Raw genomic sequence first — 57671 nt, 5'->3', positions numbered from 1 at the left:
TATCAGGGTGTGCCTTATTCCGCACAGCTTAAAAAGAAACAAAATCAGGTACAGGGGCTTTTGAAGAAGTTTGGGAATGTGAAGCCGGTAATTGGAATGAAAGATCCTTATTTTTACCGGAATAAAGTTCATGCTGTATTTGACCGTGACCGGAAGGGAAATATTATTTCTGGAATTTATGAGGCTGGTACCCACAGAGTGGTTTCTATTGAACAGTGTCTGATTGAGGATAAGAAGAGTCAGGAAATCATCCGTACCATTCGGGGAATGCTGAAATCTTTTAAGATCAAAACATATGATGAGGATACCGGATATGGACTTCTGCGCCATGTACTGGTGCGCCGTGGCTTTTCCACAGGTGAGGTGATGGTAGTACTGGTGGTCGCCTCTCCTATTTTTCCATCCAAAAATAACTTTGTGAAGGCATTAAGAAAAGTTCATCCAGAGATCAGTACTGTGGTATTAAATATTAATGACAAAAATACAAGCATGGTTCTTGGCGAGCGGGAAATCGTACTTTATGGTAAGGGATTTATCCGTGATACCCTTTGTGGAAAATCCTTCCGTATTTCACCGAAATCCTTCTATCAGGTAAATTCAGTACAGACCGAAATTCTTTATGGAAAAGCTGTGGAATTTGCAGGGCTGACAGGGAAAGAAAAAGTCATTGATGCATATTGTGGAATTGGTACCATCGGTCTGGTAGCTTCTGGTAAGGCAAGAGAAGTGGTCGGAGTGGAACTGAATAAAGATGCAGTCAGGGATGCAAGGATCAATGCAAGAGAGAATAAGGTGGTAAACATATCTTTCCGCCAGGGTGATGCCGGTGAATTTATGGAGGCAATGGCAGAAGCTGGTGAAAAGGCAGATGTGGTATTTATGGATCCTCCCCGCTCAGGCAGCAGCGAGAAATTCCTGAATTCCGTAATAAAACTCTCTCCGAAGAAAATTGTTTACATTTCCTGTAACCCGGAAACACTTGCAAGAGACCTTAATTTCCTTACGAGAAAAAACTATATAGTTAAAGAAATCCAGCCTGTGGAAATGTTTTGTTTTACAGATCACACAGAAGTGGTGACCTGGCTGGAGCAAAAATAAGAAACTGTTGCTGTTTACAGGCTGTGCAGCAATGAAAATATATTCTGTAAGAAAAGGTATCCTGTCAGCAGGAAAAAGGAGGTACCTATGATGACGACCATAACTGGAATTATGGAGTGGGTTCTGGAGAATATTGCTGGTTTCGCCATTGTAATTTTTGAGTTTATTGGAGTTGCCATTATTATCTGGAGTGGAATTACCGGATTTATCAAATGGCTGAAACATGCCGGAGATACTGGTGTCTATCTGGCGAGGGGACTTGCCATGGGACTGGAATTTAAAATGGGAAGTGAGATTCTTCGTACTGTAGTGGTACGTGAGTGGAAGGAAATCGGAATTGTAGCCGGAATTATTGCTCTTCGAGCAGCCCTTACGTTCCTGCTTCACTGGGAAATCAAGGAGGAAGAAAAAAGCGGCGGACATAAGGAATAAAGGTTCGCTGTTTATAGATGATATCTGTGGGTTTATAAGAGCACACATAAAGATTGATAAAGGTATAACAAACAATGGAAATGAAAGTAATTGCTCATATCAGAAGTGATTTTCCAACGAAATTTGGAATTCCCCATCAGAGCGGCAGAATACAGGAACTAAAGGCGGATATTGTTTTTGAACCGGAATATCGGAACCCTGAGGCATTTCGAGGGCTGGAAGAGTATACCCATATCTGGCTGATCTGGGAATTTTCACAGGCTGTCCGCAAGGAGTGGTCTCCTACAGTGCGTCCTCCAAGACTTGGGGGAAACGTCAGAATGGGCGTTTTTGCTACAAGGTCTCCTTTTCGTCCAAATCCCATAGGACTTTCCAGTGTAAGGCTGGAGAGCGTAGAGTTTTCTGAAAAGTATGGACCGGTGCTTCATGTATCAGGAGCGGATCTTATGGACGGAACACCTATTTATGATATAAAGCCCTATCTGGCTTACGTGGACAGCCATCCGGAAGCAGCGGGCGGATTTACCGACCAGATTCAGGATCATAAGCTGAAAGTAGAGTTTCCGGAAAAGCTTTTGAAGAAGATTCCAGAGGAAAAAAGAGAAGCACTTCTGGCTGTCCTTGCAAACGATCCAAGACCTGGGTATCAGAAAGACCCTGAAAGAAAATACGGAATGTCTTTTGGATCCTGGGATATTCATTTTAAAGTAGATGGAGAACAGCTGCAGGTATTGGAGGTATTTAACACTTTCACGAATTAAATCGAAAAAACCCTTGCAAAAAGTCGAATTTTTTCATAAAATGGAGAAAAAGTTTTTGAGGAGCATAAGGATTATGAAAAAAGTAGTAAAATTTGGCGGAAGCTCCCTTGCAAATGCGGAGCAGTTTGAAAAAGTCGGAGATATTATCAGAAGTGAAGAGAGCAGACGTTTTGTTGTTCCTTCTGCACCAGGTAAGAGATTTGACGGGGACACGAAGGTAACAGATCTTCTTTACAGCTGTTATGACGCAGCTGCAAATGGCGGTGATTTTGAAAAGGTTTTAGAAGAAATCAAATCTCGTTATTATGAGATTATTAAAGGGCTTGGCCTTGCTCTTTCCATGGAAGAGGATTTCCAGTTGATCAAAGAGAATTTTAAAGCACAGATTGGCAGGGATTACGCCGCTTCCCGTGGAGAATATCTGAACGGCAAAGTGATGGCTGCTTATCTTGGTTATGAATTTGTGGATGCAGCAGAAGTAATCCGTTTTGATAAAAACGGAAATCTGGATTCAGAGAAGACAGACAAACTTCTGAACAAGCGTCTTTCCAAATGTGAGAATGCAGTTGTGCCGGGCTTCTATGGTGCAAAGGACGATGGAACTGTGACCACTTTTTCCAGAGGTGGTTCTGATGTGACAGGTTCTCTGGTTGCCAAGGCAATTAAGGCTGATATGTATGAAAACTGGACTGATGTATCCGGTTTCCTTGTAACAGACCCGAGAATTGTAAAGAATCCGGCTGTGATTGAGACCATCACATACCGTGAACTTCGTGAGCTTTCCTACATGGGAGCTACTGTTCTTCATGAAGATGCTATTTTCCCTGTAAGAAAAGAGGGAATTCCGATTAATATCCGTAACACCAACCGTCCGGAGGATAAGGGAACTTTTATTGTGGAGAGTACCTGCCGCAAGCCGAAATATACCATAACCGGTATTGCAGGAAAGAAAGGTTTCTGTTCTATCAACATTGAGAAGTCCATGATGAACAGTGAAATCGGATTTGGCAGAAGAGTGCTTCAGGTATTTGAAGACCAGGGAATCAGTTTTGAGCATGTTCCATCCGGTATTGATACCATGACAGTATATGTTCACCAGGATGAGTTTGAAGAAAAGGAGCAGCAGGTAATTGCGGGAATCCATCGCCTGGTTCAGCCGGATTTTGTGGAAATGGAATCTGACCTTGCCCTGATCGCAGTTGTAGGACGTGGAATGAAATCCACCCGCGGTACAGCCGGAAGAATTTTCTCTGCCCTCGCACATGCAAATGTAAACGTCAAGATGATTGACCAGGGTTCCAGTGAGCTGAATATTATTATCGGTGTGGAAAACCGTGATTTTGAAAATGCAGTGAAAGCAATTTATGATATTTTTGTGCTGACACAGATTTGAAATTGAGTGGATAGGTCACCTGTCGGCAGCATTCACATATATGAAAATCTGCTCATACGTTCAGAACGTCTGGTATTCATGAATTCGCTGATGTAAGCATGTACCATTTCTGGCTGTCGTCCGGGAGCTTTAATAGTAAAAGAATGAGATAAGAGCCGTAAATCAAAGGTAGTGTTAGAATTAATCTTTGATTTATGGCTCTTTTTGTATAGAAAAAATTTCGTACCGTTTTATGATATTGACAAAACAGAACATATGTTCTAAAATAAAACAAGAACAAACGTTCTGAAATTGAGAATAATAAAGAATGCGAAACACAGATTACATAAAAGGAGCTTTGTTACGGGATGATTATTCAGGAATCAATGACATTGAAGCGGAAGCTGGAGATTTTATCGGATGCCGCGAAATATGATGTGGCTTGCACATCCAGTGGTGTGGATCGAAAGGGAGATGGAAAGGGCATGGGAAACAGCATTGCTGCCGGAATCTGTCATAGTTTTGCTCAGGATGGCAGATGTATCAGTCTTTTGAAGATCCTTTATACAAATGAATGTGTATTTGACTGTAAATACTGTATAAACAGAGCCTCCAATGATGTGGTGCGTACCAGTTTTACCCCAGAAGAAGTGTGTCGTCTGACTATGGAATTTTATAGGAGGAACTATATTGAAGGACTGTTTTTAAGTTCCGGAGTAAAGGAAAGTCCAGACAGGACTATGGAAGAACTGCTTTGTACAGTAAATCTTCTTCGTAATAAATATCATTTTCAGGGATATATTCATTTGAAAGCCATTCCAGGTGCTGCTCCTGAACTGATCGCCAGGGCGGGGTATCTGGCAGATCGCATGAGCGTGAACCTGGAACTTCCTACTGCAGACGGGCTTAGGAAACTGGCACCGCATAAGAGCAGGCAAACCATTCTTCGCCCCATGAAGCAGATTCAGCAGCAGCGAGATCAGAATAAGGAGGAATTGGTTCTGTACCGTCATGCCCCTAAGTTTGTACCAGCCGGTCAAAGTACCCAGATGATTATTGGAGCTATGGGGGAGAGCGATTATCAGATCGTGTCAGTAGCAGAATCTTTGTATAAGAACTTTGCATTAAAAAGAGTTTTTTATTCTGCTTTTGTCGCCGTAAATGAAGATAAGGATCTGCTCATGTCCTTATCAGGTCCGCCTCTTCTTCGAGAATACCGACTTTATCAGGCAGACTGGCTTATGCGGTTTTATGGTTTTCGGGCTTCAGAACTGCTTTCAGAGAAGCATCCGGATTTTAACCTTCTTCTGGATCCCAAGGCAGACTGGGCAGTGTCACATCTGGAGTTTTTTCCGGTAGAGATCAACCAGGCAGATTATTATGAACTTCTTCGTGTACCTGGAATCGGTTATACCTCTGCCAGAAGAATCATTGGGGCCAGGAGAACCCATTCCCTGGAATTTGCAGATTTGAAGAGGATTGGTGTGGTTCTGAAGCGTGCCTTATATTTTATCACCTGTAATGGCCGCATGATGTACAATACCAGGTTGGAGGAATCTTATATTACCCGTAATCTTCTGGATGAAGAGAACTGTCGGAAGCATGGGAATGAAGCTGCATTTCAGCAATTATCCCTCTTTGGAGATGAGATGGGGAGCAGAAGACTGTATACAGAAAATACAAAGAATCATGTGGACAGAAAGGTGGGAGCTATATGAATCAAGAGAAAAGAATCCTGGTATGTGAGGACTCTATGGAGGGAATTTTTTCTGCTGTCTATGATGGATGGAAAGAGTGTGCAGGCGGCTGTAAAGTGAGCATTCAGACCAGTTTTCCTGTAAGCATGGAATTGTTCACTTCTTATCGGGAGATTGCTACAGATCAGAGTAAGGCTGGTAAGGTTATGAGGACGATTCTTATGAGACTGGGAAGCGAGGTTTACGAACAGATTTGTCTGGCGGCAGCTTCAGCAGATGAAGACAGGGGAACTGCCATTTATTATGTGCTGCACCGGGCTTTTGGGGGAGGCAGATGCGAAAAACGTGTAATGGAGGCACTGGCAGATCCATATGTATCCAGGGTTGCGAAACTGGCACTCTGCGTGAAGCGGGAATATCACCATTATTTTGGGTTTGTCCGTTTCAGGGAGATTGGCGGAAGGTTTCTGTTGGCAAAGATCCAGCCGGGGAATGATATCCTGTCTCTTATGGCTCTTCATTTTTCCAATCGCTTTCCCAATGAGAACTGGGTAATCTATGATGAGAAGAGGCAGAAGGCGTTGTGCCATGAGAAAGGGAAGGAGTGCGTCATGAGAAAAGAAGTGCGTATACAGGTGCCAGGGAGCGCCGTAGGGGATATGGGAGAGTACGAGGAACTGTGGCAGACATTTTGTGATAGCATATCCATTGAAGCAAGGAGGAATGAGAAACTTCAGAAGCAGATGCTTGCTTTGCATTTTCGGAGTAATATGCCGGAGTTTTCTGTGAAAGGATAGGCCGATAAGTAAAATTCGTGTTATAATGCTTACAGATAAGGTATCTTTGTTTGGAAGGCAGCAGACCAGTAAAAGGCGGTAAATTGGAAATGGACAATCCGGTAACACGAATATCAGTAAGAAATCTTGTGGAGTTTATATTGCAAAGCGGTGATCTTGATAACCGAAGAGGTACTATAGACAAAGATGCTATGTTAAAGGGCAGCAGACTGCATCGGAAGCTTCAGAAACAAATGGGCGGAGACTACAGAGCAGAGGTTGCTTTGCGGATGAATTGCAGCTATGAGGATCTGGACATTCGGTTAGAAGGTCGTGCAGATGGAATTTTTACAGAAGATGAAGTTGTCTGGATCGATGAGATTAAAGGAATATATGGAAATGTGGAACAGATGGAAGAGCCTGTGAAGGTTCATAAGGCTCAGGCTATGTGTTATGGCTATATTTACGGTGTTCAGGAAGGCTTGTCGAAGATTGGAATCCAGATGACATATGCCAATCTGGAGACAGAAGTGGTGAAAAGGTTCCGGGAGGTGATCTCCATAGAGGAACTGAAAGAATGGTACCAGAAACTTCTGGATGAATATCATAAATGGCTCAGTTATCAGAAAAAATGGAAGGAAGAGAGAAATCATTCTCTTCAGAGCCTGGAATTTCCATTTTTCTACAGAGAAGGTCAGAGAAAGATGGTGAGCAGTGTTTACCATGCAATTGGAGCCAGTCGTCAGATTTTTATTCAGGCACCTACCGGCGTAGGAAAAACCATGTCTACCATTTTTCCGGCAGTTCGCGCTGTTGGCGAAGGGAAAGGGGAGACGATCTTTTATCTTACAGCCAAGACTATTACAAGAACAGTGGCTCAGGAAGCTTTTGAGGTGCTGCGGGAAAAGGGAATGAAATACAAAGTGGTGACCATTACAGCCAAGGAGAAGCTGTGTTTTATGGACGAAACCAAATGTGATCCGGTACATTGTCCTTACGCCAGGGGACATTTCGACAGGGTCAATGACGCTGTCTATGAGCTGTGGACGACGAAGAGCAGATATGACAGGGAGACTATACGGGAGCAGGCAGAGAAATGGCAGGTATGTCCTTTTGAAATGTGTTTGGATCTGTCTTTATGGGTGGATGCTGTAATTTGTGATTATAATTATGTGTTTGACCCTACGGTTCATTTAAAACGTTTTTTCGGGGAAGGTGCAGGTGGAGATTATATCTTTCTCATTGATGAAGCTCATAATCTGGCAGAACGGGGAAGAGAGATGTACAGCGCTTCTATTTGCAGGGAAGATGCTGTTCGGGTTCGAAAAGTTATGAAAGAAAGAGCACCCCGGCTTTACCGCTCCCTTGGAAAGCTGGATAAACAGCTGAAAGAACTACAGGTGGACTGTGGAAATTACCTCGTTCTCCCAGGCACGGGTTCCATAACTATGACGATTTTAAAGGTTCAGGGAGAATTTGATGCTTTTCTGGAAGCACATAAGGATGTGGAACTGGAAGATGAAGTAAGGAAGTTTTATTTTGATATTCGTAATTTCCTGAATATTGCAGAACTGATAGATGAGAACTATGTAGTTTATGCTGAGAATGGAGAAGATGGTCTGTTTCGCCTGAAACTGTTCTGTGTAAATCCGGCAGTGAACCTGGGGGAATATCTGAAGAAAGGCCGCAGTGCCGTATTCTTTTCTGCCACATTGCTGCCCATGAACTACTACAGGAAATTGCTCAGCAACAGGCAGGACGATTATGGAATCTACGTGGAATCACCGTTTTCACAGAAGAACCGCTGTATTTTAAATGCCGGCGATGTAAGTTCCTTATATAGTCGCAGGGGATATGAGGAATATCATAAAATTGCGGAATATATAGCAAAGACTGTATGGCAGCGCAAGGGAAATTATATGGTATTTTTTCCTTCTTACAAAATGTTGGAAGAGGTTTATGCAGTCTACGAAGAAGAATTTTCTGTAAACTGGGTGAAGTGTATCTGTCAGAACAGCTCTATGAAGGAACAGGAAAGAGAAGAGTTTCTTCAGGAATTTGAACAGAATCAGGAATCACTGGTAGCTTTTTGCATTATGGGTGGTATTTTTTCAGAGGGAATTGATCTGCTGGGAGAAAAACTGATTGGAGCCATTTTAGTGGGAACCGGATTGCCCCAGTTGGGAAATGAGAGGGAAATTCTTCGTTCTTTTTACACAGAAAATGGGGAAAATGGATTTGATTACGCCTATAGGTATCCTGGCATGAATAAGGTTCTGCAGGCTGCTGGAAGAGTAATCCGCACAAGGGAGGATCATGGTGTTATTCTCCTTTTGGATGAACGGTTCCGGCAGAGAGAATACAGCAATCTTTTTCCGGTGGAGTGGAATGACAGGAAAACGTGTACATTGTCAAATGTGGAAGCACAGCTGCAAAAATTTTGGGAGAGTATTCCGGACAAAATCTCTCACAAATTGTGACGTACATCCTGCAGAAAGTCTTTTCAAACACATTCCAGAGCCTGTAAAAATGTTATGGAAAACAAAGAGGTTGCATACAAAGCAGAAACAGGTTATACTGCCCTTATTAAAAGGAGAATAACATGAAAAAAGGCAAAAAAACCAGATGGCTGTATAAAGCAGCTGGAATGGCAGTCCTTTTGGGGGCAGCATTTTGGTGCAGCAACAGCGGGCTCCTGTTATGGAAGCCTGAAGTTCTGACTGTATTGGCGGAATCAGAAAGTGGCGGCAGCCTGTCATCTGTTACAGAGGAAGCTAAGATACTTCCTATTCCCAACAGTGATGGCAAATATATGTTGAAAAGTGACGGCTTTTACTGTCTGAATGAAGATGGTTCAGGAGACTGCGTTCAGGCTATACATTATTTCGACCATTTTGTTGTAGATGGAACAGTGTTTAATGGATATTATTATCACGACGAGACAGGAAAATTTAAAGCTTCTGAAGCACATCTTACAGCCATTTCACAGGAAGCACTCCCGAAAGCAGAAGATGGAACTGTGGAAGCAGGATGGACTTCGGGGATTTATGTGGTAAATAACCTTGGAAGGCTTTCCGGTACCGGAAGAGTTTGTATTCTAAAAGAAGAGATTGGACAGATAAAACTAGATGGCGGGTATTACGTTGACAGAAATGGAAGAGTGTGTCAGGAAGGTGGCATTTATTATATCCAGGAAATGAATGTGGGAGAAAAGAGATTTTCCGGGTATTATTATTTTGATGAATCAAGCGGCGTATTAGTGGAAGAAGCTGGTACTACACCAGAGGGCTTGACAATCCAAAAAGATGGCAGTATCAAGGAATTGACGGATCCGGGGATCAAAAATCTGAAGAAAGCTGTGAAGGAATTTACGGAAAATTTGGAAGGGGACTGGAGCGTCTATGTGAAAGATCTGAAGAGCGGAGAGAAGTTCTCCATCAATGATAAAGCCATATCTTCTGCAAGTCTGATAAAAGCATTTACAATGGCTGCAAGTTATGAAAATATGGAAAAAATCAGGATAGCTGAGGGGATACTTCTGAAAGCAGATTCAGCTAGTCAGACTGTGACAGACAAGCTGTTTCGGCTTATGGAGAATATGGTAACCTACAGTGACAATGAGTCTTTTAATGAAATGGTAAGGCTTCAGACTGCTTCCAATCAATTCAATGCAGGTGCACGTGTAATTAACAGGTATCTTAGGGAACAGGGTTATAAAGAGACAGCTGTGCTTCATACGCTTGCGCCTTCGAATACAGATCCGGAAGGGCTTGGCAGCAGTAATATGACCTCTGTGGAGGATTGTGGCACTTTGCTAGAGAAGATTTACCGAAGAGAATGTGTAAGTCCGGAGGATTCTGACCAGATGCTGTCTTTGCTTCTGAATCAGGATACCAGAACAAAGATTCCTGGCGGGCTCAAGGAATCTGTTCAGGTAGCGAATAAAACTGGTGAAAATGATAAAAGCCAGCACGATATTGGAATTGTCTATGGAGCCAGAACGGATTATATTCTATGCGTAATGTCTGAGAATGCAGGAAAGGAAGCAGATGCTGTTTCCAATATTCAAAGGATTTCTGCGATGGTTTATTATTATTTGAATTAGAGCATGTTTGAAAAAGGCTTTCTGCAAGATGTGCGTCACAATTTGTGGGCGATTTCGCCCGAATGAGGGTGCCGTAGGGGGCTACTGCAACCGAATTCGGGTGAAATCTCCCACAAAGTGGGGCGTGCAGATTGCGGGAATGATTTTTTAAACACGCCCTAAGACTGTGCAGCAAACATTATTTATGTAATAGGAAAATCCTGCAAGGCAGAATCCGTTCCAGACTTGTACAAAAAAATTACTTTCCAGATTCGTACAAAAAAATTGCTTGACACTAATAAAATTTTGCGATAGCATGAAGACAATAAAAGAAAAATTGAAAGGAGATTTACACCATGAAAGTAGTTTATACAGAGAAGGCACCAGCAGCAATCGGACCATACTCCCAGGCAATGATCTTAAATGGAGTATTATTCACATCTGGACAGATTCCGGTAAATCCTGCAACAGGCGAGATCAACGGAAATACCATTGAGACTCAGGCAGAGCAGGTTATGAAGAATCTTGGCGAAGTACTGAAAGAAGCAGGAAGTAGCTTTGAGAAGGCAGTTAAGACAACATGCTTCCTTGCTGATATGGGAGATTTTGCCAAGTTTAATGAAGTGTATGCGAAATACTTTGTAAACAAACCAGCACGTTCCTGTGTCGCTGTGAAAACTCTTCCGAAGAATGTTCTTTGCGAAGTTGAGGTAATCGCAGAAGTTTAATAGTACTGTCCACAGGAAAATGTGTCAAATGTTTTTGTATTTAAAGATATGCAAATATTTAGAATATATATTGTCAGGCCTTCTGGGGTTCACCCGGGAGGCCTTTGTCATAAATAAAAATTGTGCAGAATTCTGTTGCAACGCAGTCTGGAATGTCAGACAGAAATCCCTGGCATATTAAACTGTTGACGGATTGCTTTTTAGTTGGAAATCATGTATAATAGCGAACGATAGCATGGGGATTTTTTGCTATGCAGGAAAATCCCTTTCAAGAAGAAAGGCAGGGACGAAATGTGGATAATCTTATGAAAGTGGGAATGGGATATGATGTACACAGACTGACAGAGAACCGGAATCTGATCCTTGGCGGTGTGAAGATACCGTGGGAGAAAGGCCTGCTGGGACATTCAGATGCAGATGTACTGATTCATGCGATTATGGATGCTCTTTTGGGAGCTGCAGCTCTTGGAGATATTGGACAGCATTTTCCAGATACAGATCCGGCATACGAGGGGATTTCCAGCGTAAAGCTGTTGGAACATGTAGCCTCTCTTCTGGAAAAAAAAGGATATGGTGTAGGAAATATTGACGCTGTGATCATTGCCCAGAAGCCGAAGATGGCACCTCATATTCCACAGATGAAGGAAAACATTGCGAAAGCGCTGCATATGGAGCCTGACTGTCTGAATATCAAGGCTACCACAGAGGAGAAGCTGGGTTTTACCGGAAGAGAAGAGGGAATTGCTTCCCAGGCAGTCTGCCTTTTATACAAGAAATAATGTTGTTGTGCGCACAAGTACAAAATGCTGCAGAAGTCTGGAATTGGTAGCTGCGAAATAACATTTAGAGAAATTGACCGGAGGGAGAAATAAAATGAAGATTTTTAATACGCTGACCCGTCAGAAAGAGGAATTTGTACCCCTTGAAGAGGGAAAGGTAAAAATGTATGTCTGCGGACCTACTGTATACAACCTGATCCATATTGGTAATGCACGTCCAATGATCATTTTTGATACAGTCCGCCGTTATCTGGAATATAAAGGATACGAAGTAAACTATGTATCCAACTTTACAGATGTAGATGACAAAATTATCAAGAAAGCAATCGAAGAGGGAGTTTCCGCAGAAGAAATTTCCCAGAGATATATTGAAGAGTGCAAAAAGGATATGGCAGGAATGAACGTGAAGCCTGCTACTACACATCCTCAGGCAACTCAGGAAATTGACGGCATGATCAGCATGATCCAGACTCTTATGGATAAAGGATATGCTTATGCAGTGGCAGACGGAACTGTATATTTCCGTGTAAAGAAATTTAAAGAATATGGAAAGCTTTCCCACAAAAACCTGGATGACCTGCAGTCTGGATTCCGTGCACTTCAGGTATCAGGAGAGGACCAGAAAGAAGATCCGCTGGATTTCGTACTCTGGAAACCGAAGAAAGAAGGGGAACCATACTGGACTTCTCCGTGGTGCGATGGCCGTCCGGGCTGGCACATTGAGTGCTCTGTTATGTCTAAGAAATATCTTGGAGACGAGATTGATATCCATGCCGGTGGTGAGGATCTTATTTTCCCGCATCACGAGAATGAAATCGCACAGAGCGAATGCTGCAATGACAAAATTTTTGCAAGATACTGGATGCACAATGCATTCTTGAATATTGATAACCGTAAAATGTCCAAGTCCCTTGGAAACTTCCGTACTGTGCGTGAGATCAGCGAGCAGTATGACCTGCAGGTGCTTCGTTTCTTCATGCTGAATGCACACTACAGAAGTCCGCTGAACTTTAGTGCTGATCTTATGGAGTCTTCCAAGAATGCCCTTGAGAGAATTACAGAGGCAGCAGGACGCCTGAAAGACCGTAAGGAGAAGGCATCTGCTGTTGAACTTACTGAGGCTGAGAAGAAACTTCTTGCAGAGGCAGAAGGATATGTAAAGAAATTTGAAGAAGCAATGGAAGACGATTTCAACACAGCTGATGCGCTTGCAGCTGTATTTGAACTGGTCAAATTTGCCAATACAAATGTAACAGAAGAAAGCAGCGCCGCTTTTGCAGAAGGAATTCTTGAAATTCTTGTGAAGCTTTGTGATGTGCTTGGACTTGCTGCTGTGAAGAAAGAAGAAATTCTGGATAAAGAAATCGAAGATCTGATTGCAGAGCGCCAGGAGGCAAGAAAGGCAAAGAATTTTGCAAGAGCAGATGAGATTCGTGATGAACTCCTTGCAAAGGGAATCATTCTTAAAGATACACGTGAAGGAGTAAAATGGAAACGGGCTTAAGTGAATTAAAAGAACTGTTTGAACTGAAAGACAGGGATCTGCGAACCTATTCCCCGCTGACACTGGCTTATATTGGAGATGGTGTTTATGAACTGGTGATCCGGACAATCCTTGTTAAAAAAGGCAACTGTCCGGTGAATCAGCTTCATAAAAAGGCCAGCAGCCTGGTAAAGGCAGGAGCGCAGTCAAAGATGATGGAGCTTCTGGAACCTGATCTTACAGAAGAAGAACTGGCTGTCTATAAAAGAGGCAGAAATGCACATTCCCCTACAATGGCCAAGCATGCTACAATGGCAGATTACCGCAGGGCTACAGGCTTTGAGGCACTGATGGGATATTTGTACCTGAAAGAAGATTATTCCAGAATTGTGGAACTGGTGAGAAAAGGAATTCCGGAAGAGAATTTATAAAGAACAACAGCAATGATTTTACAAAGGCAATAAGAGACAGGAGGCTGCAAATGAGCGAGCAGATTGAAGGAAGAAATGCGGTATTAGAGGCATTTCGCTCAGGAAAATGCGTGGACAAGCTTTTTGTTCTGGACAGATGCCAGGATGGACCAGTACGCACCATTATCCGTGAGGCAAGAAAAAAAGATACGATCATTAATTTTGTACAGAAAGAGCGTCTGGATCAGTTAAGCGAGACAGGCGCCCATCAGGGCGTGATCGCGCAGGTGGCTGCATATGAATATTCCACAGTTGAGGATATTTTAAATAAAGCAAAGGAAAAAGGAGAAGCACCTTTCATTTTTCTTCTTGATGATATCGAAGATCCCCATAATCTGGGAGCTATTATCCGTACTGCCAACCTTGCAGGCGCACATGGTGTTATCATTCCGAAAAGACATGCGGCAGGGCTTACATCAACAGTTGCAAAAACTTCTGCAGGGGCTTTGAACTACACACCAGTTGCCAAGGTATCTAATCTTGGACAGACCATCGAAGAGCTGAAAAAAGAGGGTATGTGGTTCGTATGCGCAGATATGGGCGGAGATCTGATGTACAATCTGAATCTTACCGGTCCTATGGGTGTGGTGATCGGAAATGAGGGAGAGGGCGTGAGCCGTCTTGTAAAGGAAAAATGTGACTTTGTGGCAGCTATTCCTATGAAGGGAGATATTGATTCTCTGAATGCGTCTGTTGCAGCAGGAATCCTTGCCTATGAGGTGGTTCGCCAGAGAATGAAATAAAATCCGGAGGAAATATGGGAAAGTTCGATGGTGTAAGTGATGAAGAACTGATTGCCCGTCTGCGGGCTGGAGAGACAGCCATAGAGGATTATCTGATGGAGAAATATAAGGGGCTGGTGCGTCAGAAAGCCCGGGCCATGTTCCTCATCGGAGGAGATACAGATGACCTGATTCAGGAAGGAATGATCGGTTTGTTTAAAGCAGTCCGAGATTTTCAGACAGATAAGGAGGCATCTTTTGCAACTTTTGCCAGAGTGTGTATTGACAGGCAGATATACAGTGCCATTCAGAATTCTAACCGCCAGAAGCACCAGCCTCTGAATTCCTATGTATCGTTGAATCAGGAGGATGAAAGCAGTCCAATCTGGGAACTGAGCGTGGAGAATCCGGAATCTATCATTATTGATCAGGAGACTACAGAGGATCTTCGGAAAAGAATTTCAGATTATTTAAGTCCTATGGAAAATAAAGTGCTGGATTTGTATCTGAAGGGAAAAGGATATGTGGAAATTGGAGGAATCCTGAATAAATCTCCAAAATCTGTTGATAATGCTCTGCAGAGAATCCGCTCCAAAATCCGCGAGGTAATAAGCTAGAGCCTTTTCTAGTCCAGGAGCTGGTACAGGAAATAGAAAAATTCTATTTCCTGTATTGACTTTTTCAAAAAACATGTTATCATATCAATTAATCAATGCGTCACAGAAGACGCGTCAATTTAATCTTTAATTCAAATTTGTTAATTCAGTTATTAAAATCCATTTAATTAATTATTGTATCTTAGAAATTGTTAAAATATTAATAATTATAGTTTCTATTTATTTCACTGATCTCAGATGTATTTATAAATCAAATCTTTTATTCTTTTTACTATTTAATTTTCGAAAAAATCCATAATGACAGATATGACCGTTCTGGTTCTTTGTAAAGGAGGTGGTACCCATGTGCTGATTTTATGGTTACTGGTCTTTTTGAGCAGTAGCTGTTTTGCAGCAGGTCTGCAAAATAACAGAAATTCCAGGAGGAAAGGAGTAAGCAGGAACGGTTCCTGCCGTGATTGATCCATGAGAAAGAAATGGATGCTGTTTGTACTAGCGTTCTGCCTTTTGGCGGGAGCAGCAGGTTCTATGGTGTATGCCTATTTAATTGACCGCCAGGAAACTGTTAACAGGATAAAGATAGTGGAGAATAAGACACACATTGAAGAAGAGTTTGATCCTCCGGCCGATCCTGGACCAGGATCGGTCATAAAGAAAAAGCCATGTATTGTAAATGATTCTGTGATTCCGGTATATGTCCGGGTCAGGGTAGTATTCAGCAATCTGGATGCGCAGGCGCAGTGTGAGCCTCTTAAGATAAAAGACAGTTGGAAAACAGGAGAAGACGGATACTATTATTATCAGAAACAGCTTCAGCCAGGACAGCGAACAGATACGGTTTTTGATAATATTGTTATAAAAAACACAGTAAAAAAAGAAGATTTAGTTCCATTTGATATTCTTGTGTATGAAGAGTCGGTTCAGAGCGAAGGATTTTCTTCTCCGGAAGAAGCCTTTGCAAGACTGTAAGGAGGTGCACATGAAAAAAATGAAAAAGGCAGCACTGATCTTTGGAACCGGGTTATGTCTGGCTGTGGGAACTGGCGGCACACTTGCTTATCTTGGTGACACAGGACAAGTTGCAAACAGGCTGACATTTGCCGGGGAAAAAGGCCTGGATGCAGTTCTTACAGAGCCGTCCTGGAATCCACAGAAAGGATTACTTACTGTTCCAGGTTCTTCTGTTGCAAAAGATCCTCAGATAACCAATACATCAGAACTGAATATGAATGAGCTTGCAGCATTGAAATGTGAGTTCGTTTACAGTCAGAATTGCCCGGATAAGAGCAAAAGAGGAAAAGTCTTAAGCGCTCAGGATATGGAAAAAGTAGTCCAGGTTTATACCATTGATTATAACAGTGATGATGCCGCTAAAGGAGAATGGGTGCGATTTGCTGAGCAGAAAAAGACAGACCCTGTACAGTATTTTTACTACTCGAAAGTTTTGAAAAGGAACCTGAATGGTACAGGAGAAACAACTGTTCCTCTATTTACAAAGGTCTGGGTGGATAAAAAGGTAAATAACCGCAGGCAGACCTGGATTCAGGAAATGGGCGGGGTGGAAATTAAGATTTCCGGACAGATTCTTCAGCAGATGACAGGAGAAGAATATTTTGGTCTTAACAATCCAAAAAGTGCGTATGAAGCAGGATTGTTTCATTTTTAATGAGAGAAAGGAAGAGAAAATATGAAAATGAGCAGAGGAAAAAGAAATGTATTATTTGCGGGAGTACTTTCATGTGCCATGTTATTTGGAATTGGAAACACAATGGCTTATTTCACGGAAAATTCTGTGCAGACCAATGTTTTTACCACAGGGGACCTTGATATTGGTCTGAAAGAACCGGACTGGAATCCAAATGAAAACGATGGAAAGAATATGTATCCAGGATACACGGTATACAAAAATCCAACTGTAAAGAACATCACCTCCGACAAAAACGGGGACGAGCCCTGTTATGTGAGAATGAGTGTGGACATTCTGAATAGTCAGGGGACACCGATCACAGACGATCAGGCGTTGAATCTGATTTATAAAACCATTTATTTTGATAAGACTTTTACCGGTGGATATGACAAAAAAGAAGGTAAGGCTACCGGACTGATTCAGGATAGGATTCCTGGCTACAACCTTGCACAGCTGGCAGCCTATCCAATGGTAAATCCATTGTGGACAAAGGACACGGCACGCTCCACTGCTTCAAAACTTGTTTTCAATTATATGGGAGCAAAAGGGGATGGAATTTTAAATATTGGAGAGGAGTCTACCCTGTTTACCAATATTGCGATTCCTACAGACTGGAACCAGACACAGATGCAGAAAGTTGGAAATTATCAGCTGAAAGTAACAGCACAGGCAATTCAGAGCAAAGGATTTGCTACCCAGTCAGAAGCTTACCGCATGTTGGATGAAGAAATTAAAGGAGGAACCTTGCAGGAAATAAACCGCGGCAGTGAGAACTGATCAGAAAGGAAGAGATACCATGAAGAAGCATAAGTGCACAAGTATCTGCATAACTGTGGTGGCAGTACTGCTGCTTGCATGCGGTACTGCGCTGGCTGCCTGGAATGTATCTGAATATGCAGTAAATCTGCTGTCCATGTCCTTTTACAAAAATTCCATACAGGAAAATTATGTAAGGCCAGATCATGTAGATCCGGGACAGAAAGTGGTGAAAGAGGTAAATATAAAAAATGAAGGAACTGTGGATTCCTTTGTCCGGATAAAAATTGGAAGAGTGTTTGGGAGTATCAGTGAAACCGGTCAGTTTCTGGAAAATCGGGAACTGGATCCTGAGATGATCGAAATTCATTACAACACCGATCTCTGGAAGCTGTGTGAGGACGGCTACTGGTACTATAAGGATGTATTGCCGGCAGGAAAAACCACGAAAAAGCCTCTGATGGACAGCTACTATCTCTCTGAAAAAGCAGACAACCGTTATAAGAACAAAGAGGCAAGAATTATTGTAAATCTGGAGAGTATACAGGCAGAGAGCGGCGAAATGAAAGCAATATGGGGAAAAAATGAGAAGGATCTTGGAATTACCTATCAGCCATGTACTTGCGAAGTTGTTACCAGTGTGATTTTTGACAAAAATCATAAGCTGATCATTGGCGGCGAGAAAACAGATCTGTTTGCAAATTTTAAGAACCTGCAGCCTGGATGTACAAGAAGCCAGACAATAAGGCTTGCTAATAACTCGGATTTAAACATTAAGATGAGCCTTCGGGCGGAAGCTGCCAAACAGAACAAGTACAGCAAAAAGAATCTGGAGCTGATACGGAAGCTTCTTACCAGTTATGCAAAGATTGAAATTCTGGAGAACAATAAAGTTCTTTATCATGGAACTGTAGATGGAAATCTGACGAAAAAAGGCTGGAGCATGAAAAAAGACATTTCCCTTGGTGAGTTTAAACCAGGAGCAGGAAAAAATCTGATTGTAAAATTGTCTTTAAGTGAAGAGATGGATAATGAATATCAGGAACTGTTGGGAAAAGTGAAATGGGTATTTTCTGCGAGTCAGGCCTCTTCGGATTCATCTTCCGGTCAAAATGGAAATGGTGACCGGGGGCACAATGACGATGAGAACAATGGAGATGACGGAAATAACGGAAATAACGGCGGAAGTGGAAATAAAAGCGGAAATGGAAAGTATGGCGAAAACGGAAACAGTGGTGGAAGTGGATACAACGGTGGAGGGGAAAGCTTAAATGGAGCAGCAGGAGAAAAAGTGTATGCAACTGCGTCTGCAAGCCCTAAAACCGGAGATAACACAAATCTGCTGGCAAGATGGTTTGCGCTATTTGCAGCTGCGGTGGTTCTTGCAGTAACTGCAAGAAAACTGTACAGAAAGGAAAAAGACAGATGAGATTAAAAATCTGGGGAAAAGGTCTGTTGAAAATCATATGGGTGATTTTTGTCATTTTGTTAGTCGGACTTTCGTTTCCCCAGATATATGGCATGAAATGTTACAGCGTAATGTCTGGAAGCATGAGCCCTGATTTGCCAGTTGGAAGTGCCATATATGTGAAGGAAAAGGAGCCGGAAAAAGTAGAAAAAGGGGAGATCATTACATTTACCACAGAACAAGGGAGAACAATGATTACACACCGGGTAGCTGAAAACAATAAGGAAAAGCATTTTTTTGTAACAAAAGGGGATTCCAATCAATATCAGGATACAAAACCGGTAAAGTGGGAAAATCTGCAGGGCACGGTTGTATTTTGCATCCCTTTTGCCGGATATGTGCTGAACTTTACAGGAAGCAGAACGGGTAAAATTGCGGCAGTCTTTTTCCTGTTTGTAATTTATCTGGCAACAGAAATTTTTGAAGGGCAGACAAAAAGGAGAGTGAGATAAGTTGAGGAAAAAAAGAAGCTTTTTGGCAGTTATGGGGCTGCTTGTCGGAACTATGTCTTTTGCCGGGGGAACAGCTGCGTATTTAAGCAAATCCGCCGGCGAAGTAAAGAATGTTTTTACGGCAGGATCTGTAAAGGCGCAGCTTACAGAAGCCCACTGGGATACGCAAAAAGCGTCAAAGGTTTATCCCGGTCAGATCCTGGAAAAAGATCCGGTTGTAAAAAATATAGGGGAAAACAGTGCAAATGTTTTTCTGGAGGTAAATGTTCCTATGAGAAGTATAGCTGTTCTGGATGGCAGTACAGGCAGAAAAACAATAAGAGAAAACAGAGAATTGTTTACATTTCAGGCAGACGAGACGAAGTGGACTCTTCTTTATCAGGAGAAAACCTCAGGAAACAAAAAATATATTTACGGCTATAAAAGTGTTTTGAACCCAGGAGAATCCACTACACCGCTATTTCGAAAACTTGCTGCTGTTTCCTATTTAGAGGGGGAATTGGATGCAAGTGTAAGCTATGATGTACCTGTGATTGCCAGCGTTATTCAGGAACAGGATGGAAGCAAAACCATGAAAGAAATCTATCAGGAATATTTGAAACAGGCTGATATTGACCAGAAGGAGGCGAGGGGATGAGAAAAAGAAATCTGAAAAAAACTATATTGGCCGCGGCTCTGGCTGTGCCTGTAGCGTTCTCCTATCCTGGCTGGGCAGTAAGGGCACAGGAAGATGAGAAGGTGTCAACTGAAACGGAAGCGCAGGAAGTAATGCAAGACAATACAGCGCCTGAAGAAGCTGAATGTGAAGAAAATCCTGCTCATGATGAAATGGATGGGGCAGAAACAGATAGTACAGAAACAGACAGTATAGAAGCCGACAGGAATGTTTCAGAAGAGGAGAAATTTTTTCAGAGTGGACTGATTGCAAATGAGGATGGAGAATTTTTGTCTTCTTTGGAGGAAATGGAAACTTCAGGAGAGGATTCCATGTTTTTTCAAGATGGTCTGGAAGTGCTTGAAGATGGCAGTACAGATGACTTGATTGATGCATATGTTGCTCCGGAAAATTATGCACAGGAAGGAACTCCTGTAAGAGAAGGAAAGGGCGGTTTTACCGCTGTTGCAAATGGAAGTACGCTTTTCAGCAGCAAATATACAAGACTTGGCTGGAATGCGGATACCCAGGTTTATTCATGGAACAATGCAGGAAATGACGTTATTTCAGGAATGAAGCAGGGAGCAATGGTAGAGGGACCGTATTTTGTTCCACTTAATAACAATGCAAAAGGAAAATTTGGTTTTCGTGTTACACATGTAGGATACAATAAAGAAGCAAATACGAAGGTAGACCTTCTTCTTACCTGTAATAATTATCAGGATTATACCTACGATTACAAGGGAAATAAAATAACGGGAATTTATCCTATGTTTGGTGTCAGCAATTCAAATGAATTGTGGATCAGCTTTAAGGATGAGCTCTCTGCACAGGAAATCAAAATTGATATTGTAAAAAGCGGTACAGATATTCCGGTTGCAGGCAACTATCGTTTTCGATGGCTGGATATTGATTTGTACCAGAGATTTGGAATCAATCTTCAGAATGGTTCTATAGGACACCGGTATGCGACAACTGATTCTGTAGTAAATGTAGTGAAGAAAACTTTATTTTCCAAAAACTTTGAAGTTCTTACCGCACCGGCACCTGCCGTTGACGGAGAGATTCCGCAAAATACAGTTGTCTATGAGCTGGACAATTCATCCGGCTTCTATCTGGCAATTCTGCGGCCTGGTTGCGGAGCTTATTCTATTGAAACAGCAAGCAGGATCAAAAGTGTATTTGCTGATGTACAGACTGGAACCTGTAAAACGTCTGCCGGACTTAACTGGGATGCGAAAGGCTATGGTCCGGTAGAGTATCCTGGCCTTGTAAAAAAGACTGGAAATACACTGGCTTCCCAGGGAACGTCAAACACCTTGTCTGACAGTACCTCGGAATTTTATTATACCTTGCAGACAGATATCCCGGAAGAGCATTCAGCGTATTATTACAGCTCTTGCGAAGTCAGTGATACCCTGCCGGCAGGAGTCGATTTCGCTGGTTACGCAGCTGTAAAGATGCTGCCTTCAGAGAATGATGTAACCTCATGGTTTAGTATTTCTACAGATGGGGATGTGATAAATTTTCAGGCTACACAGGCAGCATTGTCACAGGCGGACTTTTATGGAAAAACATATGAGTTTCAGATAAAAGTGAGAATGGATCCTACTGAAATAACACCGGTTTACAGTGGTGACAGTTACCGTTATGAGGTAAAAAATAAGGCTTCGATTACCTGTCAGCATATAAATGGGCTCGCAGGAACTTCCTGGTCAGATGAAGTGACTACAGATTGTACAAGATATAAAAACAAAGTAGTGAATGCCTCTGTAAAGAAGTATACTGCCAATTTGCAGGATGGGGTATGGAGAGAAGACCTTCTTCTTCCAGGTCCGGACAGTGAGTATAAATATAAACTGAATATAAATGTGCCGGATAATGAATTTGGCGGGTATATGACCAGAATGGAAATTGCAGATACATTGCCGGCGGGAGCAGAATTGACAGCTGCAACAGCGGAGGTTTATGAAAACGGGCAGAACAGAGTGGATGGACGGTTCCAGATATCTGTAAATGGAAAGAACATTACCTTAAAGGCAACAGAAGCTGCTCTTGGTGACAGAGGATTTTATGGGAAATCCTATGATGTGATTTTTAACGCCAGAATGGTACCAGGAGAGATTTCCTGTACTTATAACGGAACTGTAGCTTCTTATGTGACCAGCAATCATTTTACTGTTACGACACAGCATAAAGGAGACTCGCAGGCTGTAACAATTACCTCGAACAATGTTGCAGATAGGGCAAGCGTAAACAGAACCGAACCAAAGAATCCTCAAAAATGGATTCTAAGGGAAAATCAGAGAATAGTTACTGCAGAGTATAATGGCAGAGATTTTGAAAGTGTGTTTGAAATTGTTCAGGAAATTCCTTCCAATAAAAGAGAATGGAAAATTTCCAAATTTAAAATCCAGGATACTTTGGCAGACTGTTTTGAACTGAAAGGGGTTCAGATATATCTTGATCAGACAGTAGAAGCTTCATTTGGCGCTTCTGACAGTGTACGCGGAGATTGGAGTCTGAATGTTGCTGGAAATTCGATTACCTTGTCTTCTGTGGCAGAATTGCCAGAGCGCTGTTATGGAAAATCCGTGCGTCTTTTACTTACTGTTGGATTGAAGAGTAACAGTAACTTACAGCAGTACTATGTAGCAAATCAAAATCCGGATGTACTGGAAGCCCATATATACAATATTGCTACAAGTACTTTTAACTGGATCGGAGGAGAACCTTCTTCCACATCAAAAAATACAGAAAAGACCAGGGTGATTGTAAAGGAAAAAGTTCCAAAAGGTCATATTACTATAAGAAAAGTGGATGAGACAGGAAAGGCACTGCAGAATGGAAAATTTCAGATCACAGCTTTGGAGGACATCCGTTCTGCTTCTGGAAATATTTTGCTGAGAGCTGGGACTGTAGCAGATACTATAGTAACGGATAGAAATGGAACAGCCATTTCAAAAGATATTTATCTTGGAAAATATAAGGTAAGTGAGGTAAGACCACCGGAGGGATATGCAATCAGCCGGCAGGTATTTGAGGCGAATTTAAGCAAAACAGAGCCTGAAAAAGCGATCCTTGTCAGAAATCGGAAAATGCATCTGTACATCAAAAAAGTAACAGAAACGGAAGAAGCAGGAGGAAATCGTCCTCCTATTGAAGGCGTAAAATTCCGTTTATGGGAAAGCAGTGCAAATGCAGATTCGGCGGGAACAACATACACAACAAACAAAAACGGATTAATAAAATTGGAAGGGCTGTCACCTGCAACATATTGTATACAGGAGACAGCAGTACCTGCCGGATATGTTTTAGATAACACAGTTTATAAATTTACTGTGGATGCAAATGGATTGGTAAAGAATGAGCAAGGTTATACAATGGTAATTGAAAATCGTTATATAAAAGCGGAATTTTTAAAGACGGATAAGGTGACAGGTGAAGCTGTTGCAGGAGCTGTTATGCAGTTGACGGATAAAAGCGGAAAAGTGATCGACACCTGGACGTCCGGGAAAACTGCTCATAGGATTAATAAACTGCCAGCCGGAGAATATGTACTTACAGAAATAACAGCTCCTTCCGGTTACAAAAAAGGAAAACCGGTGATTTGTACGGTAAAAAGTACATCTGGAGTTCAGAAGTTCCAGATGACAGATGTGAAGATGGTGACTCTTACAATAAACAAAATTCTTCATGGAGATGAAATTGTCTGGGGACAGGGAAATCCGGCCTTTACATTCACGGTGAAAGGAACAGATCTGGATGGCGAAGAACGTATTTACTCTAAAACTGTGGAATTTACAAAAGAAAACACAGACACCCGGGCAGATGTAAGCAAAAGGGCTGTATTCGCACTTCCGGCAGGGAAATACCAGGTTCAAGAGAGTAAAGTTATGCGGTATAAACTGGAGAAAATTGACCAGGTAGTAAATGGAACTGTACAGGGAAATACTGTTCAGTTTGATCTGTCCGGAAATCAGAATGGGACCGCTTCCTTTACAAACAAGAAAAGCGGAGATGGCTTACTGACAGATACAGATTATGTGCGGAATATTGTTATTCCTGAAAAATGAAAAATGCAGTATAGCAGTACCTGCCAGGTTGCAGCGGCAGGTGCTGCAGCAAAGAATTTTAATTATTTTATATTTTTTGAAAAAATTTGAAAATAGGTGTTGACAATAAGATAACCTTCTGGTAATATAATCAACTGTGAGCGGCAGAAATGCCGGACATGAGAGTGCTGATGTGGCTCAGTCGGTAGAGCGTCGCCTTGGTAAGGCGGAGGTCACGGGTTCGATTCCCGTCATCAGCTCTTTTTAATCCCTGATTATATATCAGGGATTTTTTTGTAGCATAAATTAATATACTCTCATAGATAGGGATAAAAATCAACAATTTTTTAAGAAAAACTTTTAAAATGCACCTATTTATGATAAGATAAATCATCAAAGAACAGAATATGTTTGAGAAATTATTCCCGATACACATATTGAAGAAAATTTTTTAACATGCTCTGACAGATATTGGAATTTATGCTATAAAAGAGTTGATATCAGGAGGGAGAACCATGGAGAACGAAAAGGTTTCCAAAAATTTTATTGAGAATATCATTGATAAAGACCTGGCAGAAGGAGTTTATGACACCGTTCATACACGTTTTCCGCCAGAGCCAAACGGTTATCTTCATATAGGACATGCCAAATCCATTCTTTTAAATGCCGGACTGGCGAAAGAGTACAATGGTAAATTCAACATGCGTTTTGATGATACCAATCCGACTAAGGAGAAATCTGAGTTTGTTGAGTCCATTAAAGCCGATATAAAATGGCTGGGAGCTGACTGGGAGGACAGACTGTTCTTCGCTTCCGATTATTTCGGACAGATGTATGAAGCTGCAGTAAAATTGATTAAAAAGGGTAAGGCATATGTCTGCGATTTAACTGCGGACCAGATCAGAGAATATCGTGGAACTTTAAAGGAGCCTGGCAAAGAGAGTCCGTATCGCAACAGAACTGTAGAAGAGAATCTTCAGCTTTTTGAAGAGATGAAAGAAGGCAAATATGCTGATGGTGAGAAAGTTCTGAGAGCAAAGATTGACATGGCTTCTCCAAACATGAACATGCGAGATCCGGTTATCTATCGTGTAGCTCATGTAAGCCATCACAGAACAGGAGATACCTGGTGTATTTACCCGATGTATGATTTTGCTCATCCTATTGAGGATGCAATTGAGGGAATTACACATTCCATTTGTACTCTGGAATTTGAAGATCACAGACCATTATATGACTGGGTTGTAAGAGAACTGGAATATCCACATCCTCCGAAGCAGATTGAGTTTGCAAAGCTGTATCTGACGAATGTAGTAACAGGTAAGCGTTATATTAAGAAGCTGGTAGAGAATGGAATTGTTGACGGATGGGATGATCCAAGACTGGTATCTATTTCCGGTTTACGTCGCCGTGGTTACACACCTGAATCTATTCAGAAGTTTGTGGAACTTTGTGGTGTATCCAAAGCTGACAGTTCAGTAGACTATGCAATGCTCGAGTACTGTATCCGTGAGGATCTGAAATTAAAGGCTCCTCGCTATATGGCAGTCCTTGATCCGATCAAACTGATCATTGACAATTATCCGGAAGGACAGGTGGAATATCTGGATGCTCCGAACAATATGGAAAATGAAGCCCTTGGTAGCAGAAAGGTTCCATTTGGAAAGGAACTTTATATTGAAAGAGAAGACTTTATGATCGATCCTCCAAAGAAATACAAACGACTTTTCCTTGGTACGGAAGTTCGTCTTATGAATGCATATTTTGTTACATGCACAGGTTTCGAGGCATTGGATGATGGAACAGTTACTGCTGTACATTGTACTTATGATCCGGAAACAAAGGGCGGAAATGCACCTGACGGACGTAAAGTAAAAGGAACCATTCACTGGGTTGAAGCGTCAAATGCAGGTAAGGTTCCGGTACGTCTTTATGAGAATATCGTAGATGAGGAAAAGGGTGTTTATGATAAAGAGACAGGAGAACTGAATCTGAACCCGAATTCTCTTATAGAGATGTCTGCTTATGTTGAACCAGAGCTTCTGAAAGCCAAAGGACTGGATAGTTACCAGTTTGTAAGAAATGGCTTTTATTGTGCAGACATTCATGATTCCAAAGAAGGGGCACCGGTATTTAACCGTATTGTTTCTCTTAAGAGTTCATTTAAACTTCCAAAAGCGTAAAAGAAACCCCCACGGAAAATTATATTCAAATTGCCGTGGGGGTTTTTGCAATAGAAAATTCTGTTGGAACTTCTTCTTGCAAAGTGAAATCTAAATACTGTCAACGAAAGTGACAAGCCTGATTGTCACTATTTGTGAAATACGGGATAATTATGAATTTACCTGCAATTAATCAATGTGGATAGAAGCTTCTTCTTCGTCCTGCTCTTTCTCAGCTTCAGCCAGTTCTTCCTCGAATTTATCTTCATCTTTCGCTGCTTTTTCAAGAGCATCGGCTATAGCATTATTCTGATCTTCCGCATTTTCAACAGAATCCTCTTCTGTATCCTCTGAACTTTCTTGTGAATCAGGCTCCTCAGAGCCTTCGGTTTCATCATCTTTTTCATCTTCGGAAGTTGCTTCCCAGGTTACGAAATCTTCGTGGACATCCTTTGCTTCAGGCTGCTCGTCAGCTTCCTGCTCATCTTCAAAATCATCTTCAAGGTCAGCTGCCTCTTCCAAAGCACGTCTTTTTGCAAAAGCTGCTGCTACGGCACCGGCTACTGCTGTTGCTGCTCCGAGTGCAACCATTCCCCAATATTTGTTAATCTTAGCCATATTGTCTGCTCCTTTCGGTATTTTCCATCTGTCTAAACAAAGCTTAATGGAGTTGTTTATATTGTAATACTTTTTACGCAAAAAGAAAAGAAAAAAATCGTTGCACCCATATAAATGGAGGGTTATACTGTTAAGACAGAAAAGGAGAGATTATGGAGAAAATTGTTTTGGCTTCGGGGTCCCCACGAAGAAAGGAACTGCTTGCAAGAACCGGTGTGGATTTTTCTGTGGTTGTAAGCAATGGGGAAGAGAAAACCAACCTGACAGATCCAGCGGAAACGGTGGAAAAGCTTTCGCAGGATAAAGCAATATCGGTTGCAGACAGACTTGAAAATGAAAGTGAACCTTGTCTGATCATTGGTGCGGATACCGTAGTTGCATTTGAAGGAAAGATTCTTGGAAAGCCGTCAGATGAAGAAGATGCATTAGATACATTGTTAAAACTTCAGGGGAAATCCCATCAGGTCTATACCGGTGTAACCCTTCTTGTAAAAGAACAGGGTATCTGGAAGCCTTATACTTTCAGTGAAAGGACCGATGTTGAATTTTATCCTGTTTCCAGGGAAGAGCTTCTGGAATATATAAAAACAGGGGAGCCTATGGATAAAGCAGGAAGCTATGGAATCCAGGGGAAATTTGGAATTTACGTAAAAGGAATCTGCGGAGACTACAATAATGTGGTTGGGCTTCCTGTAGGAAGACTGGTTTATGAACTTAAGAAAATGAAAATCAATATAAGGGGAATGAGAAAATGATAAAAGCATGTATTTTTGATCTGGACGGAACTTTAGCCTACACATTGGATTCCATGGCTGTTGTAGGAAATGAAGTTGTAAGAAAATACGGTTTGAAACCAATGCCTATAGAAAATTACAGATATTATTGCGGAAACGGTGCTGACATGCTGGTAAAAAGACTTCTGGTCGATGCAGGAGATCCGGAATTGCTGCACTATGAGGAAGCAAGAGCGTTATATAGAAAAGAATTTGATAAAGACCCATTTTACAAAATACAGCATTATCCGGGAATGCCGGAAACCTTAAAAGAGTTGAAAAAAAGAGGCGTGAAGCTGGGGGTGTGCTCAAATAAACCACATGAAGCAGCCGTGAAAGTGGTAGAAAGAATGTTTGGGTCTCAGATTTTTGATGCAGTTATGGGACAGAGTGATTCTGTAAGAAAGAAACCAGCACCGGATGGTCCGCTTAAAATCGCGGAGCAGTTTGGAATTAAGCCAGAAGAGTGTATGTATCTGGGAGACTCCGGAACAGACATGCAAACTGGAAAAGCAGCCGGGATGTACACGGTAGGTGTTCTGTGGGGATACAGGGAAAAAGAAGAACTGCTGAAAAATGGAGCGGACTATCTTGTGGATTCTCCAGAGGATATTCTTGATTTATATGAGGAAAAATGCGAAGAGTAAAATTTTGATAATTATTTAGCATGCTCTAAACAGTTATAACTTTTATTATAAAACAGGAGGTCGGAAAAATGTATACAGAGGAGTGTATTCAGACATTTTTGGAAAAACAGGAGCAGCTTTTTGATGAACCGGTTGCAGAAACTTACGAAGAAGCAGAGGAATTCCTGGAGGATTGCATGGCTGTAGTTGCAGATTCTATTGACGAAGTGCGAAAATATCTGTCTGGAATGGGTGCAGATGTGGATGGCATGAGTAATGAAGAATTAGAAGAAGCAAGTGAAGTATTTGCCCTTCCAGATGGAAAATATCTGATTGTGGAGGGATGATCTTTTGAAGCAGAGGTTTGCAGCTGCAGAGTAACTGACTTTCACATAAGGTGATGAAACTGGCGAAAAGGCAGTATGTCCGGTTGGAATTCCGAACAGTTATCGGATAAATTCATATTACATAAGTATAAAATCAGGTTGCTATAATGACACTAAACAAGAGAACATAATGTGTTACTGTTCAGAAGAGAAGATACATCCCATAAGATGTTTTCCGGAGAAAGAAGTGACCAGCAACTATCGCGTTATGGTTCACTGGCAATGTTCCGCGAGGTGTTTTTTGTAAACAAATTTCACAGAAAACCCGAGAATCTGGGCGCGGAATCATGCGGATGCATGATTCCTGTGCAGCGCGAAGTGGTTGCGGTGCGCGGAGCGAACAGTAGCACTGTCACATGCACTGTAAGAATTACAATAAAATAAAAGTGCTTGTGAAAATGTTTAAAATATGTTACAATAATGTTACAGGTCAGCCTAAAAGGGGAATGTAAAGGAGGATGGCATATGAGACCTAGGAAAATTATAGCAATGGTCATGACTTTTCTTATGATGCTTTCATTGCTTCCGTCTCTGGTATTTGCGGCAGCAGCACCAGAGGGAGAACTTGGAGGTCAGCTTAAGATTAAGGGAACTGCAGCTGTAGGCTCTGAGCTTAGCGCCGATTATGAAAAGGTTACACCGGAAGGACTTACAGACGATTATGTAACGTTCAGCTGGTCAAGAAAAGTTGGAGATCAGCTCACTGAAGTAGGCACTGAGAAGACCTATAAGCTTGTTGATGAAGATCTTGGAAATAAGATCGAGCTGAAAATTACCGGAAAGACCGAAATGGGCATAACCGGAGAACTGAAAGTAAATACAGTTGAAATCGTGGCTACACCGGAAGAAGCTCCGGAAGAGACAACCGAGCTTCCAGAGGAAGAGCAGGAGGCTGTACCGGCAGAGGAAGCCCCTGTTCAGGAAATTGCAGCAGAGGATACACCTGCGGAAGGTTCTCAGACAGATGAGAACACACAGCCGGCTCAGGATGTAGCAGAAGATACACAAACCGAGGAAGTAATTGACATTGGTGCTGATGAACCAACTGATTCTTCCGCTGATGTTATGCAGCCGGCAGATGGACAGGACACAGAGAATTCTGCTGACAATTCCCAGTCTGAGATCACTACAGATGACAGTGTGATTAACATTGGAACAGAAGGCTATCTGGAAGTTCCTGAGAATGGACAGACTGAGGATGCAAATCAGGGAACTTCAGCTGAATCCCCTGCCCAGCAGGAACCTGCGTATACAGCAGAAATTGTTGCAGAAAATACTGCAGAAGATGGTACTGCAGTACTTGATTTTGGAACCGTAAATGCAGGCTTCACACAGGAAAATGCAAACTCTTCCATGACTAAGAATGTAACTGTTAAGAATACTGGCAACAGCACTCTTAATTTCAAAGAAATCAGTCCGGAACATTTTATGGTAAAGGATCTGGGTTCTCTTGCGGCTGGAGAATCAGTTGATGCATGGGTTATGCCAAGAGAAGGTACAGCTGTTGGAGAATACAGTGATACGATCACTTATGAAACAGAGGAAGGTGTAACGGTTTCCTTTATTGCAAAGCTTACAGTAGCTGAGCAGAAGCAGGATGATACGAATACAGATCAGCAGCCAGCAGAGAAACCAGCTACACCGGAAACCACCCCGGAAGTGACACCAGAGGTAACTCCAGAAGTCACCCCAGAAGTGACACCAGAAGTCACCCCAGAGGTAACTCCGGAAGTAACACCAGAAGTCACCCCGGAAGTGACTCCGGAGATTACTCCAGCTCCTTCATTTACTACCGACATTTCCGAAGTGAAATTCGACAGTAAAGAAGCTGGTTACAAAGAAGCACCAGCTGCAGTTACAATCAATGTATCCAATACTGGAAATGTGAAATTAACCGGTATTGCTGTAAGTGTAAGCGGAAACGAATTTACAGTAAGTGCTCCGTCTGCTTCAGAATTAGAGGCAAATGCAAACCAGTCTGTATCCTTTACTGTTGCACCGGCAGTTGGATTGGCAGCAGGAACCTATACACAGACTGTTTCCATTAAGACAGATCAGACAGATTACCTGAATATTCCAGTAAGCTTTACAGTAACAGAAGCTGCTGCCAAGCTTACAGCTGTAGGCAAAGTATCTGATATCAGTCTGGCAAACGGGGTTGAGAAGTCAGCAGCTGGACTGCAGCTTCCATCTACTGTTAAGATTACTACAAACAAGGGCGATATGAATGCCTCTGTAAAATGGGATGTAAAGGGCAGTGCATATAATCAGAACAGTACAGAAGCACAGAAGTTCTCTGTGAAAGGTACTGCTGCTCTTCCAGACGGTGTTACCAATCCGGATAACCTGAGCCTTGTAGTATCTGTTAATGTCACTGTAAGCCGTGGACCGATTGTATCTGATGCAGGGAATAACAGTATCACAGGAATCAGCTCCGATGGAAACTATACTACAGAGACCAAGATTACTTTCACTGCAGTTGGCGCAGGTATGGATATTGAAAATCCGATTAAGGGAGATGTAAGATATCAGCCGCTGAACTGGGAGGTTCTTGAGGCAAGAAGCTGGGACGGCGCACCATATTCTGCAACTTTCCGCATGGGCAAGAATGGAAATTATACTTTGACTGTCACATATAATCAGCAGCAGTTTGATGGAAGCAACTGGGTAAACACTGGAACACAGGATACCAAGCAGGTTAATTTCACTGTAAATGCTGCACCGAATCAGACTCTGACACCGGCTGCAGACAAAACAGATGCAAATCAGAAGAATGCAGTAAAGACCGGGGATAATACTCCAATCCTCCCATTTGTAATTATTCTGATTGTTGCGATTGTATTAATTGCAGGAATACTTGTTTACCGCAATAAGAAAAAATAATAGTGGATTCTCAGATAAACAGTAATTGTGAATGAGAGCAGAACGAATGAGGGAGACCAGAAATGGTCTCCCTTCTTTTAATAAAAACTACTAGCACTCAATTAAAACGAGTGCTAAATTTTCCTTGACTTTTAGTCAGTTTGGTATTACTATAGTTTGTATAATTAAGAAGACAAAGGAGAGTGAGCTGCATGGCTGAGAAGCATGGTAGTTTATCAATTAACAGTGAAAATATTTTTCCAATTATAAAGAAATGGTTATATTCTGATCACGACATTTTTGCAAGAGAGTTAATCTCCAATGGTTGTGATGCAATTACGAAGCTTAAGAAACTTGATGTTATGGGTGAATACACACTTCCGGATGATTACAAAGCTGAAGTACAAGTTATTGTGAATCCGGAAGAGAAGACTTTGAAGTTTATTGATACAGGTCTTGGTATGACGGCCGATGAAGTGGAAGAGTATATTACACAGATTGCTTTTTCAGGAGCTACTGAGTTTCTTTCCAAATATAAAGATAAGACCACGGATGATCAGATCATCGGTCATTTTGGACTTGGCTTTTATTCAGCATTTATGGTAGCAGATGAAGTTCATATTGATACTCTTTCTTATAAAGAGGGCGCTGCTCCAGTACATTGGACCTGTGATGGTGGTACAGAGTATGATATGCAGGAAGGCAATAAGACTACAGTTGGTACTGAAATTACTCTGTTTTTAAATGATGAGAGTACAGAGTTTTCCAACGAATATCGTATGAGAGAGATTATTGAGAAATATTGTTCTTTCATGCCGGTAAATATCTATCTGTCTAAGGAAAATGCACCGCAGGAGTATGAGACCATTGATGAGGCTGAGCTTCGTGATGATGATGTAATTGTAGAGCGTATCCACGAGGATGCTAAGACTGAGGAGAAAGAGAATGACAAAGGTGAGAAAGAAGTCGTAGAAGTATCTCCTGCAAAAGATAAAGTAAAAATCAATAAACGTCCGGTATCTTTAAGTGATCCGGAGCCATTGTGGATGAAACATCCAAACAGTTGTACAGATGAGGAATATAAAGAGTTTTACCGTAAAGTCTTTATGGATTATAAGGAGCCTTTGTTCTGGATTCATTTGAACATGGACTATCCGTTTAACCTGAAAGGTATTCTGTACTTCCCGAAAATCAATACAGAATATGATTCCATCGAAGGTACGATCAAACTGTACAATAACCAGGTATTTATCGCAGATAACATCAAGGAAGTAATTCCAGAATTTCTGCTTCTTCTGAAAGGTGTAATTGATTGTCCGGATCTTCCACTGAATGTATCCAGATCCGCACTGCAGAACGATGGCTTCGTGAAGAAGATTTCCGAGTATATTACAAAGAAAGTAGCGGACAAGCTTACCGGAATGTGTAAAACAGACCGTGAGTCCTACGAGAAATACTGGGATGATATCAGTCCATTTATCAAATATGGCTGCATTAAGGACAGCAAGTTCTCAGATAAGATGAATGATTATATCCTCTTCAAGAACATTGATGGCAAATATCTGACTCTGAAAGATTGCATCGAAGAGAACAAGAAACCAGAAGATGAGACTAAGACAGAAGAGACTGTTGAATCCACAGAAGAGAAGAAAGAGGACGGCGCGAAAGACGAGAAAGAGCCTGAGAAGACTACTATCTTCTATGTAACAGATGAGGTTCAGCAGAGTCAGTATATTAACATGTTCCGTGAGGCAAAGAAGGATGCTGTTATTCTGAAACACAATATTGACAGCGCTTTTATTTCCCATCTGGAGCAGAAGGATCAGACTATCCAGTTTAAGAGAATTGATGCAGATCTTACAGAAGAACTGCGTGGAGAGGAAGCTGCTGACGAGGAGACTTCCAAGACTCTTACAGAAGTATTCAGAGGAGCATTGAAGAATGACAAACTGGAAGTGAAGGTTGAGAATCTGAAAAATGAAAAAGTTGCTGCTATGATGACTCTTTCTGAAGAGAGCCGCCGTATGCAGGATATGATGAAGATGTACAATATGTACGGCATGGATCCATCTATGTTTGGCGGTCAGGAAACTCTGGTTCTGAATGCGAAACATCCATTGGTTCAGTTTGTAGCAGATAACAAGGATTCTGAGAAGACCCCGGTTATTTGCGAGGAACTGTATGATCTTGCTATGCTGAGTCATAAACAGCTTTCACCGGAAGAGATGACCAGATTTGTTCAGAGAAGTAATGAAATTCTGCTTATGCTGACAAAATAAGTTATGACAAAAAGGGACAGACGTTTAAATGAGTATTGCATTTAGGACGCCTGTCCTTTTTATATGAAAAATTGGAAAAGTTTATCCTGTTATTCTGCTTTTCTATAGAATTTTATCTCGAAATCCCTAAAAAATATTACAATTTTCTTAATTTTCGTCTCTAAATGCTAAAAAAGGCAAATTTAACTCGTATTATATGTAGAGGCAAATCAAGGGCTGACTGCAGATGCAGAATCAGAAGTATAACTTATTGTGGGAGGGACAAAAATGAGAGAGGTATACGGCACGATACGCAAACTTGGTGCGACATCGAAATATAAAGGATATTATTTTGTAGCAGAAGCCATACGCATGACAATGGAATTTCAGGAAAGACCAATGAAGATCACGAAAGATATTTATCCAAGGCTTGCAAAGAAATTTAAATCCAAGCCATCTAATATTGAGCATGATATTCGTACAATTGTAAATGTATGTTGGGAAAATCATCGGGAAAGATTGGAAGAGATTGCCGGATATCCTCTGGAATACAGACCTACCAACAGTGAATTTGTAGATATGATCGCCTTTTATCTGGGAGATGAAAAAGAAAGCAAGGTTCCAGACGTGGAATGCCAGAATAGCTCTAGTGGAAAAATAATGGAGAACCTATTCTGACAGGATTAAACTTCTTCTACGGATAATCCGCTGCGATGAAAAAAATCCATCACATATTGCTCCCAAAGGTGGTCCAGTTCTTTACCGGGGAGAAAGGTTTTCATAGATGTTCCGGTAATACAAAGCAAGGTCTTATTCTTATATTGGAGATTCAGATACAGACCTGTTATCATTTCGGGAGAAATTGAAAATGCAGAACTCTGCAATAATGCAGCGGTCTTATTCGGAGAAAACTGAAGCACGATTTTGAAAGAAAGAGGCGCTTTTTTTCCACGGATAACAGAATAACAAAATGGTTTTACTTCTTTCCAGAGAGAGAACGTACGGTGGCTGGAAGTTAAAAATTCCTGCTCGTCATTATCGAAAAAATCAGTTTGTAGTTTGCCGTCAATGGAAAAAACATTGCTGGTAATGATCTCTGCCTGGTTCAGCCAGAAGAGATCGAAGGTATCTCCAAGAAAAAGCTTATTGGTAAAATTCTTTTGGTCAGTGATTTTTAAAGCGAGCATAAGAACCTCCTTTCTAAAGGGCATGTCGCCTGTCGACGACATCAATATATGAAAATCAGTTGCCAGTGAACAATAACCATTATAAAGCAATTTTGGGGAAAATGGAAGAAAAAACTCTTTTCAAACACATAGTAATGTGTTAATATAGATGTGGTATTTAAAACTACATATTACGGAAAAGAGGACGATATAATTGAGTTATAAAATTGTGATAGATAGCTGTGGAGAACTTCTGGAGCAGTGGAAACAGGATGAAAGATTTGCTTCCGTACCGCTTACACTGACTGTCGGAAGTGAGAATATAATAGATGACGAGACATTTAACCAGGCGGATTTTTTACAGAAAGTTGCTGCTTGCCCGGAATGTCCGAAATCAGCATGCCCGTCGCCTGAAAGCTACAGAAAGGTATTTGACTGCGAAGCTGAACATATATATTGCGTTACTCTTTCCGCTGAACTCAGTGGTTCCTATAACAGTGCAGTGCTCGGAGCAAGTCTTCTTCATGAGGAGAAGAAAGGCGTTCAGATTCATGTTTTCAATTCCTGTTCTGCTTCTATAGGGCAGACTTTGATTGCAATGAAAATTGCACAGTGTGAGGATGCCGGCCTTCCGTTTGAGGATGTTGTCAGCGTTGTGAATAAATATATTGAAGAACAGCACACTTTTTTTGTGCTGGAGAATCTGGAAACCTTACGTAAAAATGGCCGCCTCAGCCGTGTGAAGGCATTTGTGGCAACAGCCCTTAAGATTAAACCAATCATGGGGTCTACTCCGGAGGGGACAATCTGCCAGCTGGATCAGGCACGAGGAATGAATAAGGCGCTTGTGAAAATGGTGGATAAAATTGTGGAAGTGACAGAAAACAGTGAGAACAAAATTCTTGCTATTTCCCACTGCAACAGCCCGAAGAAAGCAAATATGCTTAAAGAAGCCATCCAGGAGAAGATGAAGCTGGCTGATATTGTGGTTCTTGACACAGCCGGTGTCAGCAGTATGTATGCAAATGATGGAGGAATTATTGTAGCTGTCTGATGCTAGAGCCTGTTTGAAAAATCATTCCCGCAATCTGCACGCCCCACTTTGCGGTATATTTTGTACGAATTCGGTTGCCGTAGCCCGCTACGGCGCCCTCATCCGGACAAAATCTCCCACAAATTATGACGCACATCTTGCAGAAAGCCTTTTTCAAACATGCTCTAGAGCGTATTCACTGATAACATTTCGCGAGGCGTTTTTTGTGAACTGTAAGTGAACATACTTCCATTTTGTTGGGAAATATGATATACTCATCTAAGTTGATATTTTATCCCAAAGGAGACGTGCGGCTATGAGTCAGAAGAAAGTAGATGCCTATAAAGCAGAAAAAGCAAACCGTGAGAAAATTATGAAAAAGGAGAAACTGATCCTTACTATTGAGAAACTGGCAGCGCTTGTTGCGTGTATGGTTGCTGTATGCTGGATTGGTTATTCTGTTTACGGAAAGGTTACAGAAGGTCAGGAGACTGTGACGACAGAGACTGTTATGGATACTTCTGCACTGGATTCTTATCTGAATGGACTTAGTGCAGATTCAGAGGCGGAATAAGTATGAAATATAAGAAAATATAAGAAAAAACTGCCTGAGGCAGCTTAAAACGATGGGGATGGATTTCGGATCTGTCCCCATTTTGTTTATATAATAACAATAAAAAGAATCCTGTCTACAGGACTCTCCGCCTACGGTGGGGCGTCTTGGGCGATATTTACCCTTCCGCTGCAGTGTAATCCTGCCAGGTAGGGATTTTTTTATAATAGGAAATTCTGAGGAGATTTCTTATTACATAAAAAATTCCCCCCGGATATGATTCCGAGGGGAAATTTCTGCTTCAGTTGCTTCAATTATAACTTAGTAACGTTAGCAGCCTGCATTCCGCGAGCGCCTTCTGTTAAGTCATATGTTACAGCCTGGCCTTCTTCAAGAGATTTGAAGCCTTCACCATTGATTGCAGAAAAATGTACGAATACATCAGCTCCGTCTTCTCCTGTGATGAAACCATAACCTTTTTCAGCGTTGAACCATTTTACAGTGCCCTTGTTCATTTTGAGTTACCTCCATAAAAAATAAAAAATTAAAAAGATGTTCTGGCGAAAAAAATCACCAGATTTTACAGACTATATCATGTAAATATATAATCTCTAAAAACTAGTGATTTTACATTAAATAATCTTCGACATGGATTGATTATATAACCTGAACTAAAAAAAGTCAAGGATAATTAAAATTGTGCAACAAAAAATATAATTGGATGGAAGATATAAGGAAAAATGCCGGAAGGGAAAAAAACTCTTTATTAAATGAAAAAATTCGTGTATGATAGGTTGTGATAAAGTTTACGTTATACCAGAAGGGAGAGAACCAAATGGGTATTCTGATTCGAGGCGGACGTGTTGTGGATGCGGCTGCTCAGATTGATAAAATTGCGGATGTTTATCTGGACGACGGCGTAATCCAAAAAGTGGGAGAGAAGCTGGAAGCAAAGGATAAAGATGACAAGATTATAGACGCTAAGGGACTGGTAGTAATGCCAGGCCTTGTGGATCTTCACGTACATTTTCGTGATCCTGGACAGACGGAGAAGGAAGACATTGAAACCGGTTCCCATGCAGCTGCAAGAGGCGGTGTGACTACTGTAGTGGCGATGCCGAACACCACACCGGTTATTGACAGCCCTGACCGTGCAAACTATGTGAAAAATAAAGCTGCGCAGGTTTCCGCTATTCATGTGCTCCAGGCAGGAGCCATGACAAAGGGAGAACTTGGGGAAGAGCTTTCTGATATTGCAGGCATGGCAGCAGCAGGAGTACCTGTTCTTTCCGAAGATGGTAAATCTGTTATGAAAGCAAGCCTTTGCAAGCAGGCGATGGAAGAAGCCGTGAAAGCCGGACTTCCTATCTTTGACCACTGTGAGGATATGTCTCTTCGTGGGAATGGCTGCATGAATGAGGATGAGAACGCCAAACGCCTTGGGCTTCCGGGAATCTGCAATTCCACAGAAGATACCATTGCGGCAAGAGATTCTTTGCTTGCCATTGAGACAGGCGCTAAGCTGCACCTTTGCCACTGTTCTACAAAAGGTGTTGCAATTATGATGAAAATGTTAAAGGCAGAAGGCGTTGAGAATGTAACAGCAGAAGTTTGCCCCCATCATTTTATACTCACATCTGATGATATTGAAAGAGATGATCCAAACTATAAAATGAATCCGCCTCTCCGTACCAGAAAAGATGTGGATGCGCTGATTGAAGGTCTGAAGGAGGGCTACATTCAGGTGATAAGCACTGATCATGCCCCACACACCCAGAAAGACAAAACCGGTTCCATGAGAACCGCAGCTTTCGGAATTGTGGGAATCGAGACCAGCTTTGCACTTAGTTACACCGCTCTTGTAGAGACTGGAATCCTCACTCTTTCCCAGCTTGTAGAGAAGATGAGCTACAATCCGGCTCAGATTCTGAACCTGCCATGTGGAACCTTACAGAAAGGACATCCGGCAGATGTGATAATCGCGGACATTAAGAATCCATATACCATTCACAAAGCGGACTTTGTTTCCAAAGGCAAAAACACCCCATTTGAGGGCAAAGAGGTGAAAGGAAAGATCCTATACACTATTTGCGACGGTAAGATTGTGTACAAGGATTCTGCTACTAAATAAGAAAAAAATGAAATTTCCAGGAAAACATATTAAGGAGGAAACACCCATGATCAACAAACTTATTGCCAATATCAAGAAAACCGGAGCCCCTATTGTAGTAGGCCTTGACCCAATGCTGAATTATATTCCGAAGCAGATCCAGGAAGCTGCATTCAAGGAATTCGGAGAGACTCTGGAAGGTGCTGCAGAAGCAATCTGGCAGTACAATAAGGGAATTGTGGATGCCACATATGATCTGATTCCTGCTGTGAAGCCGCAGATCGCTATGTATGAACAGTTTGGAATTCCGGGACTTATGGCTTACAAGCGTACTGTAGATTATTGCAAGGAAAAAGACCTTGTAGTAATTGGAGATATTAAACGTGGTGATATCGGTTCCACATCTGCAGCTTATGCCGTTGGACATCTTGGAAAGGTTCAGGTAGGAAGCAAGACTTATGTTCCATTTAATGAGGATTTTGCAACTGTAAACCCATATCTTGGAACAGACGGAGTGAAGCCTTTCATGGATGTTTGTAAAGAAGAGAAAAAAGGAATTTTTGTTCTGGTTAAGACCTCCAATCCGTCCAGCGGTGAGTTCCAGGACAGAATAATTGAAAAACGTCCTCTCTATGAGTGGGTTGGTGAGAAAGTTGCCAAATGGGGAGATGAGCTTATGGGAGACGGTTACAGCTATGTAGGCGCAGTTGTAGGTGCTACCTATCCGGAAATGGGCAAAGTATTAAGAAAACTTATGCCAAAAACCTTTATTCTGGTACCAGGATATGGTGCACAGGGTGGTAAGGGTGCAGATCTTGTACATTTCTTTAACAAAGATGGTCTTGGCGCTATCGTAAACTCCTCCAGAGGAATTATTGCAGCTTACAAGCAGGAAAAATACGCAAAGTTTGGTGAAGCGAACTATGCAGATGCTTCCCGTCAGGCAGTGAAAGACATGATTCTTGATATCAGCACTGCACTTGAGAACCGCTAGGAGGAAGAAAATGGGTACAAAGGTAAAAGAAACCTGTACAGTCCTCAGCCAGGAATGTATTGGAAAAGACATTTACAGCATGTGGATTCAGACAAAGACCATTGCAGGGAATGCGAAGCCGGGACAGTTCGTTTCCGTTTATACACAGGATGGAAGCAAACTGCTGCCACGCCCTATCAGTCTTTGTGAAATTGATAAAGAAAAAGGTGCACTTCGCCTTGTCTATCGTGTAACAGGTCCGAAAACAGGTACAGAAAGCTTTTCCAGACTGCATGCAGGTGCACAGCTTGAACTTCTTGGACCTCTTGGAAATGGATTTCCGCTGGAAGAGGCTGCTGGCAGGAAGGTATTCCTTATGGGCGGAGGAATCGGTGTTCCGCCTATGCTGGAGACCATGAAGCAGCTGGATGCTAAGAAGATCGCAGTTCTTGGCTATCGTGATGAGCTATTTTTAAATAAGGAATTTGAAAAAAATGGCGAGGTATACATTGCAACAGAAGACGGCTCTGCCGGAACCAAAGGAAATGTAATGGATGCGATCCGGGAGAATGACCTGGAAGCAGACGTGATTTTTGCCTGCGGTCCTAAGCCTATGCTTCGCGCCATCAAGGCCTATGCACTGGAGAAGGGAATCCCCTGCTGGGTTTCCATGGAAGAGCGCATGGCATGTGGTATCGGTGCCTGCCTTGGCTGTGTATGCCAGTCCACAGAAACGGATGCCCATTCGCATGTACACAATAAGCGCGTATGTAAAGACGGCCCGGTGTTCAGAAGTACGGAGGTGGAGTTATGAGCAAAATGAGCGTAAATCTTGCAGGAGTGACTCTGAAAAATCCAGTAATGACTGCATCTGGAACATTTGGTTCCGGTGCGGAATACAGTGAATTTGTAGACCTGAATAATCTTGGTGCAGTCGTGACAAAAGGCGTGGCAAATGTGCCGTGGCCTGGAAATCCTACGCCCCGTGTGGCAGAGACCACAGGAGGAATGCTGAATGCTATCGGTCTTCAGAATCCTGGAATCGATGTTTTCTGTGAGAGAGATATTCCATTTCTGAAGAAATTCGATACGAAGATCATTGTAAATGTATGCGGAAAGACCACAGAGGACTACTGTGAGGTTGTGGAACGTCTTGGAAATGAGCCAGTAGATATGCTGGAGATCAATGTATCCTGCCCGAATGTAAAGGAAGGTGGCATTGCCTTTGGACAGAATCCCAAGGCTCTGGAGGCCATTACAAGAGAAGTAAAAAAATATGCCAGACAGCCGGTGATTATGAAGCTGAGTCCTAATGTAACAGATATTACAGAGATGGCAAGGGCAGCAGAAGCAGGCGGTGCAGATGTGGTTTCCCTTATTAACACCATTACCGGAATGAAGATTGATATTAACCGCAGAACGTTTGCACTGGCAAATAAAACAGGCGGTATGTCCGGTCCGGCTGTGAAGCCTGTGGCAGTGCGTATGGTTTATCAGGTGGCAAATGCAGTGAAGATCCCAATCATCGGAATGGGTGGAATTGCAAGTGCTGAAGATGCCCTGGAATTTATTATGGCGGGCGCCACCGCAGTATCTGTAGGAACTGCAAATTTCATCAATCCATATACTACTCAGGAGGTTGTGGATGGTATGGCTGCATTCCTTGAGAGACAGAAAGTGGAAGATATTAATGAGCTGATTGGATGTGTGAAATAGGTTACTGTTCACTGGTGACATTCCGCGAGGTGTTTTTTGTGAACGTAGTTCACAGAAAACCCGAGAAGTGCGGCGCGAAATCATGCGAATGCATGATTTCTGTGCATCGCGAAGCGTGTTACTGTGAACGGAGTGAACAGTAACACTGAAATAGGTTTTACTTCGCGGTTTAAAAGAGATTTTGACCATGCCCATATTTTGTGCTACTATAAAGAGAGCACGAAGCTTACATTACTGATTACGGAGTGAACAATAATGTAACCGGGTTTTGCTTTGAAACCGGCGTATGCAAGAGCTTTTTCAAATATGATTTAAGAAAGACCAATAACAGATACAGCCCATATACGAGGAGGATAAAAATGGAACAGTATAAACAGGAATTTATTGAGTTTATGATTGATTGCAATGTATTGAAATTTGGAGATTTCGTAACCAAATCCGGAAGAAAGACTCCGTTTTTTGTAAACACAGGATTTTATCGTACAGGAGCTCAGTTAAGAAAATTAGGCCAGTATTATGCAAAAGCAATTGAGAGCAAATTCGGTCTGGATTTTGATGTGCTTTTTGGACCTGCATACAAGGGAATTCCGCTGACTGTTGCAGCGACAATGGCAATCAGCGAGGAGTATGGCAAGGATATCCGCTATTGCTCCAATCGTAAAGAGGTAAAGGATCATGGGGATAAGGGAATTCTTCTTGGAAGCCCGATTGAGGACGGAGATAAGGTTGTGATCATCGAGGATGTTACGACAGCCGGAACTTCTATTCAGGAGACTCTGCCGATCATCAAAGCCCAGGGTGATGTTTCTCCAATCGGTCTTGTGGTTTCTGTAGACCGTATGGAGCGCGGACAGGGTACTAAGAGCGCTTTAAAGGAGATTGAGGAGAAATATGGCCTTAAGACAACTGCTATTGTAACTATGGCAGAGGTAGTAGAGCATCTTTACAACAAAGAGTATAAAGGGAAAGTCATCATTGATGACACATTAAAAGCTGCTATTGATGCATACTATGAGCAGTACGGCGCAGAATAAGAGAATTCTATGCAGCATTAAAAATTCTGAAAGTGTGCTGCGGCAACTGGCGGCATAATGATAAAAGGAGGAAATGCTGATGAGTGAAAAGCTTTATAAAATCGTATCTGGCGTAGGTGCCGGAAGTATTGCACTTGGGATCATCACACTGGTGACAGGTGTGACCACTGGTATTCTCATGATCGTGAATGGTGCCAGACTTCTGAAGGGCAAATCCGATATGATGATTTAAGGGGATTTTTTTGAAAAAGGAAACGAAGAATTTAATTCGCCGTATGGGAATCCTGCTGTTCGCCATCTATATAATCTTTCTTGTCTATTTTCTGTTCTTTTCAGAGGAATATGGCAGGGCGGCAGAGGCGCAACGGGTATACAGGTATAATCTGATTCCCTTTGTGGAAATCAGAAGGTTCTGGATATACCGGGAGCAGCTTGGCACATTTGCAGTATTTTCCAACATATTCGGAAATGTGATAGGCTTCCTGCCTTTCGGGTTTATCCTTCCTGTTATTTTCCGAAGAATGAACAGCGGTTTTCTCATCTGTGTATCAGGATTTATATTAAGTCTGACTGTGGAAGTGATCCAGCTGGTCACGAAGGTTGGCTGTTTTGATGTGGATGATATGATTTTGAACACCCTGGGGGCAACCTTGGGGTATGTTCTTTTTTTCATCTGCAATCATATTCGAAGGAAAGTCCTGGATAGCAGCCATGAATGAGCCATGCTTACCTAAGCGGATTTATGGATATTGTATGGCAGCAGCTGACTTTCATATTTTGACATGCCTGCGTGGGCAGACATGTCCATTTAGGAGAAAGTTCCATTATGGCAAGAAGATATAGATATTCATTTACAAAGAAAAAAGAAGCGAAAAAAGGGAAGCTGTCTGCCGGTCTGGCGGCAGCGTCCTTTTTGTTGTTTATAACGGCTGTTGTCCTGGCATATCTTCTGGATGACAGCTTTGGGTTTCTGGTAGGAGGAGTGGGCTTATTTGCCACCCTTCTTTCCGTATACGGATTTATTATGGGACTGCTCAGCTTTTCTGAGGAGGGCAGAAGCCATAAAACCAGTATTATCGGTTCGATCAGCAATGGACTGTTTCTGATCGTGTGGATCGGAGTGTACCTGACCGGATTGTAGAGCACGGCGTATGTATTGTGGAAATCCGTTTGAAAGCAATAATAATTGATCAGACAGGGGAAGGGGAATATATATGGATGAACGTTTAAAAAAGCAATTGGACTTTATTCTGGAAGCAGATAAAGTGAAAAATATTATGCGTCAGACCTATCTGGCGGATGGAAAACGCAAGGAAAACGATGCAGAACATTCCTGGCACCTGGCACTTATGGCAGTACTTTTGAAAGAATATGCACCAGAGAAAGTTGACCTTTCCAAAGTCATTCCTATGGTACTGATTCACGATCTGGTAGAGATCGATGCTGGAGATACCTATGCTTATGACGCTGTTGGGGGAGCTACCCAGCATACAAGAGAAGAAGCGGCTGCACAGCGCATTTACGGTATTCTTCCGGAGGATCAGGGAAAATGGCTTTATAATCTTTGGGAAGAGTTCGAAGCTTATGAAACACCAGAGGCCAAATATGCGCACATGCTGGACAACAGTCAGCCTCTTTTTCTGAACAATGCTACAGATGGAATCAGCTGGGTAGAGCATGGCGTGAAGAAAAGTCAGATTTACACACGAAACCGCCGTACTGGTGAGGGAGCACCAAAAATCTGGGAATATATGCAGGAATTGATTGACCAGCATGTAGAAAAAGGACATGTGATCGACGATATGTCCAAAAAAGAATAAGAAGTGTGCTGATCGCGGAAAAAATTATTCAAACAGGCGCTGTCGGTGCCGTGACGGATAGCTTCGTATAAAAAAATGAAAAGTGAGGGAAACGTGTGGACGAATTACTGATGGAACGTTATGCTCTTGCAAAAGAAAGAGTATGTGAGATCAAAGAGGAGAAAGCAGTACAGATGCCATATCTGGACTTTTTCCAGAAAACAGCTGCTTTTCTTGAAAAAAATGTGGAAATTATGGATGGCGTTGTATTTTTGGGAGAAACCAGGGAACCAAGGAAACTTGCAGATGCGGCTGATTTATCTATAGATGAATGGAAAGAACTGAATCGTGATCTGTATGCAGATATCCTTCCGGAAAATTATAAAAACAGTTACGGAAATCCGGTTTATGCCTGTGAAAAGCTTGGGGAATACGGAAAAGACTTTTCTTTCCTGTATGCAGAGCTGCGTGGTATTGTGGTCTATGCCTTTGAAAAGAGGCTGTGGGACATAACTGTGCTTCTGGAGCTGTTTCTGGAAGTTTATGGCGCTTTTGCTCAGGAAGAGATTCCTACAGAAGAAGAATTGAGGGGGATTTTAAATTCCTATGCAAATGATTACTGCCAGGATATGATAGAGTACCGCACTAGAGAGTGCGTGGACCCGGAGCTGGATTTTGCGGCAAAAATTATCATGAATTCTGATTTTTCAGACCTTCGTTACCTGTATCTGTTTGGAGAATGCATTACAGAGAATGAACTTGGAGTGGCTGCATTTCTTAACGGTCTTTCCCAGGAAGAAATCGATTCCTGCGCAAGAACCTATACAGAGGGCTACCGTTTGGGATTTGTAAATGGACACAAAGACCTGAGCAAAAAGAAAACAGTCAATATCCGCTACAACCTTGGTTTTGAACGTATGGTAAAAGCGGCAGTTCTTCAGTTTGAGGAGATGGGGCTGAAGCCAGTTATATATCGCTATCCGACCCATGCGGTAAACAGGCGCGGCTCTTATAGAATTGGCTATACAGGCGCTGTTGCAAACCCGCAGTTTGACTATGATCATCGACAGGACGGGGCACTTTTTCTGGATCAGGATTTTGTGCAGAAGCGCCTTCGTGCCCTGCAGACTTCCTATGAGAAATATAAGGAGCTGGCGTATGTTCACGCTGGTCCAGCCTGCATTGAGGTATTTGGGGAAGCTCCGTTTTCACCGGTGAGTGTAAAAGAGGCATGGCAGTTCAGTGATGCCCAGCAGAAGCTGGAAATTGAGATGCAAAATGAAGCTGGACAGATTACAAACCGCTACATTAAAGGTGATGAGAGAAGTTTTACCATTATTGCATATCCGGTCCCTGAGATCGGCGGTGCTTATGAGGAGATTTTCCGCCAGATCGTGAAAATCAACACCCTGGATTACCAGCTTTATCAGAAAATCCAGCAGACCCTTATTGATACTCTGGATACTGCAGAATGGGTATCTGTAAAGGGAAAAGGAGCAAATGAAACAGATCTCAGGATACATCTGCACACTCTTACCGACCCGGCGAAGCAGTCCAATTTCGAGAACTGTGTAGCGGATGTAAATATTCCCGTTGGTGAAGTGTTTACTTCCCCGGTTCTTTCCGGAACAGACGGTCTTCTTCATGTAAGCCAGGTATATCTGGAAGGCCTTCAGTTTCGTGATCTGAAGCTTGAATTTAAAGATGGAAAAATTGCATCCTATTCCTGCGGAAATTTTGAAAATGAAGAAGAGAATAAAAAATATATTGAGGATAATATCCTGTTCCATCATCCAACACTTCCAATGGGTGAATTTGCAATCGGAACGAATACTACGGCTTATGTAGCTGCGAAGAAATACAACATTGCAGATAAGCTGCCTATTCTGATTGCAGAAAAAATGGGACCCCATTTTGCAGTAGGTGATACCTGTTACAGCTGGTCTGAGGATACTGCCATGTACAATCCGGATGGAAAAGAGATCATTGCAAGAGATAATGAAATCTCCATTCTAAGAAAAGAAGATATAAGCAAGGCGTACTTTGGCTGTCATACAGATATTACCATTCCTTATGATGAATTGGGAAGCATCTGTGTTCCTGGAAAGAATGGGGAGAAAATTTCGATTATTGAGGATGGCAGATTTGTGCTGGCCGGAACGGAAGAACTGAATAAACCTTTTGAGGAATAAAGAAAAATTTAAAATCTAACAGCAAAATTAATTAGCCCTACAAAATTTTTCTTTGCCTCAATCGTATTGACAGAAAATGTTATTCTTAGTAGAATTTACGCGAATGGTAGTTCTAAATATAACTAAAAGAGGAGAATATTATGCCAAAAGTAGGAATTGTAATGGGCAGTGATTCAGATATGCCGGTAATGAGCAAGGCAGCAGACATTCTGGAGAAACTTGGGATTGATTACGAAATGCGTATCATCTCCGCACACAGAGAGCCGGACGTGTTCTTTGATTATGCGAAGACAGCTGAGGAAAAGGGATTTAAGGTCATCATTGCAGGTGCCGGTATGGCAGCACATTTACCAGGAATGTGCGCAGCGATTTTCCCGATGCCGGTTATCGGAATTCCTATGCACACTACATCACTTGGGGGAAGAGATTCCCTGTATTCCATTGTACAGATGCCATCCGGCATTCCGGTAGCAACTGTTGCAATTAACGGAGGGGCAAATGCTGGTCTTCTTGCAGCGAAGATTCTTGCAACATCCGATCCGGAGCTTCTTGCACGTCTGAAAGCCTACAGCCAGGAGCTGAAAGAGCAGGTCGAAGCCAAGGATGCGAAATTACAGGAAGTGGGACATAAGGCTTATACAAAATAGAATTATACAGCAGGGGCAGAATAACCTTTTCTGCTGATGCAGGTGAAGAATCCTGCGAGGCAGGATCTTTCTATGAAAACCATAATAAACACCATAATAGAAACCATAAAATTCTGGGAGGAAAAAGGCATGGATTACAAGAACGCGGGCGTTGATATTGAGGCAGGATACAAATCAGTAGAATTAATGAAACAGCATATTGCAAAGACTATGAGACCAGAAGTACTTGGAGGAATCGGCGGATTCTCAGGTGCTTTTTCCATGAACAGCTTCAAGGATATGGAAGAGCCTACACTGGTTTCCGGAACTGACGGAGTTGGAACCAAGCTGAAACTGGCATTTATTATGGACAAACATGACACTGTTGGAATCGATTGTGTGGCAATGTGTGTAAACGATATTGCATGTGCAGGCGGAGAACCTCTTTTCTTCCTGGACTACATTGCCTGTGGAAAGAACTATCCGGAGAAGATTGCTGAGATCGTAAAAGGTGTTGCAGAAGGCTGCAGCCAGTCAAGCGCAGCCCTCATCGGCGGCGAAACTGCTGAGATGCCAGGATTTTATCCGGTAGACGAGTATGACCTGGCTGGATTTGCAGTTGGTGTTGTTGATAAAAAAGACCTGATTACAGGAGAGAATTTAAATACCGGAGATGTTCTGATCGGAATGGCTTCCTCAGGCGTACACAGCAATGGTTTCTCTCTTGTCCGCAAAGTGTTTGAGATGACAAAAGAGTCTCTGGACACATATTATGATGAACTTGGAACTACCCTTGGTGAGGCGCTGATCGCACCAACCAAGATTTATGTAAAAGCTCTTAAGAGCATTAAAGATGCAGGGGTTAAGATCCACGCATGCAGCCATATCACAGGCGGCGGTTTCTATGAGAATGTACCTCGTATGCTCAAAGAGGGCACAAGAGCCGTGATCGAGAAAGACAGTTATCCGGTACTTCCGATCTTTAAGCTTCTTGCAAAGACCGGAGACATTGAAGAAAAGATGATGTACAACACCTACAACATGGGACTTGGTATGGTTCTGGCAGTTGATCCGGCTGATGTAGATAAGACTATGGAAGCAATCAAGGCAGCAGGTGAGACACCATACGTAGTAGGACGTATTGAAGCAGGAGAAAAGGGAGTGACATTATGCTAAAGGTTGCTGTCCTGGTATCAGGAGGCGGTACCAATCTCCAGGCAATCCTGGATGCCATTGATTCCGGCAGGATCACCAACGCGGAAGTTTCTCTTGTGATCAGCAATAATCCAAATGCTTACGCACTGGAAAGAGCGAAGAACCATGGTATAGAGGCTGTCTGTATTTCACCTAAAGAATTTGAAAACCGTGAAGAATTTCATAAGGCACTTTTAAAGAAATTGCAGGAAAGCGGTGCAGAACTGATTGTTCTTGCAGGCTATCTGGTTGCAATTCCACCTATGATCGTGGAGGCATTTCCAAATAAGATCATCAATATTCATCCATCCCTGATTCCATCCTTTTGCGGCGTAGGATACTATGGACTTCATGTTCATGAAGCTGCCTTAAAAAGAGGCGTGAAAGTAACAGGTGCTACTGTTCATTTCGTGGATACAGGTACAGATACCGGCCCTATTATTTTGCAGAAAGCAGTAAAAATCGAGTCGGATGATACCCCACAGTCTCTTCAGAGAAGTGTAATGGAAAAGGCAGAGTGGAAGATCCTTCCGAAAGCAATTAATCTCATTGCCAATGGAAAGATTTCAGTAGAAGATCATATTGTGACTATCAGCGATTAAGGAGGAGATTATGAAAGTACTGATCGTAGGAAGCGGCGGAAGAGAGCATGCAATCGCATGGAGTGTATCCAGAAGCCCTAAGGCAGATAAGATTTACTGTGCACCGGGAAATGCAGGAATTGCAGAGTATGCAGAGTGCGTGAACATTGGTGCTATGGAATTTGAAAAACTTGCTGATTTTGCTCAGGAAAATCAGATAGACCTTACCATCATCGGTATGGATGATCCGTTGGTAGGCGGTATAGTAGACGAGTTTGAATCCCGTGGTTTACGGGTATTCGGACCTCGTAAAAATGCAGCAATCCTGGAAGGCTCTAAGGCATTTTCCAAGGATCTGATGAAGAAATACAACATTCCAACAGCCGTATACGAGAATTTTGATGACCCGGAAAAGGCACTGGTTTATCTTCGCACCGAAGCAAAATTCCCTATCGTCCTCAAAGCAGACGGACTTGCTCTTGGAAAAGGTGTTCTGATCTGTCAGAATCTTCAGGAGGCAGAAGCTGGTGTAAAAGAGATCATGGAAGATAAGAAGTTTGGAAGCGCCGGAAATACCATGGTTATTGAGGAGTTTATGACTGGTCGTGAAGTTTCCGTTCTTTCTTTTGTAGATGGAAAAACAATTAAAACCATGACCTCCGCACAGGATCATAAGCGTGCAAAGGACGGTGACCAGGGCTTAAATACAGGCGGAATGGGAACCTTTTCTCCCAGTCCTTTCTACACAAAAGAGGTGGATGAGTTCTGTAAGAAATATGTATATCAGCCAACTGTGGATGCAATGGCCGCTGAAGGAAGAGAATTTAAAGGAATCATTTTCTTTGGTCTGATGCTGACAGCAGATGGTCCGAAGGTACTGGAATACAATGCCCGTTTCGGAGATCCGGAAGCACAGGTTGTTCTTCCGCGTATGAAGAACGACATTGTAGAAGTTATGGAAGCCTGCATTGATGGAACTCTGGATCAGATCGATCTTCAGTTTGAGGACAATGCCGCTGTTTGTGTAGTTCTCGCAAGTGACGGATATCCGGTGAAATATGAGAAAGAAATCCCGATGTATGGATTTGAGAATTTCAAGGATAAAGAGGGATATTACTGTTTCCATGCCGGAACCAAGTTTAAGGATGGCCAGATCGTTACAAACGGTGGACGTGTTGTAGGAATCACAGCCACAGGCAGCAATCTGAAAGAGGCCAGAAAAAATGCCTATGCGGCAACAGAGTGGATCACTTTCGCAAATAAATATATGCGCCATGATATTGGAAAAGCAATTGACGAAGCATAATTAAGTGGTATAAAATAGGCAGGAGACAAGAGTGTTTCCTGTCTGTTTTTGGTTATGAAAGTCCTGACAGGATGAAAATACAAAAGTCAGAGAATTCTGTGTTGCAGAATTTGTTTAGCAAAAGCATTAGGAGGAACCATTATGTACAATGTGAAGAAAGTAAACGAAGATTTATACTGGATCGGTGCAAGTGACAGAAGACTTGCCCTTTTTGAAAATATTTACCCGATTCCAAGAGGAGTTTCCTATAACTCTTATGTGATCCTGGATGAGCAGACCGTGCTTCTGGACACAGTTGACAAGTCTGTAAGCGGACAGTTTTTTGAAAATCTGGAGCATGTCCTTGGAAACAGACCTTTGGCTTATATGATCGTAAACCATATGGAACCAGATCATTGTGCAATTGTGGAAGATGTGGTAAGAAGATTCCCAGAAGTGAAGGTTGTGGGAAATGCCAAGACCTTTAACATGATGAAACAGTTTTTTACCTTTGATGTGGATGCCCATGCAGTTGTGATCAAAGAGGGAGATACCATCAGTACAGGTAAACATACCCTTGCGTTTGCTATGATCCCCATGGTTCACTGGCCGGAGGCAATGGTTACATACGATGCATATGACAAAGTGCTTTTTAGCGCAGATGCTTTTGGTACTTTTGGAGCGCTGAATGGAAATGTGTTTGCAGATGAAGTAAAATTTAAAGAAGAGTGGCTGGATGACGCCAGAAGATATCTGGTAAATATTGTTGGAAAATATGGCGGACCGGTTCAGAGTGCCCTGAAAAAGGCCCTTACACTTGATATCGCCATGATCTGCCCCCTTCACGGTCCTATCTGGAGAGAGGATCTTGGATGGTTTATTGACAAGTATCAGAAATGGAGCACTTATACACCTGAAGACCATAATATTGTGGTTATGTATGCCTCCATTTATGGAAATACAGAGAATGCAGCTGATGTTCTGGCAGGCAGACTGGCAGATGCAGGGGAGAAGAATGTGAAGGTTTATGATGTTTCTGTAACAGATCCTTCCTATCTGGTAGCGGAAGCATTCCGCTGTGACAGAATCGTATTTGCCTGCCCGACTTATAATGCAGGACTTTTCCCGAAGATGGAAACCCTGCTTCATGAACTTGCTGCCCACAATCTGCAGAAGAGAAAAGTGGCAGTTCTGGAAAACGGTACCTGGGCTTCTACTGCAGGTAAGCAGATGAAAGAGATCCTTTCCGGTATGAAAGATATGGAAATCTATGAAGAGACGGTAACGGTAAAGTCTGCCCTGAAAGAAGACCAGCTGGCACAGCTTGATAAGATTGTAGAATTTATGACAAAATAAGAGAAGGCTTGTCGGATCAGTGGATGCCAGGCGTGACAAGATATGCCGAAAATTGGGGCGTGCAGTATGAAGAAATGATTTTGGGGACACGTTCTAGTATGGAACGCGGTAAAATTGCATAAAAACACTGACGGTTAGACTTTACTTTTTTGCAATTTTGTTATAAAATAAAACCTATATTAGGTTTTTGTCGATATGTTTTGAAATCTGCCAGACAGGACAAGGTTCATAGAATTTTCGTATACGACAGCAGGAAACCAGGACTGAGAGGATAATGACATGGGAATCACTGAACAGGAAGCAATTAAGGAATTACAGACAAGAGACGAAATCTTTGTAGCGTATTCACAGGCTACGAAGCTTCCATATGTAATTTGCGATCAGGAGAGCTTTAATGATCAGGTGTGGGTATTTGCCACAGAAGAAGAGATTAAAGCATTTGGCAAGAAGAAATTAGAGGATAAGATTCTTCTTATGGGAATGAAATATGAGAAGAAAGACTACCCAAGATTCTACGGCACACTTTATGCAATCGGTGTAAACAGTGTAGTATGGGTTGATGGAGAGAATCAGATTGAGGTTGAACTTACCAGAATTGCCAGACAGGCAGATTTCAGCCAGCTTGAGCCGAAGAAGCAGCCACTTTTTAATTCCACTCTTCAGCTTTCCGGTATCTATTTTATGCAGGAACTCCGTCGCCCGATTAAGAAAGAGGAGCGCACTGTGAACCTTCGTGAAATGGAAGAAGAGCTGATCGTGAACCTTAAGAAATCTGAATTCCTGGTAGCTATGGCTACTGATCCGGAAGACCCGACCAAGGTTAACATTCCATATCTTAAGAACAAACAGGGGGATATTCTTCAGCCGGCTTTTACAGATGTTATGGAATTTGATAAATTTGCAAGAGGCAAGAAGCTTCGGGCAGCCAAGGTTCCATTTGCCAAACTGCCAGGTCTCATTATCAACCAGGCGAAAGCATTTGTGATCAACCCGATGGGATTCAATTTGATCCTTGACAGAGTACAGCTTGGAAAGATTCTGGGTGTTGAGATCCCTCCGGCTGCAGCACCGGCTGAGAGTGCGCCTGCTGAGGCAGCAGCTCAGGAGACTAAGGCATCAGAGGGTGAAGTAAAGGCAGAAGAAGCACCGGCAGCTGAGACACCGGTTCAGTAGGAATAGGGAGCGCTGCCAGCTTTGCAGATGGCTTATATTTAGACGAAGTGATTATTACGAAAGACAGGAAGAGACCGGGGCAGTATGACTCCGGTCCCTTTGTTTTTGTAATATTCACTATTTTTTACAGGGAGGGATAAAATGGTAATAGAGATAGATTTCCAGAGTGACGAGGCACTTTATACCCAGCTGATGAATCAGATCATTATGGGAATTGCCACATCCCGGCTGCAGGAAGGAGATCCCCTTCCATCTGTCAGACAGCTTGCGGATACCATTGGAATTAATATGCATACAGTAAACAAGGCCTATTCCTTGTTACGCCAGGAAGGATTTGTCTCCATTGACAGAAGAAAAGGCGCGGTAATCTGCCTGGATGTGGATAAATTAAGGGCTATGGAGGAACTGAAGCAGAATTTGCGTGTTGCGCTGGCAAGAGGCTGCTGCAATAATGTGACCAGGAAAGAAGTGCATAGTCTTATAGATGAGATCCTGGATGAATATGAGAAATAAAAGCGAGATTGTTCGAGAAATCAACTTGTTTGTACACTAGCGTAAGGAGGAACAATTGATCAATGCGAAATAAATTTACGAAACAGGCTCAGACAGCCCTGACACTGGCAAAGGCAGCAGCCATTGACTTTGAACTGGGCTATATTGGTACAGAACATCTTTTGCTGGGACTTTTAAGTGAGACAGAAGGCGCTGCCGGAAGAGTCCTGGAGGAATTTCAGGTAGATGGCAAGAAGCTGGTGGAACTGATCGACAAGCTGGTGACTCCGGCAGAAGTGGGAAATGTAACTGAGATTGAAATGAAGCCGGCATACAGTCCGAGAACAGAGAAGGTTCTGGAAAGTGCTGTGGCAGAGGCACAGAACTCTGGCTGTGAGAAGGCAGGAACGGAGCATTTGCTCCTTGCCATGCTCCGCGAGACGGACTGTGTTGGAACCCGGCTTTTGTATACGATGGGAGTGAATATCCAGAAGCTTTACGCAGCAGTCCTTGGAGCCATGGGCTATGACAATGAGGCTATTCAGGAAGAGTTCCAGGCTGCCAAGGCAATGCAAAATCCCGGAGGCAGCCCGACACCGGCACTTGACCAGTACAGCCGTGATCTGACCCAGATGGCAGCAGAGGGCAAACTGGATCCTGTTGTGGGAAGGGAAAAGGAAATCAGCAGACTGATCCAGATCTTAAGCCGTAGAACCAAGAACAATCCATGTCTGGTAGGCGAACCCGGGGTAGGCAAGACTGCTATTGCAGAGGGGCTTGCCCAGAGGATTCTTGCAGGCAATGTTCCGGAGACGATTAAAGACAAGCGTTTGGTAGTGCTGGATCTGTCTGGAATGGTGGCTGGAAGCAAGTACAGAGGTGAATTTGAGGAGCGTATCCGCAAGGTCGTGGATGAAGTACGTGAGAATCAGGGTATTCTTTTGTTTATTGATGAGCTTCATACAATTATTGGAGCTGGCGGAGCAGAAGGAGCCCTTGATGCTTCCAATATTCTGAAGCCATCTCTTTCACGTGGAGAATTGCAGCTCATAGGTGCGACCACTCTGGAAGAGTACCGCAAATATATAGAGAAGGATGCTGCTCTGGAGCGACGCTTCCAGCCGGTCACCGTGGAAGAGCCTTCTGAAGAGGAGGCTTACGAGATCCTGAAAGGACTTCGCCCATACTATGAAAGACATCATAAAGTAGAAATATCAGATGAAGCTTTGGAAGCAGCAGTTAAAATGTCAGTACGTTATATTAACGACAGATTTCTTCCGGATAAAGCAATCGACCTGATTGATGAAGCTGCTTCTAAGGTACAGCTTTCCGGATATCAGGCTTCTTCCGAGATTGAGGATTTAAGCCGTGAGATTCAGGAAATCCTTCAGGAGAAAGAGCGTGCCATCAAAACTGGTTATTTAAGTCTTGCCAAAGAATGTCAGGAGAAACAGAAGGAAGCAGAAGCCAGACTTGAGCAGCTTCAAGTAAAAGAAGAAAAGAAGAATCAGAGAAAATCCGGAAAAGTGGACGAAAAAGCCGTAGCTTCCATTGTATCCGACTGGACCAAAATTCCGGTACAAAGATTGACAGAAGGAGAAACCAGACGCCTTGCTCAATTGGAAAAAGAACTTCACAAACGCGTGATTGGTCAGGAGGAAGCGGTTCGTGCTGTTTCTCAGGCTGTAAAACGTGGTCGTGTAGGATTGAAGGATCCGAACCGTCCAATTGGTTCTTTCCTGTTTCTGGGACCAACAGGCGTTGGAAAAACAGAACTTTCCAAGGCGCTGGCTCAGGCTGTATTTGGCAGCGAACAGGCTATGATTCGTGTAGACATGTCTGAATATATGGAGAAACATAGTGTTTCCAAGCTGATCGGTTCTCCGCCAGGATATGTGGGATATGATGAGGGCGGACAGCTCAGCGAAAAAGTACGCAGAAATCCATATAGTGTCATTCTTTTTGATGAGATCGAGAAAGCACATCCGGATGTGTTTAACATTTTGCTTCAGGTGCTGGATGACGGACATATTACAGATGCCCACGGAAGAAAAGTGGATTTTAAACAGACGATCATTATCATGACTTCCAATGCGGGCGCACAGGCAATCGTAGAACCGAAGCAGCTTGGGTTTATTTCTCAGAAAGATGAGAAAAAGGATTATGAAAAAATGAAATCCGGCGTTATGGAAGAAGTGCGCCGTCTTTTCAAACCAGAATTCTTGAATCGAATTGACGAGATTATGGTATTCCACACCCTGAATAAGGAGGAAATCCGTAAGATTGTACTTCTGCTCCTGAAATCACTGGAAAAACGTTGTGAGGAACAGATGGATATTCATCTGAATGTGACGAATTCTGCAGTAGATTATATTGCAGAAGCCGGATTTGATGCTAAATACGGTGCAAGACCTCTTCGCCGGGCCATTCAGTCCAAGATAGAAGACCGGCTGGCAAATGAGCTCCTGGAGGGCAAAATCAAGCGGGGAGACATCGTGCAGGTACAGTATAGAAATAAAGAAATTCGTTTTATAGTGAAGTAAGATTCTGTTTGAACAGTAACGTAATCTTCTAAAATTACTATAAATTTTATATAAGGTACTGGCAAAGAAAAAAGTTTTATTATATAATATGTACAACATCGGGGAAACCGGTGAAAAGGATCTGGCGAGGAGAAATCCGCCGGAGAACATAACGAAAGAGTCTTAGGGAGGACAAGCATCATGGCAGTAGTAAAGGAACTGATCCGTACAGAGGAAAATGGTACCATCAGCTTTGGAGATTATGAGAAGAACCAGAAATCAAAGGTTTCTGATTACCCACATCAGGGAGATATGTATAAAGTAAAAACATTCAAGGAGATCACCAAGCTGGAACGCAACGGTATGTTTGTATATGAGTCCGTACCAGGTACCGCTGTATTCAATCTTGCACAGGACGGAAACCAGATGAGTTTTCGCGTAGAGGGACCGGAGGATGCACAGATTACTGTAGAACTTGAAGCAGAAGCACAGTATGAGGTATATCTTGACGGAGCAAGTACAGGTAAAATGGAGACCAACCTTGGCGGAAAGCTTTCTTTCAGCGTAGAGCTTGGAAATGGCTCAGCTGTTGATGTAAAAATTGTAAAATGCTAAAAAACAAAAAAATGGTATATTTTTGCCAGGAGTGCGGTTACGAATCCTCGAAATGGATGGGACAGTGCCCTGGCTGTAAGGCCTGGAATTCTTTTGCGGAAGAACCTGTATCCACAGGGAAAAAGGCATCAGGAGGCGGTAAGTCCGTTTCCAGGCAGCAGTCTGAACCGGTGATTCTGAAGGAGATCAGTCTGAAAGAGGATGAACGTCAGACAACGAAAATAGGGGAACTTGACAGAGTACTCGGGGGCGGCATTGTCCCCGGGTCTTTGGTTCTTGTGGGGGGAGATCCAGGTATCGGAAAATCCACCCTTCTTTTACAGGTGTGCCGGAATCTGGCAGAGAATGGAAGCTCTGTCCTTTATATTTCTGGAGAGGAATCCCTGCGTCAGATCAAGCTTCGTGCGAATCGTATCGGTACTTTCAACGAGAATCTTCAGCTTTTATGCGAGACCAATCTGGATACTGTACGTGAAGTGATGGAGCGGAAGAAACCGGATGTAGCAATCATAGATTCCATCCAGACCATGTTTGACGAAGAAATAGGATCTGCGCCGGGAAGTGTTTCCCAGGTGAGAGAATCTACCAGTGTACTGATGCAGATTGCAAAAGGATTTGGAATCACGATTTTCATCGTTGGCCATGTTACCAAGGAGGGGAACGTGGCTGGACCGAGAGTGTTGGAGCACATGGTAGACACAGTGCTCTATTTTGAAGGAGACAGACATGCCTCCTATCGAATCCTGCGTGCTGTAAAAAACCGGTTTGGTTCTACTAATGAGATTGGTGTATTTGAGATGCAGGGCTCAGGTCTTGAGGAGGTTTCCAACCCATCTGAATATCTTCTGGAGGGACGGCCTGAGAATGCATCTGGATGTGTAGTGGCCTGCTCTATGGAAGGAACACGTCCGATTCTGGTGGAAATCCAGGCACTGGTCTGCGAGAGCAATTTTGGTATTCCCAGAAGAACCGCAGTGGGAACAGATTTTAACAGAGTGAATCTTCTGATGGCTGTATTGGAGAAGAAGGTGGGACTTCGCCTTGCTTCATCTGACGCCTACGTAAATATTGCCGGCGGTATGAAGATGACAGAACCGGCGATTGATCTTGGAATCTGTCTGGCAATTGCATCCAGCATGAAGGATATTGTAATTCCAGATAAGCTGATGGCTTTTGGGGAAATCGGACTTAGCGGTGAAGTGCGTGCTGTGAGCATGGCCGGTCAGAGAGTGCAGGAGGCAAAGAAACTGGGCTTTGACACAGTGATCCTGCCGGAAGTGTGCAGAAGCTCGGTGGAAAAAGCTGATGGGATTAAGCTGGTGTATGTGAGACAGATTCAGGAGGCGATTCGGTATATTATGAGTAAATAGGTTTTATGTTTACATTTGTAAAAATATATAGAAAAATAATACTTGAAAAAGTAAGCAATGATAACCTGTAAAAAAATATGGATTTTTTTGTAAAAAGTGCTTGA

General features: G+C 42.5%; 54 protein-coding genes, 1 tRNA gene and 3 pseudogenes (1 of these 58 running past the window's edge). 53 read left to right on the top strand and 5 right to left on the bottom strand.

Features of this window, described 5'->3' with window-relative positions:
* The 8 genes and pseudogenes from rlmD to PGQ38_RS05910 form a co-directional block, all read left to right on the top strand.
* A protein-coding gene (gene rlmD, locus PGQ38_RS05945) for a 23S rRNA (uracil(1939)-C(5))-methyltransferase RlmD (protein WP_118579264.1) crosses the window boundary here: on the top strand, positions 1-1098 show its 3' portion. It extends 60 nt beyond the left edge of the window; 1098 of the gene's 1158 nt are visible here — the last part of the coding sequence; its start codon lies beyond the left edge, outside the window; it ends in the stop codon at positions 1096-1098.
* 87 nt (positions 1099-1185) lie between these two features.
* Positions 1186-1530: a DUF1622 domain-containing protein gene (locus tag PGQ38_RS05940; RefSeq protein ID WP_195409451.1), complete on the top strand. Its 345-nt coding sequence runs from the start codon at positions 1186-1188 to the stop codon at positions 1528-1530.
* Between the two features lie 74 nt (positions 1531-1604).
* Positions 1605-2291 (top strand): tRNA (N6-threonylcarbamoyladenosine(37)-N6)-methyltransferase TrmO, encoded by a 687-nt coding sequence (tsaA, locus tag PGQ38_RS05935; protein ID WP_270431027.1) that lies wholly within the window; start codon positions 1605-1607, stop codon positions 2289-2291.
* A 73-nt stretch (positions 2292-2364) separates the two neighbouring features.
* Positions 2365-3684: an aspartate kinase gene (locus PGQ38_RS05930; RefSeq protein ID WP_204454475.1), complete on the top strand. Its 1320-nt coding sequence runs from the start codon at positions 2365-2367 to the stop codon at positions 3682-3684.
* A gap of 347 nt (positions 3685-4031) precedes the next feature.
* The gene (locus PGQ38_RS05925; protein WP_204454473.1) at positions 4032-5381 is read left to right on the top strand and encodes a putative DNA modification/repair radical SAM protein; all 1350 of its coding nucleotides are present in this window, start codon (positions 4032-4034) and stop codon (positions 5379-5381) included.
* Positions 5378-6157, top strand: a complete 780-nt coding sequence (locus tag PGQ38_RS05920; protein WP_187566241.1) for a TIGR03915 family putative DNA repair protein — start codon at positions 5378-5380, stop codon at positions 6155-6157. Before PGQ38_RS05925 ends, PGQ38_RS05920 begins: the two co-directional genes overlap by 4 nt.
* Before the next feature lie 89 nt (positions 6158-6246).
* Positions 6247-8616 carry an ATP-dependent DNA helicase gene (locus PGQ38_RS05915; protein ID WP_204454471.1) on the top strand — a complete coding sequence of 790 codons (2370 nt, stop codon included), beginning with the start codon at positions 6247-6249 and terminating at the stop codon, positions 8614-8616.
* A gap of 122 nt (positions 8617-8738) precedes the next feature.
* Positions 8739-10148, top strand: a pseudogene (locus tag PGQ38_RS05910) (serine hydrolase); the annotation flags it as partial.
* Here PGQ38_RS05910 and PGQ38_RS20465 read toward each other — a convergent pair.
* Positions 10054-10332 (bottom strand): annotated as a pseudogene (locus tag PGQ38_RS20465) (DUF6783 domain-containing protein); the annotation flags it as partial. The pseudogenes PGQ38_RS05910 and PGQ38_RS20465 overlap by 95 nt on opposite strands.
* On the opposite strand from PGQ38_RS20465, the gene PGQ38_RS19770 reads away from it, so the two are divergent.
* The 16 genes from PGQ38_RS19770 to PGQ38_RS05835 all read left to right on the top strand — a co-directional run bounded on the left by PGQ38_RS19770 (position 10282) and on the right by PGQ38_RS05835 (position 26275).
* Positions 10282-10392 (top strand): DUF6783 domain-containing protein, encoded by a 111-nt coding sequence (locus PGQ38_RS19770; RefSeq protein ID WP_416386739.1) that lies wholly within the window; start codon positions 10282-10284, stop codon positions 10390-10392. The pseudogene PGQ38_RS20465 and the gene PGQ38_RS19770 overlap by 51 nt on opposite strands.
* A gap of 184 nt (positions 10393-10576) precedes the next feature.
* On the top strand, positions 10577-10948 hold the full coding sequence (locus PGQ38_RS05905) for a RidA family protein (protein WP_148462763.1): 372 nt from the start codon (positions 10577-10579) through the stop codon (positions 10946-10948).
* A gap of 305 nt (positions 10949-11253) precedes the next feature.
* On the top strand, positions 11254-11727 hold the full coding sequence (ispF, locus tag PGQ38_RS05900; RefSeq protein ID WP_118579255.1) for a 2-C-methyl-D-erythritol 2,4-cyclodiphosphate synthase: 474 nt from the start codon (positions 11254-11256) through the stop codon (positions 11725-11727).
* A 94-nt stretch (positions 11728-11821) separates the two neighbouring features.
* Positions 11822-13231: a cysteine--tRNA ligase gene (gene cysS / locus PGQ38_RS05895; RefSeq protein WP_173716451.1), complete on the top strand. Its 1410-nt coding sequence runs from the start codon at positions 11822-11824 to the stop codon at positions 13229-13231.
* The gene (locus tag PGQ38_RS05890; protein WP_118579103.1) at positions 13216-13641 is read left to right on the top strand and encodes a Mini-ribonuclease 3; all 426 of its coding nucleotides are present in this window, start codon (positions 13216-13218) and stop codon (positions 13639-13641) included. The genes cysS and PGQ38_RS05890 overlap by 16 nt, the downstream gene beginning before the upstream one ends.
* Before the next feature lie 50 nt (positions 13642-13691).
* The gene (rlmB, locus tag PGQ38_RS05885) at positions 13692-14423 is read left to right on the top strand and encodes a 23S rRNA (guanosine(2251)-2'-O)-methyltransferase RlmB (protein WP_148462761.1); all 732 of its coding nucleotides are present in this window, start codon (positions 13692-13694) and stop codon (positions 14421-14423) included.
* 14 nt (positions 14424-14437) lie between these two features.
* Positions 14438-15019, top strand: coding sequence for an RNA polymerase sporulation sigma factor SigH (sigH, locus tag PGQ38_RS05880; protein ID WP_118579097.1), 582 nt, complete (start codon positions 14438-14440; stop codon positions 15017-15019).
* Positions 15020-15499: 480 nt separating this feature from the next.
* Positions 15500-15988, top strand: a complete 489-nt coding sequence (locus PGQ38_RS05875) for a hypothetical protein (RefSeq protein ID WP_148462760.1) — start codon at positions 15500-15502, stop codon at positions 15986-15988.
* A gap of 10 nt (positions 15989-15998) precedes the next feature.
* Positions 15999-16685 carry a hypothetical protein gene (locus PGQ38_RS05870; protein ID WP_173716453.1) on the top strand — a complete coding sequence of 229 codons (687 nt, stop codon included), beginning with the start codon at positions 15999-16001 and terminating at the stop codon, positions 16683-16685.
* Positions 16686-16706: 21 nt separating this feature from the next.
* Complete coding sequence (locus PGQ38_RS05865; RefSeq protein WP_204454690.1) at positions 16707-17483, top strand: TasA family protein; 777 nt, start codon at positions 16707-16709, stop codon at positions 17481-17483.
* A 19-nt stretch (positions 17484-17502) separates the two neighbouring features.
* Entirely contained in the window at positions 17503-18891 is a 1389-nt protein-coding gene (locus PGQ38_RS05860; RefSeq protein WP_204454692.1) for a hypothetical protein, read from the top strand.
* Complete coding sequence (locus tag PGQ38_RS05855) at positions 18888-19382, top strand: signal peptidase I (RefSeq protein WP_204454693.1); 495 nt, start codon at positions 18888-18890, stop codon at positions 19380-19382. Before PGQ38_RS05860 ends, PGQ38_RS05855 begins: the two co-directional genes overlap by 4 nt.
* 1 nt (position 19383) lies before the next feature.
* Positions 19384-20019, top strand: a complete 636-nt coding sequence (locus tag PGQ38_RS05850) for a hypothetical protein (protein ID WP_148462756.1) — start codon at positions 19384-19386, stop codon at positions 20017-20019.
* A complete protein-coding gene (locus tag PGQ38_RS05845; RefSeq protein WP_270431024.1) occupies positions 20016-24113 on the top strand; it encodes a SpaA isopeptide-forming pilin-related protein in 4098 nt (1365 codons plus the stop codon). Before PGQ38_RS05850 ends, PGQ38_RS05845 begins: the two co-directional genes overlap by 4 nt.
* Positions 24114-24279: 166 nt before the next feature.
* Positions 24280-24352 (top strand) — tRNA-Thr (locus tag PGQ38_RS05840).
* 255 nt (positions 24353-24607) lie between these two features.
* Positions 24608-26275, top strand: a complete 1668-nt coding sequence (locus PGQ38_RS05835; protein WP_118579073.1) for a glutamine--tRNA ligase/YqeY domain fusion protein — start codon at positions 24608-24610, stop codon at positions 26273-26275.
* Between the two features lie 168 nt (positions 26276-26443).
* Here PGQ38_RS05835 and PGQ38_RS05830 read toward each other — a convergent pair whose 3' ends face one another.
* The gene (locus tag PGQ38_RS05830; RefSeq protein ID WP_204454697.1) at positions 26444-26872 is read right to left on the bottom strand and encodes a hypothetical protein; all 429 of its coding nucleotides are present in this window, start codon (positions 26870-26872) and stop codon (positions 26444-26446) included.
* Positions 26873-27024: 152 nt separating this feature from the next.
* Here PGQ38_RS05830 and PGQ38_RS05825 point away from each other — a divergent pair, with 152 nt between their 5' ends.
* The 6 genes from PGQ38_RS05825 (at position 27025) to PGQ38_RS05800 (ending at position 34455) form a co-directional block, all read left to right on the top strand.
* Entirely contained in the window at positions 27025-27627 is a 603-nt protein-coding gene (locus PGQ38_RS05825) for a Maf family protein (RefSeq protein ID WP_204454699.1), read from the top strand.
* On the top strand, positions 27624-28292 hold the full coding sequence (locus tag PGQ38_RS05820) for an HAD family hydrolase (protein WP_118579064.1): 669 nt from the start codon (positions 27624-27626) through the stop codon (positions 28290-28292). The genes PGQ38_RS05825 and PGQ38_RS05820 overlap by 4 nt, the downstream gene beginning before the upstream one ends.
* 68 nt (positions 28293-28360) lie before the next feature.
* On the top strand, positions 28361-28618 hold the full coding sequence (locus PGQ38_RS05815) for a glyoxalase (RefSeq protein WP_118579061.1): 258 nt from the start codon (positions 28361-28363) through the stop codon (positions 28616-28618).
* A 504-nt stretch (positions 28619-29122) separates the two neighbouring features.
* Positions 29123-31540, top strand: a complete 2418-nt coding sequence (locus PGQ38_RS05810; protein ID WP_270431022.1) for a hypothetical protein — start codon at positions 29123-29125, stop codon at positions 31538-31540.
* A 191-nt stretch (positions 31541-31731) separates the two neighbouring features.
* Entirely contained in the window at positions 31732-33798 is a 2067-nt protein-coding gene (gene htpG / locus PGQ38_RS05805; protein ID WP_204454701.1) for a molecular chaperone HtpG, read from the top strand.
* 267 nt (positions 33799-34065) lie between these two features.
* Positions 34066-34455, top strand: a complete 390-nt coding sequence (locus tag PGQ38_RS05800) for a sporulation initiation factor Spo0A C-terminal domain-containing protein (protein WP_204454703.1) — start codon at positions 34066-34068, stop codon at positions 34453-34455.
* Between the two features lie 5 nt (positions 34456-34460).
* Here the strand turns inward: PGQ38_RS05800 and PGQ38_RS05795 are convergent, their stop codons facing one another.
* On the bottom strand, positions 34461-34964 hold the full coding sequence (locus PGQ38_RS05795; RefSeq protein WP_204454705.1) for a DUF5721 family protein: 504 nt from the start codon (positions 34962-34964) through the stop codon (positions 34461-34463).
* Positions 34965-35157: 193 nt separating this feature from the next.
* Between PGQ38_RS05795 and PGQ38_RS05790 the strand changes: the two genes are divergently transcribed.
* Positions 35158-35997, top strand: coding sequence for a DegV family protein (locus tag PGQ38_RS05790; RefSeq protein ID WP_204454707.1), 840 nt, complete (start codon positions 35158-35160; stop codon positions 35995-35997).
* Here PGQ38_RS05790 and PGQ38_RS19765 read toward each other — a convergent pair.
* Positions 35981-36133: a DUF6783 domain-containing protein gene (locus PGQ38_RS19765; protein ID WP_334292315.1), complete on the bottom strand. Its 153-nt coding sequence runs from the start codon at positions 36131-36133 to the stop codon at positions 35981-35983. The two genes, PGQ38_RS05790 and PGQ38_RS19765, sit on opposite strands and share 17 nt — an antisense overlap.
* On the opposite strand from PGQ38_RS19765, the pseudogene PGQ38_RS19760 reads away from it, so the two are divergent.
* Both PGQ38_RS19760 and PGQ38_RS05785 read left to right on the top strand, forming a co-directional pair.
* Positions 36071-36217: pseudogene (locus tag PGQ38_RS19760) on the top strand (DUF6783 domain-containing protein); the annotation flags it as partial. The gene PGQ38_RS19765 and the pseudogene PGQ38_RS19760 sit on opposite strands and share 63 nt — an antisense overlap.
* A 75-nt stretch (positions 36218-36292) precedes the next feature.
* Positions 36293-36550 (top strand): hypothetical protein, encoded by a 258-nt coding sequence (locus PGQ38_RS05785; protein WP_118579046.1) that lies wholly within the window; start codon positions 36293-36295, stop codon positions 36548-36550.
* A 293-nt stretch (positions 36551-36843) separates the two neighbouring features.
* Here the strand turns inward: PGQ38_RS05785 and PGQ38_RS05780 are convergent, their stop codons facing one another.
* A complete protein-coding gene (locus PGQ38_RS05780; RefSeq protein ID WP_008705499.1) occupies positions 36844-37044 on the bottom strand; it encodes a cold-shock protein in 201 nt (66 codons plus the stop codon).
* 320 nt (positions 37045-37364) lie between these two features.
* Between PGQ38_RS05780 and PGQ38_RS05775 the strand changes: the two genes are divergently transcribed.
* The 20 genes from PGQ38_RS05775 (at position 37365) to radA (ending at position 57567) form a co-directional block, all read left to right on the top strand.
* Positions 37365-38660, top strand: a complete 1296-nt coding sequence (locus PGQ38_RS05775) for a dihydroorotase (RefSeq protein ID WP_204454709.1) — start codon at positions 37365-37367, stop codon at positions 38658-38660.
* Between the two features lie 46 nt (positions 38661-38706).
* Complete coding sequence (gene pyrF / locus PGQ38_RS05770) at positions 38707-39633, top strand: orotidine-5'-phosphate decarboxylase (protein ID WP_173770350.1); 927 nt, start codon at positions 38707-38709, stop codon at positions 39631-39633.
* 10 nt (positions 39634-39643) lie between these two features.
* Positions 39644-40426, top strand: a complete 783-nt coding sequence (locus PGQ38_RS05765; RefSeq protein WP_204454711.1) for a dihydroorotate dehydrogenase electron transfer subunit — start codon at positions 39644-39646, stop codon at positions 40424-40426.
* Positions 40423-41328 (top strand): dihydroorotate dehydrogenase, encoded by a 906-nt coding sequence (locus PGQ38_RS05760; RefSeq protein WP_118579040.1) that lies wholly within the window; start codon positions 40423-40425, stop codon positions 41326-41328. The genes PGQ38_RS05765 and PGQ38_RS05760 overlap by 4 nt, the downstream gene beginning before the upstream one ends.
* 359 nt (positions 41329-41687) lie before the next feature.
* Positions 41688-42362, top strand: coding sequence for an orotate phosphoribosyltransferase (pyrE, locus tag PGQ38_RS05755; protein WP_118579037.1), 675 nt, complete (start codon positions 41688-41690; stop codon positions 42360-42362).
* 79 nt (positions 42363-42441) lie between these two features.
* Positions 42442-42594, top strand: a complete 153-nt coding sequence (locus PGQ38_RS05750; RefSeq protein ID WP_187566586.1) for a hypothetical protein — start codon at positions 42442-42444, stop codon at positions 42592-42594.
* Positions 42595-42604: 10 nt separating this feature from the next.
* A complete protein-coding gene (locus tag PGQ38_RS05745; RefSeq protein WP_270431018.1) occupies positions 42605-43081 on the top strand; it encodes a VanZ family protein in 477 nt (158 codons plus the stop codon).
* A 107-nt stretch (positions 43082-43188) separates the two neighbouring features.
* Positions 43189-43503, top strand: coding sequence for a DUF6142 family protein (locus PGQ38_RS05740; RefSeq protein ID WP_118579034.1), 315 nt, complete (start codon positions 43189-43191; stop codon positions 43501-43503).
* A 73-nt stretch (positions 43504-43576) separates the two neighbouring features.
* Entirely contained in the window at positions 43577-44182 is a 606-nt protein-coding gene (locus tag PGQ38_RS05735; RefSeq protein WP_173770352.1) for an HD domain-containing protein, read from the top strand.
* A gap of 110 nt (positions 44183-44292) precedes the next feature.
* A complete protein-coding gene (locus PGQ38_RS05730) occupies positions 44293-46353 on the top strand; it encodes an aminopeptidase (RefSeq protein ID WP_204454729.1) in 2061 nt (686 codons plus the stop codon).
* Positions 46354-46493: 140 nt separating this feature from the next.
* Positions 46494-47000, top strand: coding sequence for a 5-(carboxyamino)imidazole ribonucleotide mutase (purE, locus tag PGQ38_RS05725; protein WP_118579028.1), 507 nt, complete (start codon positions 46494-46496; stop codon positions 46998-47000).
* Between the two features lie 129 nt (positions 47001-47129).
* A complete protein-coding gene (gene purM / locus PGQ38_RS05720; protein ID WP_118579246.1) occupies positions 47130-48155 on the top strand; it encodes a phosphoribosylformylglycinamidine cyclo-ligase in 1026 nt (341 codons plus the stop codon).
* Positions 48149-48775 carry a phosphoribosylglycinamide formyltransferase gene (gene purN / locus PGQ38_RS05715; RefSeq protein WP_118579026.1) on the top strand — a complete coding sequence of 209 codons (627 nt, stop codon included), beginning with the start codon at positions 48149-48151 and terminating at the stop codon, positions 48773-48775. The genes purM and purN overlap by 7 nt, the downstream gene beginning before the upstream one ends.
* Before the next feature lie 10 nt (positions 48776-48785).
* Positions 48786-50060: a phosphoribosylamine--glycine ligase gene (purD, locus tag PGQ38_RS05710; RefSeq protein ID WP_204454713.1), complete on the top strand. Its 1275-nt coding sequence runs from the start codon at positions 48786-48788 to the stop codon at positions 50058-50060.
* A gap of 141 nt (positions 50061-50201) precedes the next feature.
* Positions 50202-51395 carry an FprA family A-type flavoprotein gene (locus PGQ38_RS05705; RefSeq protein WP_204454715.1) on the top strand — a complete coding sequence of 398 codons (1194 nt, stop codon included), beginning with the start codon at positions 50202-50204 and terminating at the stop codon, positions 51393-51395.
* 279 nt (positions 51396-51674) lie between these two features.
* Positions 51675-52568 (top strand): SseB family protein, encoded by an 894-nt coding sequence (locus PGQ38_RS05700; protein ID WP_195477767.1) that lies wholly within the window; start codon positions 51675-51677, stop codon positions 52566-52568.
* A 141-nt stretch (positions 52569-52709) separates the two neighbouring features.
* Entirely contained in the window at positions 52710-53081 is a 372-nt protein-coding gene (locus PGQ38_RS05695; protein ID WP_204454717.1) for a GntR family transcriptional regulator, read from the top strand.
* Positions 53082-53143: 62 nt separating this feature from the next.
* Positions 53144-55603, top strand: a complete 2460-nt coding sequence (locus PGQ38_RS05690) for an ATP-dependent Clp protease ATP-binding subunit (RefSeq protein WP_270431015.1) — start codon at positions 53144-53146, stop codon at positions 55601-55603.
* A 180-nt stretch (positions 55604-55783) separates the two neighbouring features.
* Positions 55784-56197: an endosialidase gene (locus tag PGQ38_RS05685; RefSeq protein ID WP_118579014.1), complete on the top strand. Its 414-nt coding sequence runs from the start codon at positions 55784-55786 to the stop codon at positions 56195-56197.
* Positions 56191-57567 carry a DNA repair protein RadA gene (gene radA / locus PGQ38_RS05680; RefSeq protein WP_204454721.1) on the top strand — a complete coding sequence of 459 codons (1377 nt, stop codon included), beginning with the start codon at positions 56191-56193 and terminating at the stop codon, positions 57565-57567. Before PGQ38_RS05685 ends, radA begins: the two co-directional genes overlap by 7 nt.
* The last annotated feature ends 104 nt before the right edge of the window (positions 57568-57671 follow it).

The sequence above is a fragment of the Blautia faecis genome, assembly GCF_027662325.1.
Classification (GTDB): domain Bacteria; phylum Bacillota; class Clostridia; order Lachnospirales; family Lachnospiraceae; genus Blautia_A; species Blautia_A faecis.
The sequence above is the reverse complement of the archived record's forward strand: the minus strand, read 5'-3'. Positions and strand labels throughout refer to the sequence as shown.

Excerpts from the sequence above, each read along its gene's own strand:
- PGQ38_RS05940 (WP_195409451.1), top strand. The coding sequence starts at position 1,186 with ATGATGACGACCATAACTGGAATTATGGAGTGGGTTCTGGAGAATATT.
- tsaA (WP_270431027.1), top strand. The coding sequence starts at position 1,605 with ATGGAAATGAAAGTAATTGCTCATATCAGAAGTGATTTTCCAACGAAA.
- PGQ38_RS05930 (WP_204454475.1), top strand. The coding sequence starts at position 2,365 with ATGAAAAAAGTAGTAAAATTTGGCGGAAGCTCCCTTGCAAATGCGGAG.
- PGQ38_RS05925 (WP_204454473.1), top strand. The coding sequence starts at position 4,032 with ATGATTATTCAGGAATCAATGACATTGAAGCGGAAGCTGGAGATTTTA.
- PGQ38_RS05920 (WP_187566241.1), top strand. The coding sequence starts at position 5,378 with ATGAATCAAGAGAAAAGAATCCTGGTATGTGAGGACTCTATGGAGGGA.
- PGQ38_RS05915 (WP_204454471.1), top strand. The coding sequence starts at position 6,247 with ATGGACAATCCGGTAACACGAATATCAGTAAGAAATCTTGTGGAGTTT.
- PGQ38_RS05905 (WP_148462763.1), top strand. The coding sequence starts at position 10,577 with ATGAAAGTAGTTTATACAGAGAAGGCACCAGCAGCAATCGGACCATAC.
- ispF (WP_118579255.1), top strand. The coding sequence starts at position 11,254 with ATGAAAGTGGGAATGGGATATGATGTACACAGACTGACAGAGAACCGG.
- cysS (WP_173716451.1), top strand. The coding sequence starts at position 11,822 with ATGAAGATTTTTAATACGCTGACCCGTCAGAAAGAGGAATTTGTACCC.
- PGQ38_RS05890 (WP_118579103.1), top strand. The coding sequence starts at position 13,216 with ATGGAAACGGGCTTAAGTGAATTAAAAGAACTGTTTGAACTGAAAGAC.
- rlmB (WP_148462761.1), top strand. The coding sequence starts at position 13,692 with ATGAGCGAGCAGATTGAAGGAAGAAATGCGGTATTAGAGGCATTTCGC.
- sigH (WP_118579097.1), top strand. The coding sequence starts at position 14,438 with ATGGGAAAGTTCGATGGTGTAAGTGATGAAGAACTGATTGCCCGTCTG.
- PGQ38_RS05875 (WP_148462760.1), top strand. The coding sequence starts at position 15,500 with ATGCTGTTTGTACTAGCGTTCTGCCTTTTGGCGGGAGCAGCAGGTTCT.
- PGQ38_RS05870 (WP_173716453.1), top strand. The coding sequence starts at position 15,999 with ATGAAAAAAATGAAAAAGGCAGCACTGATCTTTGGAACCGGGTTATGT.
- PGQ38_RS05865 (WP_204454690.1), top strand. The coding sequence starts at position 16,707 with ATGAAAATGAGCAGAGGAAAAAGAAATGTATTATTTGCGGGAGTACTT.
- PGQ38_RS05860 (WP_204454692.1), top strand. The coding sequence starts at position 17,503 with ATGAAGAAGCATAAGTGCACAAGTATCTGCATAACTGTGGTGGCAGTA.
- PGQ38_RS05855 (WP_204454693.1), top strand. The coding sequence starts at position 18,888 with ATGAGATTAAAAATCTGGGGAAAAGGTCTGTTGAAAATCATATGGGTG.
- PGQ38_RS05845 (WP_270431024.1), top strand. The coding sequence starts at position 20,016 with ATGAGAAAAAGAAATCTGAAAAAAACTATATTGGCCGCGGCTCTGGCT.
- PGQ38_RS05835 (WP_118579073.1), top strand. The coding sequence starts at position 24,608 with ATGGAGAACGAAAAGGTTTCCAAAAATTTTATTGAGAATATCATTGAT.
- PGQ38_RS05830 (WP_204454697.1), bottom strand. The coding sequence starts at position 26,872 with ATGGCTAAGATTAACAAATATTGGGGAATGGTTGCACTCGGAGCAGCA.
- PGQ38_RS05825 (WP_204454699.1), top strand. The coding sequence starts at position 27,025 with ATGGAGAAAATTGTTTTGGCTTCGGGGTCCCCACGAAGAAAGGAACTG.
- PGQ38_RS05820 (WP_118579064.1), top strand. The coding sequence starts at position 27,624 with ATGATAAAAGCATGTATTTTTGATCTGGACGGAACTTTAGCCTACACA.
- PGQ38_RS05815 (WP_118579061.1), top strand. The coding sequence starts at position 28,361 with ATGTATACAGAGGAGTGTATTCAGACATTTTTGGAAAAACAGGAGCAG.
- PGQ38_RS05810 (WP_270431022.1), top strand. The coding sequence starts at position 29,123 with ATGAGACCTAGGAAAATTATAGCAATGGTCATGACTTTTCTTATGATG.
- htpG (WP_204454701.1), top strand. The coding sequence starts at position 31,732 with ATGGCTGAGAAGCATGGTAGTTTATCAATTAACAGTGAAAATATTTTT.
- PGQ38_RS05800 (WP_204454703.1), top strand. The coding sequence starts at position 34,066 with ATGAGAGAGGTATACGGCACGATACGCAAACTTGGTGCGACATCGAAA.
- PGQ38_RS05795 (WP_204454705.1), bottom strand. The coding sequence starts at position 34,964 with ATGCTCGCTTTAAAAATCACTGACCAAAAGAATTTTACCAATAAGCTT.
- PGQ38_RS19765 (WP_334292315.1), bottom strand. The coding sequence starts at position 36,133 with ATGTGCGTCATAATTTGTGGGAGATTTTGTCCGGATGAGGGCGCCGTA.
- PGQ38_RS05785 (WP_118579046.1), top strand. The coding sequence starts at position 36,293 with ATGAGTCAGAAGAAAGTAGATGCCTATAAAGCAGAAAAAGCAAACCGT.
- PGQ38_RS05780 (WP_008705499.1), bottom strand. The coding sequence starts at position 37,044 with ATGAACAAGGGCACTGTAAAATGGTTCAACGCTGAAAAAGGTTATGGT.
- PGQ38_RS05775 (WP_204454709.1), top strand. The coding sequence starts at position 37,365 with ATGGGTATTCTGATTCGAGGCGGACGTGTTGTGGATGCGGCTGCTCAG.
- pyrF (WP_173770350.1), top strand. The coding sequence starts at position 38,707 with ATGATCAACAAACTTATTGCCAATATCAAGAAAACCGGAGCCCCTATT.
- PGQ38_RS05765 (WP_204454711.1), top strand. The coding sequence starts at position 39,644 with ATGGGTACAAAGGTAAAAGAAACCTGTACAGTCCTCAGCCAGGAATGT.
- PGQ38_RS05760 (WP_118579040.1), top strand. The coding sequence starts at position 40,423 with ATGAGCAAAATGAGCGTAAATCTTGCAGGAGTGACTCTGAAAAATCCA.
- pyrE (WP_118579037.1), top strand. The coding sequence starts at position 41,688 with ATGGAACAGTATAAACAGGAATTTATTGAGTTTATGATTGATTGCAAT.
- PGQ38_RS05750 (WP_187566586.1), top strand. The coding sequence starts at position 42,442 with ATGAGTGAAAAGCTTTATAAAATCGTATCTGGCGTAGGTGCCGGAAGT.
- PGQ38_RS05740 (WP_118579034.1), top strand. The coding sequence starts at position 43,189 with ATGGCAAGAAGATATAGATATTCATTTACAAAGAAAAAAGAAGCGAAA.
- PGQ38_RS05735 (WP_173770352.1), top strand. The coding sequence starts at position 43,577 with ATGGATGAACGTTTAAAAAAGCAATTGGACTTTATTCTGGAAGCAGAT.
- PGQ38_RS05730 (WP_204454729.1), top strand. The coding sequence starts at position 44,293 with ATGGAACGTTATGCTCTTGCAAAAGAAAGAGTATGTGAGATCAAAGAG.
- purE (WP_118579028.1), top strand. The coding sequence starts at position 46,494 with ATGCCAAAAGTAGGAATTGTAATGGGCAGTGATTCAGATATGCCGGTA.
- purM (WP_118579246.1), top strand. The coding sequence starts at position 47,130 with ATGGATTACAAGAACGCGGGCGTTGATATTGAGGCAGGATACAAATCA.
- purN (WP_118579026.1), top strand. The coding sequence starts at position 48,149 with ATGCTAAAGGTTGCTGTCCTGGTATCAGGAGGCGGTACCAATCTCCAG.
- purD (WP_204454713.1), top strand. The coding sequence starts at position 48,786 with ATGAAAGTACTGATCGTAGGAAGCGGCGGAAGAGAGCATGCAATCGCA.
- PGQ38_RS05705 (WP_204454715.1), top strand. The coding sequence starts at position 50,202 with ATGTACAATGTGAAGAAAGTAAACGAAGATTTATACTGGATCGGTGCA.
- PGQ38_RS05700 (WP_195477767.1), top strand. The coding sequence starts at position 51,675 with ATGGGAATCACTGAACAGGAAGCAATTAAGGAATTACAGACAAGAGAC.
- PGQ38_RS05695 (WP_204454717.1), top strand. The coding sequence starts at position 52,710 with ATGGTAATAGAGATAGATTTCCAGAGTGACGAGGCACTTTATACCCAG.
- PGQ38_RS05690 (WP_270431015.1), top strand. The coding sequence starts at position 53,144 with ATGCGAAATAAATTTACGAAACAGGCTCAGACAGCCCTGACACTGGCA.
- PGQ38_RS05685 (WP_118579014.1), top strand. The coding sequence starts at position 55,784 with ATGGCAGTAGTAAAGGAACTGATCCGTACAGAGGAAAATGGTACCATC.
- radA (WP_204454721.1), top strand. The coding sequence starts at position 56,191 with ATGCTAAAAAACAAAAAAATGGTATATTTTTGCCAGGAGTGCGGTTAC.